Source organism: Neobacillus niacini (genome assembly GCF_000759675.1).
GTDB classification, from domain to species: Bacteria; Bacillota; Bacilli; order Bacillales; family Cytobacillaceae; genus Neobacillus; species Neobacillus niacini_A.
In genome coordinates this window covers 339855-397525 of record NZ_BAWM01000020.1, presented here as the reverse complement: position 1 = coordinate 397525, position 57671 = coordinate 339855, and the positions used below count along the sequence as shown (strand labels likewise).

At 38.6% G+C, this 57671-nt stretch carries 46 protein-coding genes and 2 riboswitches (1 of these 48 only partly in view); of the genes, 29 read left to right on the top strand and 17 right to left on the bottom strand.

The features are described from left to right. From TR08_RS11800 to TR08_RS11720, 17 genes are all read left to right on the top strand, one after another. Positions 1-763, top strand: the 3' end of a protein-coding gene (locus TR08_RS11800) for an endo-beta-N-acetylglucosaminidase (RefSeq protein WP_193747725.1). Its footprint begins 1904 nt before the window's first position; only the last 763 of its 2667 coding nucleotides appear in the window; its start codon lies off the left edge, out of view; its stop codon occupies positions 761-763. A 416-nt stretch (positions 764-1179) separates the two neighbouring features. Next, positions 1180-2418, top strand: coding sequence for an ABC transporter substrate-binding protein (locus tag TR08_RS11795; protein ID WP_152597397.1), 1239 nt, complete (start codon positions 1180-1182; stop codon positions 2416-2418). 114 nt (positions 2419-2532) lie between these two features. Next, a complete protein-coding gene (locus TR08_RS11790) occupies positions 2533-3471 on the top strand; it encodes a carbohydrate ABC transporter permease (RefSeq protein WP_045518378.1) in 939 nt (312 codons plus the stop codon). Next, positions 3468-4289, top strand: coding sequence for a carbohydrate ABC transporter permease (locus TR08_RS11785; protein ID WP_045518377.1), 822 nt, complete (start codon positions 3468-3470; stop codon positions 4287-4289). Before TR08_RS11790 ends, TR08_RS11785 begins: the two co-directional genes overlap by 4 nt. A gap of 21 nt (positions 4290-4310) precedes the next feature. Next, on the top strand, positions 4311-7373 hold the full coding sequence (locus tag TR08_RS11780; RefSeq protein ID WP_045518376.1) for a glycoside hydrolase family 2 TIM barrel-domain containing protein: 3063 nt from the start codon (positions 4311-4313) through the stop codon (positions 7371-7373). A gap of 65 nt (positions 7374-7438) precedes the next feature. After that, positions 7439-9121, top strand: a complete 1683-nt coding sequence (locus tag TR08_RS11775; protein ID WP_045518375.1) for an amylo-alpha-1,6-glucosidase — start codon at positions 7439-7441, stop codon at positions 9119-9121. Continuing rightward, the gene (locus TR08_RS11770) at positions 9122-10003 is read left to right on the top strand and encodes a DMT family transporter (protein ID WP_045518374.1); all 882 of its coding nucleotides are present in this window, start codon (positions 9122-9124) and stop codon (positions 10001-10003) included. Positions 10004-10050: 47 nt separating this feature from the next. Beyond that, positions 10051-11049, top strand: coding sequence for a LacI family DNA-binding transcriptional regulator (locus TR08_RS11765; protein ID WP_045518373.1), 999 nt, complete (start codon positions 10051-10053; stop codon positions 11047-11049). Between the two features lie 72 nt (positions 11050-11121). Next, entirely contained in the window at positions 11122-12816 is a 1695-nt protein-coding gene (locus TR08_RS11760) for a sensor histidine kinase (protein WP_052427429.1), read from the top strand. A gap of 5 nt (positions 12817-12821) precedes the next feature. Next, positions 12822-13964 carry a response regulator transcription factor gene (locus TR08_RS11755; protein ID WP_193747724.1) on the top strand — a complete coding sequence of 381 codons (1143 nt, stop codon included), beginning with the start codon at positions 12822-12824 and terminating at the stop codon, positions 13962-13964. A gap of 144 nt (positions 13965-14108) precedes the next feature. Then, positions 14109-15374 (top strand): sugar ABC transporter substrate-binding protein, encoded by a 1266-nt coding sequence (locus tag TR08_RS11750; protein WP_045518371.1) that lies wholly within the window; start codon positions 14109-14111, stop codon positions 15372-15374. Positions 15375-15439: 65 nt separating this feature from the next. After that, a complete protein-coding gene (locus TR08_RS11745) occupies positions 15440-16219 on the top strand; it encodes an SDR family NAD(P)-dependent oxidoreductase (protein ID WP_045518370.1) in 780 nt (259 codons plus the stop codon). A gap of 59 nt (positions 16220-16278) precedes the next feature. Further along, positions 16279-17664, top strand: coding sequence for an aminomethyl-transferring glycine dehydrogenase subunit GcvPA (gene gcvPA, locus TR08_RS11740; protein ID WP_045518369.1), 1386 nt, complete (start codon positions 16279-16281; stop codon positions 17662-17664). Between the two features lie 29 nt (positions 17665-17693). Continuing rightward, positions 17694-19268: an aminomethyl-transferring glycine dehydrogenase subunit GcvPB gene (gcvPB, locus tag TR08_RS11735; protein WP_045518368.1), complete on the top strand. Its 1575-nt coding sequence runs from the start codon at positions 17694-17696 to the stop codon at positions 19266-19268. 227 nt (positions 19269-19495) lie between these two features. Beyond that, the gene (locus TR08_RS11730) at positions 19496-20791 is read left to right on the top strand and encodes an ABC transporter substrate-binding protein (RefSeq protein WP_045518367.1); all 1296 of its coding nucleotides are present in this window, start codon (positions 19496-19498) and stop codon (positions 20789-20791) included. Between the two features lie 86 nt (positions 20792-20877). Then, on the top strand, positions 20878-21795 hold the full coding sequence (locus tag TR08_RS11725; RefSeq protein WP_081954443.1) for a carbohydrate ABC transporter permease: 918 nt from the start codon (positions 20878-20880) through the stop codon (positions 21793-21795). Then, positions 21795-22625, top strand: coding sequence for a carbohydrate ABC transporter permease (locus TR08_RS11720; RefSeq protein WP_045518366.1), 831 nt, complete (start codon positions 21795-21797; stop codon positions 22623-22625). Before TR08_RS11725 ends, TR08_RS11720 begins: the two co-directional genes overlap by 1 nt. A 230-nt stretch (positions 22626-22855) precedes the next feature. On the opposite strand, the gene TR08_RS11715 is transcribed toward TR08_RS11720, so the two are convergent. From TR08_RS11715 to TR08_RS11685, 7 genes are all read right to left on the bottom strand, one after another. Then, a complete protein-coding gene (locus TR08_RS11715; RefSeq protein WP_045518365.1) occupies positions 22856-24070 on the bottom strand; it encodes a M20 family metallopeptidase in 1215 nt (404 codons plus the stop codon). 112 nt (positions 24071-24182) lie between these two features. Next, positions 24183-25013 (bottom strand): MetQ/NlpA family ABC transporter substrate-binding protein, encoded by an 831-nt coding sequence (locus tag TR08_RS11710; RefSeq protein WP_045518364.1) that lies wholly within the window; start codon positions 25011-25013, stop codon positions 24183-24185. 18 nt (positions 25014-25031) lie between these two features. Next, a complete protein-coding gene (locus TR08_RS11705; protein WP_045518363.1) occupies positions 25032-25682 on the bottom strand; it encodes a methionine ABC transporter permease in 651 nt (216 codons plus the stop codon). Beyond that, positions 25672-26703 (bottom strand): methionine ABC transporter ATP-binding protein, encoded by a 1032-nt coding sequence (locus TR08_RS11700; RefSeq protein WP_045518362.1) that lies wholly within the window; start codon positions 26701-26703, stop codon positions 25672-25674. Before TR08_RS11700 ends, TR08_RS11705 begins: the two co-directional genes overlap by 11 nt. Before the next feature lie 207 nt (positions 26704-26910). Then, a riboswitch (SAM riboswitch) is annotated at positions 26911-27014 on the bottom strand. A 73-nt stretch (positions 27015-27087) separates the two neighbouring features. Beyond that, positions 27088-27188: riboswitch (SAM riboswitch) on the bottom strand. Between the two features lie 184 nt (positions 27189-27372). Next, positions 27373-27912 (bottom strand): 4Fe-4S dicluster domain-containing protein, encoded by a 540-nt coding sequence (locus TR08_RS11695; RefSeq protein WP_045518361.1) that lies wholly within the window; start codon positions 27910-27912, stop codon positions 27373-27375. Then, positions 27905-29911, bottom strand: coding sequence for a molybdopterin-dependent oxidoreductase (locus TR08_RS11690; protein WP_045518360.1), 2007 nt, complete (start codon positions 29909-29911; stop codon positions 27905-27907). Before TR08_RS11690 ends, TR08_RS11695 begins: the two co-directional genes overlap by 8 nt. Before the next feature lie 18 nt (positions 29912-29929). Then, a complete protein-coding gene (locus TR08_RS11685) occupies positions 29930-31147 on the bottom strand; it encodes a PucR family transcriptional regulator (protein WP_045518359.1) in 1218 nt (405 codons plus the stop codon). Between the two features lie 226 nt (positions 31148-31373). Here TR08_RS11685 and TR08_RS11680 point away from each other — a divergent pair, with 226 nt between their 5' ends. Genes TR08_RS11680 through TR08_RS11655 form a run of 6 tightly spaced genes read left to right on the top strand, consistent with a single transcriptional unit; the run spans position 31374 to position 38390 of the window. Then, the gene (locus tag TR08_RS11680; RefSeq protein ID WP_045518358.1) at positions 31374-32690 is read left to right on the top strand and encodes a radical SAM protein; all 1317 of its coding nucleotides are present in this window, start codon (positions 31374-31376) and stop codon (positions 32688-32690) included. 18 nt (positions 32691-32708) lie between these two features. Further along, positions 32709-33431: a TorD/DmsD family molecular chaperone gene (locus TR08_RS11675; RefSeq protein ID WP_052427427.1), complete on the top strand. Its 723-nt coding sequence runs from the start codon at positions 32709-32711 to the stop codon at positions 33429-33431. A gap of 18 nt (positions 33432-33449) precedes the next feature. Continuing rightward, positions 33450-36023, top strand: a complete 2574-nt coding sequence (locus TR08_RS11670) for a molybdopterin-dependent oxidoreductase (RefSeq protein WP_045518357.1) — start codon at positions 33450-33452, stop codon at positions 36021-36023. Between the two features lie 19 nt (positions 36024-36042). After that, the gene (locus tag TR08_RS11665) at positions 36043-36588 is read left to right on the top strand and encodes a DMSO/selenate family reductase complex B subunit (protein WP_045518356.1); all 546 of its coding nucleotides are present in this window, start codon (positions 36043-36045) and stop codon (positions 36586-36588) included. A gap of 15 nt (positions 36589-36603) precedes the next feature. Further along, positions 36604-37437: a dimethyl sulfoxide reductase anchor subunit family protein gene (locus TR08_RS11660; RefSeq protein ID WP_045518355.1), complete on the top strand. Its 834-nt coding sequence runs from the start codon at positions 36604-36606 to the stop codon at positions 37435-37437. Positions 37438-37472: 35 nt separating this feature from the next. After that, positions 37473-38390 (top strand): 4Fe-4S dicluster domain-containing protein, encoded by a 918-nt coding sequence (locus tag TR08_RS11655; RefSeq protein WP_045518354.1) that lies wholly within the window; start codon positions 37473-37475, stop codon positions 38388-38390. A gap of 164 nt (positions 38391-38554) precedes the next feature. Here the strand turns inward: TR08_RS11655 and TR08_RS11650 are convergent, their stop codons facing one another. Further along, a complete protein-coding gene (locus TR08_RS11650; protein WP_045518353.1) occupies positions 38555-39847 on the bottom strand; it encodes an MFS transporter in 1293 nt (430 codons plus the stop codon). 133 nt (positions 39848-39980) lie between these two features. Here TR08_RS11650 and TR08_RS11645 point away from each other — a divergent pair, with 133 nt between their 5' ends. Further along, positions 39981-41192: a helix-turn-helix domain-containing protein gene (locus TR08_RS11645; protein WP_045518352.1), complete on the top strand. Its 1212-nt coding sequence runs from the start codon at positions 39981-39983 to the stop codon at positions 41190-41192. A 317-nt stretch (positions 41193-41509) separates the two neighbouring features. On the opposite strand, the gene TR08_RS11640 is transcribed toward TR08_RS11645, so the two are convergent. Then, entirely contained in the window at positions 41510-43576 is a 2067-nt protein-coding gene (locus TR08_RS11640; protein ID WP_045518351.1) for an ABC transporter permease subunit, read from the bottom strand. Positions 43577-43799: 223 nt separating this feature from the next. Here TR08_RS11640 and galE point away from each other — a divergent pair, with 223 nt between their 5' ends. Together galE and TR08_RS11630 are read left to right on the top strand one after the other, a co-directional pair. Then, entirely contained in the window at positions 43800-44771 is a 972-nt protein-coding gene (gene galE / locus TR08_RS11635) for a UDP-glucose 4-epimerase GalE (protein WP_045518350.1), read from the top strand. Between the two features lie 608 nt (positions 44772-45379). Then, entirely contained in the window at positions 45380-47473 is a 2094-nt protein-coding gene (locus tag TR08_RS11630) for a sensor domain-containing protein (RefSeq protein ID WP_045518349.1), read from the top strand. Between the two features lie 34 nt (positions 47474-47507). Here TR08_RS11630 and TR08_RS11625 read toward each other — a convergent pair whose 3' ends face one another. Both TR08_RS11625 and TR08_RS11620 read right to left on the bottom strand, forming a co-directional pair. Then, complete coding sequence (locus TR08_RS11625; RefSeq protein WP_045518348.1) at positions 47508-47981, bottom strand: GNAT family N-acetyltransferase; 474 nt, start codon at positions 47979-47981, stop codon at positions 47508-47510. A gap of 66 nt (positions 47982-48047) precedes the next feature. Continuing rightward, positions 48048-48767 (bottom strand): metallophosphoesterase family protein, encoded by a 720-nt coding sequence (locus tag TR08_RS11620; RefSeq protein ID WP_045518347.1) that lies wholly within the window; start codon positions 48765-48767, stop codon positions 48048-48050. A 143-nt stretch (positions 48768-48910) separates the two neighbouring features. On the opposite strand from TR08_RS11620, the gene purU reads away from it, so the two are divergent. Further along, entirely contained in the window at positions 48911-49810 is a 900-nt protein-coding gene (purU, locus tag TR08_RS11615) for a formyltetrahydrofolate deformylase (protein ID WP_045518346.1), read from the top strand. Positions 49811-49934: 124 nt separating this feature from the next. Here purU and sleB read toward each other — a convergent pair whose 3' ends face one another. The 6 genes from sleB to TR08_RS11585 all read right to left on the bottom strand — a co-directional run bounded on the left by sleB (position 49935) and on the right by TR08_RS11585 (position 55553). Then, positions 49935-50651, bottom strand: a complete 717-nt coding sequence (gene sleB / locus TR08_RS11610; protein WP_045518345.1) for a spore cortex-lytic enzyme — start codon at positions 50649-50651, stop codon at positions 49935-49937. Positions 50652-50956: 305 nt separating this feature from the next. Continuing rightward, positions 50957-51952 carry an NAD-dependent epimerase gene (locus tag TR08_RS11605; protein ID WP_045518344.1) on the bottom strand — a complete coding sequence of 332 codons (996 nt, stop codon included), beginning with the start codon at positions 51950-51952 and terminating at the stop codon, positions 50957-50959. Beyond that, positions 51949-53289 carry a hypothetical protein gene (locus tag TR08_RS11600; RefSeq protein WP_045518343.1) on the bottom strand — a complete coding sequence of 447 codons (1341 nt, stop codon included), beginning with the start codon at positions 53287-53289 and terminating at the stop codon, positions 51949-51951. The genes TR08_RS11605 and TR08_RS11600 overlap by 4 nt, the downstream gene beginning before the upstream one ends. After that, entirely contained in the window at positions 53289-54350 is a 1062-nt protein-coding gene (locus tag TR08_RS11595) for a glycosyltransferase (protein ID WP_152597396.1), read from the bottom strand. The genes TR08_RS11600 and TR08_RS11595 overlap by 1 nt, the downstream gene beginning before the upstream one ends. Before the next feature lie 151 nt (positions 54351-54501). Continuing rightward, positions 54502-54876, bottom strand: a complete 375-nt coding sequence (locus TR08_RS11590; RefSeq protein ID WP_370576299.1) for a GntT/GntP/DsdX family permease — start codon at positions 54874-54876, stop codon at positions 54502-54504. Positions 54877-54953: 77 nt separating this feature from the next. Then, complete coding sequence (locus TR08_RS11585) at positions 54954-55553, bottom strand: NADPH-dependent FMN reductase (protein WP_045518341.1); 600 nt, start codon at positions 55551-55553, stop codon at positions 54954-54956. Between the two features lie 691 nt (positions 55554-56244). Between TR08_RS11585 and TR08_RS11580 the strand changes: the two genes are divergently transcribed. Together TR08_RS11580 and TR08_RS32505 are read left to right on the top strand one after the other, a co-directional pair. After that, a complete protein-coding gene (locus TR08_RS11580; protein ID WP_045518340.1) occupies positions 56245-56991 on the top strand; it encodes a GntR family transcriptional regulator in 747 nt (248 codons plus the stop codon). 97 nt (positions 56992-57088) lie between these two features. Then, positions 57089-57262 (top strand): hypothetical protein, encoded by a 174-nt coding sequence (locus TR08_RS32505; protein WP_193747723.1) that lies wholly within the window; start codon positions 57089-57091, stop codon positions 57260-57262. The last annotated feature ends 409 nt before the right edge of the window (positions 57263-57671 follow it).

Here is a 57671-nt window from a genome sequence, read left to right as displayed (position 1 = left end):
TGAAATTGTTGCGGTGAATAAAGAATTCAAACGAAGCAAGCCTACGGCTGTTACATTTGAATGGCCTCCATATCCAAAGCCGGAAGCAGATTTCCGGGCGGATCAAACGGTAGCGGCACCGGGAGAGAAGATTCAATTTTTCAATGCATCTTCGGAGGTAACGGAAGCAGTGGAATGGCATTTTGAGGGCGGAACACCGTCTGTGAGCAATGAGGAAAATCCGGTTGTCAGCTATGAAAAAGAAGGCGTTTACTCTGTTACCCTAATTGCGAAAAACAGTGAGGGTGAAAGTGTCCTGACACAAGAAGCGATGATTACCATTTCCGAAGCTGCCAAGGATATTAAAAATGTTGCGTTGAATAAGATGGCCATTGCGAGCGGACAATGTGCTCCGGCTGAAGCGGCAAAGTATGCCTTTGACGGGAACGTTAACAGTAAATGGTGCGCATTAGGAGATGCCCCTCATTGGTTAAAGGTGGACCTTGGCGGTCAATATGCAATTTCAAAATTCGTTGTTCGCCATGCACAAGCTGGCGGGGAGCCGGGTGCCTTTAATACCCAGGCATTCAGAATTGAAGTAAGTACGGACGGGGAAAACTGGACAGAGGCAGTGAAGGTAACAGATAATACAGCGGCTGTCTCAGAACACAGCATCACCTTAACAAATGCACGCTATGTCCGATTATGGACAGACAAGCCAACCCAAGGCGGCGACCAAGCCGCAAGAATTTATGATTTCGAGGTTCATGGATTTCAAAAATAGTTTCTAATAGCGGGAATCCCATTATTAAAGAAGAGCAAAAAGACGATTCGGTCCCCCTCGAATCGTCTTTTTGTATTTTATCTTGGATTGATTCATTTAAATGCTTCATCTGTCCTTTAGGTAAATTTTCCCTCCGATATTACCTAATTTTACTAAAATACCCTAGATGATTCCTCATCCTATTCACTTCTAAATTAAGTGGATAATGAATGCTAAAGCCCTACTTAACCTGCTGGATTGACAGGTTTCCCACAATATTAATAATTTACTAACATAATAGATCGAATTTTACCAACTGTTAAAAGTTTAATAATTATAAATATACAAAAATATTTTTAGTAAAATTACAAATGAAAGCATTTACTTTTAGTAAAACTATCATTATAATAATCCTATAAACTACTAGGAGGGTTAGAATGAACATACAAAAGAAAATGAAATTGTTTTTCCTTTTTACTATTATAACAACACTGCTTTTAGCTGCTTGTAGCTCATCGGATACAAAAGGAGAGAAAGCGGAGGACGGCAAAGTTAAGTTAAGGTTTGCGACTTGGGATGTAGGTGATGATGTCGAGCTGCAACAAGGGTTAATTGATCAATTCAATGCTGAAAATAGTGATATAGAAGTAGTTTTGGAAGCGTACGGCGGTGATTATGACACGAAAATCACTGCTGGTATTGGTGCCAAGGATGCTCCCGATATCATGTATATGTGGAATTACCCTCAATATAAAGATGCATTAGAACCTCTTGATTCTTATATAAAAGATAGAGGGGAAGAATATAAGAGTAATTTCTATGAAGCATTATGGAACTATAACTCCGTGGGAGAGGATATTTACGGACTCCCTGTAGGATATACTACACATGTTGTTTACTATAATAAAGATTTGTTTGACGCAGCAGGACTTGAATATCCTAAAGCTGGTTGGACATGGGAAGATTTACAGGAAGCAGCTAAGAAGCTGACTAATAAAGAACAGAAAATCACTGGATTTGCTTTCCCAGGTCAACCTGACCCCTATGATTTCGAAATGTACTTATGGGGTAATGGTTCCTCTTATGTAGATAGCAAAGGCAAATTAGATGGAAACTTGAACTCCAAAAAGTCAATTGAAACGTTTACTATGTTCCAAGATATGTTGAAAGAAGGTATCGCTATTACCACTGAAGGCTATGGTGATACCGAGATGAAAACAGGTAAAGTAGGTATGCTTATTAATGGTGCTTGGTATCTGTCCGCATTTGAGGAAGCTGGTATTAACTATGGTGTTGTTGAAATCCCTTCATTTGGAGATAACCCAAGTGCAAGTATCGTAAGTTCTTCTGGTATAGCTATGTCAAAGGATTCTAAGCATAAAGAAGCTGCATTTAAATTTATGGAGTTTTGGACAGGTGAACAAGCAAATAAAGAACGACTTTCCTTTGAACTTCCAGTTTTAAAAAGTGTAGTTGAATCAGAAAAATTGCAAGAAGATCCAATTAAAAAAGTCTTTTACAACATGTTAGAACAAAGTGAAGGATTTACGCCAACCTCTTTTGTAACGGAAGACTGGAGTAAGCTGTCTGAGGATTTAAGCTTAGTTTTTGAAGAAATCTTTAATCCAAGTACACGCGTTGATCCTAAAGAAGCTTTAAATAGTGTAGCCAAGTAAGATTGTTAATTGATTTGAATGAGAATATATCATGGCAGCATGATATATTCTCATTTTTAAAAAAGTTTTTTACTATCGGATTCAAAAAGGTCACACCAATTAAGAGGGAAATATATGTTTACTAAAAAGAAGAAAGAAAAGAAATTCACATTAGTCCGTAAAAGAGTACCCTTTTTATTTATATTGCCGTGGATCATCGGTTTTGTCGTTTTTACATTAGGACCTTTAGCTTTTTCATTAATCATGAGTTTGTTTGATTGGCCTATTGCTGGCGAAGCGAAGTTTATTGGACTAGATAACTTTAATAAGATGTTTACGGCGGATCCCCAGTTCTATGATTCTCTCGTAATCACCTTGAAATTCGCACTAATATTTGTTCCATTAAACCTCTTTGTTGCTTTGGTGCTTGCTCTACTTATCACGCAGCCGATCAAAGGAATTAAGATATTCAGGACAATCTTTTATCTTCCGGCCGTTGTATCCGGAGTGGCAGTGTCGATTATATGGGGTTGGATGTTTAACTCTGAGTATGGAGTTTTAAATTATATATTATCTTTGCTTGGTATTGAAGGACCAAACTGGCTGATTGACCCTAAGTGGGCAATCGTAACAATTGTGATTGCAAGTGCCTGGGGAGTCGGGTCGATGATGCTAATCTTCTATACCGATATTAAAGGGATTCCACATGAAATGTATGAAGCTGCATCGATTGATGGAGCGGGTCCTATCAGGCAGTTTGTTAGTATTACGATTCCTACGATTACACCAACGATTCTATTTAATGTCATCACATCCGTCATAGCGGCATTGCAACAATTAACGTTAGTGTTGCTTTTAACAGGCGGCGGGCCATTAAAATCAACATATTTCTATGGACTATTTGTCTATAACAATGCATTTAAGCATCATGAACTCGGTTATGCAAGTGCAAATGCGTGGTTTATGTTTATTATCATTCTACTTTTGACATTATTAATCTTTAAGTCATCCTCTGCATGGGTATTTTATGAGGCTGAAGTGAAAAAGGAAAAAAAAGGAGGTAAGAGAAAATGAAGATAACACGAAAACATAAAATTATTGTTTACAGCATTCTTGTCCTCTTTTCTCTTTATTTCCTATTTCCTTTTATCTGGGCATTAATCACAGCACTTAAATCAGAAACAGAAGTATTTAGCTTTCCGCCAAAATTTGTACCGGATGTTCCACTATTTAGTAATTTTTTAGATGCTTGGAATAGCCAGCCATTTGGAACCTATTTTAAGAACTCAATGATTGTAACGGTGTTGACGACAATCGGTCAGCTTATATCCTGTTCCTTAGTTGCATATGGCTTTGCGAGGTATGATTTTAAATACAAGAATATTCTCTTTATCCTGCTTTTATCCACGATGATGATTCCGTGGGACGTTACGATGATTCCGCTTTATATGGAATTTAACATGTTTGGCTGGATCAATACGTTAAAACCATTAATCATCCCTGCCTTTTTTGGCTCAGCTTATAATATCTTTTTGCTAAGGCAGTTTTTAATGAATATTCCTAAAGATTTAGAAAATGCAGCGAGAATTGATGGAGCAAATGAGTTCCAAATCTTTTATAAAATTTTCCTTCCTATCATGAAGGCGCCTTTAACATTGATTGCTGTATTAAATATCATTTTGGTTTGGAATGACTACTTAGGTCCACTAATTTATTTGAATGATCAAACTAAATATACAATGGCACTTGGTTTAGCATCATTCCAAGGTGTACATGAGCTTCAAATTATTCCGATTATGGCGATGACTTTGGTTATGATCATTCCGCCAGTTATCGTTTTTGCCTTTGCGCAAAAATATATCGTTGAAGGAATAAGCGGCTCAATCAAGTAATATAGTTCGGAGGAAGATAACATGCAACGTGAAATGAAGAGATGGGAAAATATCCATCTTACGGCACTAAACAGGCTTCCGGCACATTCTGATTTTTACAGATACCGTGCATTTGATGAGGCTTTACAATATAAAAAAGAAAATAGTAAGGGATATACGTCACTTGATGGTGAGTGGAAGTTTCTATTCTTGGAGGCACCTGAATTTTCACCAGTTAACTTTGAAACGCAAGGATTCGAAATTGAAGATTTAGATGATATCACTGTGCCCTCTTGCTGGCAATTAAAGGGATATGGAAATATGCATTACACAGATGTATTGTATCCCTTTCCGATTAATCCGCCATTTGTGCCACAGGATAATCCGACAGGAATCTATTTCAGAGAAGTTTATATAGAAGATATAAATGAAGAAGAAAAAATCATTGTTAAATTTAACGGTGTGGATTCTGCCTTTGATCTCTATGTGAATGGCCATCATGCAGGCTATAGTAAAGGCTCTAGAATGCCATCAGAGTTTGATCTTACTGAGTACGTTCGAAATGGAAAAAATAGAGTGACAGTTAGAGTTTACCAGTTTTCAGATGGAACCTATTTAGAAGATCAGGATATGTGGTGGCTTTCAGGGATCTTTAGAAGTGTGGAACTCTATAGAATAAATAAAGCTACGCTTCAAGATGTTTTCATTGAAACATTGCCAGATGCAGATTTTAAAGATTTTACATTAAAATTAACCGGGAAGTTTTTCACGAGTGAAATACAGGCAGTGAAAGTGAAGCTTTTTCAAGGAGGGAACGAGGTAGATTCCTTCCCTGTAGAAGTGGTTAATGGTGAATTCCAAATGGTAAGAGAAATGGTGAACCCATTCCTATGGAATGCAGAGGAACCAAATCTCTATATGGCTGTTTTGGAGTATCAATTAACAGATGGAGAAAAGGAAATTGTTCCGTTGCGTTTCGGAGTAAGATCAATCGATATCATTGATAATGAAATGAGAGTGAACGGAAAAAGAATTTTCTTTAATGGTGTAAATCGGCATGATTTTAATCCGAGAATGGGAAGAACCGTAACCTACGATGATATGCTTCAGGATGTACTACTAATGAAGAAGCATAATATTAATGCTGTAAGAACTGCTCATTATCCGAATAATGATGTTTTTTATGATCTTTGTGATGAATATGGACTCTATGTAATAGATGAAGCAGATCTTGAATGCCATGGCTTTGAAAACACAGGGAATTATAACTGGATCAGTGACAATGAGTTATGGGAAAAGCAGTATGTAGATCGAGCCGTTAGAATGGTAAAAAGAGACCGAAATCATCCAAGCGTCATCATTTGGTCTTTAGGTAATGAATCTGGTCAGGGCAGAAACTTCACAGCTATGTATCAAGCAATAAAAGAAATTGATTCTACTAGATTGGTACATTATGAAGGAGATCGCCATGCTGCCTATAGTGACATGTATACCACGATGTACACAAGATTAAAAGCACTTGAAGAAATTGGGCAAGATTCCGAAGGGAAAAAGCCGCATATCTTATGTGAATATGGTCATGCAATGGGAAATGGGCCTGGCGGACTGACAGAATATCAAGAAGTGATGAGGAAATACCCTCGTTTACAAGGTGGATTCGTATGGGAATGGTATGACCATGGTATCGAAAGTGTGGATGAAAATGGAAATGTCTTTTATCTATATGGTGGGAATTACGGAGATTTCCCAACAAATGGGAACTTCTGCATCGATGGACTGGTATTCCCAGACCGGACACCATCACCTGGACTGATTGAGTACAAGAAGGTTATTGAACCGATTGTAACTGAAGCAGTTGACCTATCTCAGCTCAAGATTAGAATAAAAAATAGATATGATTTTAGAAACCTAGAAGGAGTTCAGTTAAACATTAAGGTAGAATCCTTCACTCATTTAATAGAAGAAAAGAATATTAATCTTCCATCTATTAACGCACAGGAAGAAATGGAATTAACGCTGCCAATTAATCTTGCAGAAGCCCTAAATTATGATGATGTCCGCATTAAATTAAGTTATTCAGAACCGAAAAGTACGCTTTATGCAAGTGAAGGTCATCTTATCACCAGTGAGAGTTTCTTGCTTGAAGCAACAAAGGTTAAGAAAATTGTACAGCGAGAACACCTAAACATTCATAAACATATTACAATTGATGAAAGTCAAACAGAGCTTGTTCTTGAGAATGATACGTTTAGAACTGTTTTTTCAAAAGTTCATGGAGTTCTTGTCTCCCATCAACTAAATGGAGAAGAGATTATTGAAAAGGGACCTGAGCTTACTCTCTGGAGAGCAGTCATTGACAATGATATGTATAAGAAGAACGATTGGATAAATAAATACTTCTTAAAAAATGCAAAGGAACAATTTGTTGCTTTCACGTATCAAATGAACGAAGGCTATGTGGATATTGAAATCAAAAAATATTTATCTAGTGTTAACCAAGCATGGGGCTTTGAACTACTCTATCAATATCGTATCACTCCAACTGGTGCTTTAAATCTCCAACTAAAAGGCAGTAAAATCATTAGAGGGAAAGAAATACCTGAAATGCTGCCAAGAATAGGAATTACGATGCATCTAAACAAAGCGTATAATGATGTGACATGGTATGGCAGAGGCGATTCGGAGAGTTATCAGGATAGTAAAAGAAGCCAAAGTATTGGCCTTTATCATAAAAGTGTGGAGGAAATGCATACGGAGTATGTTTATCCACAAGAGAATGGTTCAAGATGTGATACTTCTTTCCTAGCGGTAACGAAGGGGAATCAATCCATCCTCTTTAACTTTAAAGAAATTAGAGATTTTACCATCCATGACTATGAAACAAGCGCGCTAGAAGAAGCAACGCACCGAGGAAAAATTAAAAAATCGCCATTCAATGTGTTAACCATCGATTATAGACAAAGTGGTCTGGGAAGTAATAGCTGTGGTGAGGAACAGCTTCCGAAATACCGCGTTGGAATAGAAGATTTTGAAATCGGGTTAGAAATTAGGAATGTTCATAAAGACGAATTAGTAAAAGAGAGTAAATATTTTAGAACTAGATAAAATTTCAAAGGCAGGGGAAACCCTGCTTATTTGAAATGACACAGTAAATGATGAGGAGAAGTAGGATGAATTTAGATATTAGAGAAATACCATTTTCGAGATTTGGATCCTATTTTTGCATCTCGCAAGAAAAGGATTCAGAGGCAGTATATATAAGGGACGTACATGGCGGCGATGACGCACCATCCAAGCTTTTTCAAGTGGATATTGTAAAAGATGGAGTTGAAATGGATTACGTAGTGCGTGCTTCTGAGATATCTTTGTCCTTCTTTTTAAAGGATCATTCCGAGCGTGTTGCAGAAATCATCATCCCCGAAGAAGATGAATTCCATATTGAAGTACAGGATGTTGAACTTAGGCTGCGAGCGACAAAAGGAAAATATGATACTTTAATGGAATTAGAAGATGGAGTGTACGAATACCACATCTATCCTAAGGAATTAAAATTAATGATCATGAATCTACATGGTGAAATGTCTGTTGATGCACCCTGGAATATTATCGGAAATGATTATATTGATATGCGTTTGAAAAATGGACATTTTGTGATCGAAAGCTATCGAACCGTTTATCATAAAAAGGAATACCTTCCTTTTAGCCAAGGAAAAGAACAAGTCGTGGTGCTTTACAAAGAATGGTTTGATTCTATGAAAAAGGGATATGTGCAAGAAAAATATCAACCTTCTTTGGAGAAGGCTTCCTATATTACATGGTCGAGTGTCGTTCATCCAGATGGACTGCTGAAAGATTATGCGATGTATATGTCGAAGCTGTGGATGTATAATATTTGGTCGTGGGACAACTGCTTTAACGCACTAAATTTAGGGGAACATTACCCCGAACTTGCCTATGCTCAATTAAAAATTTTCATGGACACTCAAGATGAATCAGGCGCCTATCCAGATTTTGTGAATGACAAATTCATTTCGTACAATTGTATAAAGCCACCCATTTTTGCTTACGTGTATGAACAACTAATGGAAAGAAACGATTATTTTAAGGACGAACAACGGTTAAGAAACGTTTATGAGTCTACTAAAAAAGTCATGACCTATTATGAAAATTATCGTACTTACCATGGCAGGCTGCCACACTATAAACATGGGAATGATTCTGGTTGGGATAATGCTTCCCTCTTTCATGTCGGGATGCCTGTGGAAGCACCGGACCTTGCTAGTTTTTTAATTCGTACGTTTGATATCCTCTCCTCCTTCGCTGAAATTTTAAGTGAAAAAGAGGAGGCAGAAAGATTTAAGAATCAAGCAGACTCCCTGTTTAACCTGTTACTTGAGAGACTTTATGATGGTGAAGGCTTTTATGGGCGAGTTGGGAAAAATGGTGAGGAAATCGATGTTAGAACTAGCTTAATTCTAAGGCTGCCAGTATTGATCGGTTATCGTTTGGATAAAACCATAATGGATCGATTGGTATCTGACCTTGAAGCCAACTTTGAAACAAAATTTGGTCTTGCTACTGAGAGTGTAACGAGTAACTATTATCGCGAAAATGGATATTGGCTCGGTCCAATCTGGGCGCCAGTTACGTATCTGTTTATCCATGCATTAAAGAATAATGGCTATAAAGAGGCTGGTAATCGCCTAAGAGATAAGTTTTTAAACCTCACGCTCATAGGCGGGATGGCTGAAAACTTCGACCCACTAACTGGAAAAGGGTTAGTAGATACATCCTTCACGTGGACTTCAAGTGTATTTCTACTTCTATTAGACGATCAACTTAGGGGGGATTAAATGCAAAAGTATATGGGAGAAATCGCCCTTACGATTACGGCGATTATATGGGGAAGCGGATTTGTTGCAAGTGCGATCTCCTTGGAACACTTTACACCTTATCAGATTTTGGCAGGAAGATTTTTAATTGGTACCATCATTTTAAGTGTAATTTTCCATAAAAGACTGAAAAATATTAATAAAAGTACTATGATAAAAGGGGCTGTATTGGGAATCTTTTTATATTTGGCCTTTGCGCTTCAAACAGTAGGCCTTCAATTTACGACACCTTCAAAAAATGCCTTCTTAACGGCCGTGAATGTCGTGATTGTTCCTTTTATTGCATTTGTTATATATAAACGGAAAATTGATATATATGAACTTATGGGTGCTGTTTTGGCTATGGTTGGTGTCGGCATATTATCACTTAAACTCTCTGCTGAAATCAACATTGGGGATTTGCTGACGCTAGGCTGTGCCTTTGGATTTGCTTTCCATATCTTCTATACGGCAAAATATGTAAAAGACTCAGACCCTGTCTCATTAACGCTCATTCAAATGATGACAGCCGCCGTAATCGGAGTGGTCGTTGTTCTTTTCAAAGGAGAAACCTCTTTTATTATCGAAAAGGGAGGGATGTACTCGCTCCTTTACCTAGGGGTTTTTTCAACAACGATCGCGTATCTATTGCAAACAGTAGCGCAGAAAATGATAACAGAAACAAAGGCTGCGATTATCCTTTCAACAGAATCGTTTTGGGGAATGGTATTTTCCGTTGCAATTTTGGATGAAGATATGACAATTAAAATGGTGATCGGCGCAATCCTTATTCTAAGTGCGATCATCATCTCTGAAACAAAGCTACCCTTTTTAAAAAAGAATAAACTAAAGGAAATAACGTAATTGAAAACGAATATAGAAGATAAAAAATTAGCAGGTAGGGAGAAATAATGGCCACTATAAAGGATATAGCTAATTTAGCTAATGTTTCAATCACTACCGTATCAAGAGTGTTGAATTACGATGAAACATTAAATGTCTCGCCAGAAACGAGAAAAAGAGTGTTTGAAGCGGCTGAGGAGTTAGCCTATGTGGTGGCTCCGAAGAAGAAGCAAAAGAGCAAATGGAAAATAGGGTTATACGACTCTTTTTCTCTTGAGGAGGAATTGGTCGATACCTATTACTTGTCGATCAGGGTAGCCTTGGAAAAAAAGCTGAAAAGTAAAAGCATTGACTTTTTCAGAATTGACAAGGAAGGCAATGAGGAGAATCTTAAAAAAATTGATGGAATCTTATGCCTTGGGACCTTCAAAAAAAAGGATATTGAAAAAATTAAAAGTTTTAATAAACCTTGTGTCTTTGTTGATTCCAATCCAGACGAATATTATTATGATTCAGTGGTGATTGATTTCAATTCTGCCACCAGAAATGCTCTTAACTACTTAACCGAATTAGGTCATGAAAATATTGGCTTTATTGGCGGAGTCGAAACCGATATGTATGGGAATCGATTTAAAGATTTGAGACAGGATGTTTTTGAAAGTTATTTAAAGGACAAAAATATTTTCAAAGAAGAGTTAGTAAAAATCGGTGGATATGATCCGAAGGATGGTTATATCAATCTAAGAGAAATGTTAACATCTGAACCTAAACCAACAGCCGTATTTGTTGCCAATGATACGATTGCAGTCGGGTGCTATAAAGCTGCTTATGAACTAGGGGTCAAAATTCCTGATGAACTAAGCATTGTTGGTTTTAATGATGTCGCTACAGCGCAGTACATGGTTCCGCCTTTAACGACGGTTAAACTCTATACAGAAATCATGGGTGAAACCGCTGTTGACTTACTGGTAGAAAGGCTCTCCTCAAAAAGGGAAGTTAGCAAAAAAATCACGATCAATACGAAGTTAATTGTAAGAGAAAGTGCTTCCGTACCTCAAAAGAAATAAAGTTATATTGGGGTGCTGGGACACTCCTCTTTTTTTTATGTCCACATTTTGTTTTACAAGGTGGAGAAAACTTTGAAAAAACTTGCAACTAAAATAAAAAACTTTTCTTTTCGAAGCATACGTACAAAAATGGTGCTGTTTTTCCTCATAGTTGCCCTGTTTCCATTACTGTTATTTGGATTCCTATCATATGGAAAGTCTTCTGAAATTGTGAATAAACAATTTAATGAATATGAGCAATTTGCTGTTTCTCAACTCGACAAACAAATCGAAAATATATTTGAGCAAATGTATGTTGTTTCGAAAGATATAAATCAGTATTTATCTGATCCAACCTTGGTCATATTACAGGAAGAAATCCCTAGAACATATACAGGGTTTATTGAAATCAAAAACTTTGAAAGATATTTAGAGGCACATAAAACGTATGACACAAAGGGAATCTATTTAATTACCAACACAGGTTATTATTATGGAAATAGTCGCTTGGATATACATAAGCTCTTTCAAAAGCCATTTTGGAAAGAGATTAATAGCTTAAAAGAAGGAAATCTCTGGATTGGGTTTTATAATTCTGACCATTATTACACTGGTAAAAAAAACGAAAAAATTATCGGACTTGTTTTTCCAATTGAAAGTGATTTTGGGGTGTTGAAAGGAAGTAAACTGTTAATAGAAACAAATGCGGAGGAGCTGTTCTCTTATATTGGTTTTCTAGAAAATGAGCTTCATTCTTCTATCACCCTTAAAAATGGTAAGAACCAGGTGGTCTATAAGACAAAAAATTCTCCGAAGGAATTGACAACAGATATTATCTGGAATAACCACTTTGATGCCTATGGATGGGATATCCATGTACGCATACCTCAAGAATATTATTATCAATCATCAAATGTGATTTTACGTTATACGATAGCGGCTATTTTATTTTCAATCATACTTGTATCCGTGCTTGCGGTCGTATTTTCCGCTCCACTTACGAAGGGAATTAAAAGTCTAAATTCCTCGATGAAGCGAGTCAGTGAAGGAGACTTAGATACACAGATAACCGTTACTTCTAATGATGAATTAGGAATTTTATCTCAAAGCTTTAATGTTATGGTCAATCAAATTAAGGAATTAATCGAGAAAATTAGCATGACAGAACGTTTAAAAAGGCAAGCAGAATTAAAGGCTTTTCATTATCAAATTAACCCTCATTTATTATTTAACACCTTAAACTCGATCCAATGGAAGGCGAGGCTCTTAGGTGCAAAGGAAGTTCAAGAGATGATCTATCATTTAACAGAGGTTCTGCATGAAAATTTAAATTTTGCTGATGAGTTAATTCCGTTAAAAAAGGAACTCCAGACGATCAAACATTATTTGAGGGTTCAAGAGATACGTTATGGCCAAACATTTGAATATATAGAGAAAATTCATTCGGAATGCTTGGACTATTTAATCCCTAGGATGACTCTCCAGCCATTGTTTGAAAATATCTTTTTCCATGCATTTGAAGATGGCGAAGGAAGTATTGAATTAGTGGTTACTGTTAAACCTGAATATCTAGAACTTACCTTAACCGATAACGGCAAAGGAATGAATGAAGAATCCATTAAAAAGCTTCTCAACCCGAATCACCATGGTGGAAATGGGAGGGGAATTGGTGTTTATAATGTCGACCAACGAATAAAGCTTCACTTTGGAAATGAGTACGGCTTATCAATCGAATCAGTTGTGGGTGTAAAAACAATCTTTAGCATTAAATGGCCGAAAAGGAGATAACGTTGATGATAAAGGTATTAATTGCAGATGATGAACTCATTGTTAGAAAAGGATTAATCGCAACGGTAGATTGGGAGAAATTTGGCATGGAGGTAATTGCTGATGCACCTAATGGACAAAAAGCTTGGGAGCTCTTTCAGCAGCATTGCCCCGAAGTAGTCATAACCGATATTGTCATGCCTGAAATGAATGGAATTGAGCTTGCTAGAAACATAAAACAGAGTTCCCCAACTACCAAAATATTATTGTTAAGCTGCCATCGAGACTTCACTTTTGCACAGGAGGGGATGAATATTGGTGCTTCTGGTTATATTTTGAAAACAGCCTTTGAAGACCAACAATTTGAAGAATACCTTGGACGAATTGAAAATGAAATTAATCATACCAATATCCAAAATTCCTATGATTCATCCTATCTAGCAAAGGAATTCTATGAATGGTTATGTGACTTTGAAAATTCTTTTCCTAAGCTAGTACGGGAACTGTTTTCTAATGAGTGGAATTGGATGGAGAATCCTTATTATATTTATTTAATTACCGGAATAAATAGCAGCGAGTTTTTTCAGAAGAAACTGTCTTGTGGGGAAGAGCAATTTGCTTTGATTCCTTGCGGGCATGATCAAGCCTTTATTTTTATCCAAGAAAAGTCAAAAGCAGATTTTGAACATCTTCTAGTTGAGGCTAGAAGTATAGGATCCTCTATTCGTTGGAAGGATCACGGCCCAAATCGAGGAATGAATGAATGGATGGATGGAGTGACAAATCTTTTCCGCAAGTTCAAATTTGAAAAACAATTTAAGGTTTCGATGGAGGATTGGCCACTCCCCATTCGTAAGGCTGTTCAAATCATTATCCAAGATTTAGATCAATCTTTTTCATCAAGCTATATTGCCAATGAAGTGGGCTTAAGCCGGAGTCATTTCAGCACCATGTTTAAAAAGACAGTTGGAGAAAGCTTTATTGCCTTTATAGAAAAGCTGAAAGTCAAAGCTGCGTGTGAACTTCTTGAAAATACTTCGCTTCCTTTACAAAATATTGGTGAAAAAATAGGCATTCAGGATGGGAAATATTTTAGCAAATGGTTTAAAAAATGTATGGGTAAAACACCTTCGGAATATCGACAGGACAAAAAGCAGAATGTAAGCTAACAAAATTCCCCATCATGCATAGTTTTAAGAAAATTCAAACAATAGTACAAAAAGAATAAGATAATAGTATGTTCTAGACCGCTTTCATTCAAGTTATAATGAAAGCGGTTTCTGATATCTTGAAAGGAAAAAGAGGAACTAGTAATGAAGAAATTCAGGATGACTTTTCTGGCACTCATTTTAGTATTTGTTATGGCTGCCTGTTCAGACAATCAATCTAGCAGCAGGGCTGATCAAACAAGGAAGGAGGGTAACGAAAAAATAGTTCTTCGTTTTGCAACCTGGGATTCAGGAGAAGCACTAAAAATACAAGAGGCGATTGCTGAAAAATTTGAAGAAAAACATCCATTTATAAAGGTGCAAATGGAGGCCTATGGTGATGAATTTGATCAAAAGCTGGCCGCAGCATTTGGTGCAAAGAATCCTCCAGATGTTATGTATATGTGGAATTTCCCAGCCTATTTTCAATCACTTGAACCACTTGAAAATTTTATTAAAAGAGATCCCACTATCGACTTGAATGATTTTTACCAAGGTCTTTTTAACTATTCGACTATGTATCGAAAACTGTATGGTATGCCAGCCGGGTTTACAACAAGGGTGGTCTATTATAACAAGGATTTATTTAATGCTGCTCATGTCCCTTATCCAAAGGATGGATGGACATGGGATGACTTTCAGAGTGTGGCAAAGAAATTATCTAATCCTGCTATCGAGCAGTATGGATTTGGGGTAAGACCAGAACCAGATACGTATGACCTTCAAGGCATTGTTTGGAGTAATGGCTCAAGCTTCATTAGTGAGGATGGAAAGAAAATCGACAGCTATATGAATAGCCCAGAAACCATCGAATCGATAGAAGTGTTTGCAGACATGGTCAAGGAAAAAAGCGCAGTGCTTGTTGGCGGTAAAAATCAACAAAGTGGTGAAGAGGTTTTTAAAGCAGGCAAGATTGCCATGTGGGAAAGCGGAATTTGGCCATTGGAAGAGTTTAAAAATGCTAAGGTGAACTTTGGAACAGTTGAAATGCCTGCATTTAAAGGAAAACCAGTAAGAGGTGTTATTTCTTCTTCGGCAATTTCGATTGCGAAGGATTCAAAAAATAAAGATCTAGCATGGGAATTTGTGAAATTTTTCTCCTCCCCAGAAGCAATAAAAATGAGAACAGCTGATTTACCTGTCCGCATTAGCATGGTGAAAGAGATGAAAACAGATCAAGACCCATTAATTGGACCATTCTACAAAATGCTAGAAAGATCGAATGCTACCCCATCATATCTATTAGCTAAAAATTGGGATGAAATCAATCGGAATTTATCGTCAGCAATAAATGCCATCATGCTGGAACAGGATGCGAAAGAATTATTAAATAATGCCGTTATCGATTCAGAGAAATATATGGGGCAGTAAAAAATAAAAAAGTGTTTAATGATTTTCTACTATAGATCAAATCAATTTTTTCAGGAGGTATTAAGATGATAACTCAAGATTACTTTGGTTTAGAGGATAAGGTGTGTGTTGTAACAGGAGGGGCATCAGGGATTGGACTAGCTGCTGCAACACTTTTAGCTGAAGTTGGTGCTAAGGTGATTATGGTAGATATTAATCAAGAAAACGGTCAAAAGGCCGTGGCTGAGTTACAGAGGAAAGAATATAGGGTGGAATTCTTACAATGTGATGTAAGCAGTGGAAACGATTGTATCGCCGTAAGAGATCATATCGAAAAGAAATACGGTACCATCGATGTCCTTTTTAACAATGCTGGTGTTATCAGAAGAAAAACGGTTGTTGATTTGGAAGAGGCGGATTGGGATTTAGTCATTGATGTCTCCTTAAAAGGAATTTATCTACTTTCTAAATATTTAATTCCGCTTATGGCTAGTGGCGGCGGAGGAAGTATCATTAATACCGGCTCTGGATGGGGAATAAAAGGTGGAGACCAGGCAGCTGCTTATTGTGCGGCCAAAGCTGGAGTCGTTAATTTAACAAAGGCGATGGCAATTGACCATGGCCCGCAAAATATTCGTGTGAACTGTATTTGTCCAGGCGATACCGATACTCCGTTATTACGGGATGAAGCGAAGCAATTAAAGCTGAAAGAGGATGATTTTTTAGTATCCTCTGCAAAAGGCCGACCATTAGAAAGACTTGGAACGCCAAGGGATATTGCCAAAGGAGTCTTATTCCTTGCCAGTGACTTGTCAGAATGGGTAACAGGTACAGATTTAATCGTTGATGGCGGCGGTTTAGCCTGATTTTTTGTAAAATTGCAAATTTAACTATTAATCATTCAACCTACAAGGAGGTAATTTTCATGTCACAAAAGGTACACCCTTATATTCCGAACATGGTGCCAGAAGTACAAGCGGAGATGCTAAAGGTGATTGGCGCTGAATCCATTATGGAATTATACTCAGGCATCCCGGAGGAGCTGCAGCTTAAAGAAGATCTAAAACTGCCGCCGGCATTAACGGAGTACGAGCTTAGACGCCATATTGAAGGAATCCTAAATAAGAATACAAGTGCAAAGGAATATTTGAATTTCCTAGGAGCTGGCTGCTGGCAGCACTTTATCCCAGCAGTATGTGATGAAATTAATCAGCGCTCAGAATTTTTAACAGCCTATGCGGGGGAACCATACGAGGACCATGGACGTTTTCAGGCGCTTTATGAGTATCAAAGTTTACTAGCTGAATTAGTAGATATGGATGTTGTGAATGTTCCAACCTTTGATTGGGGGCAGGCGGCGGCTACATCAATTAGAATGGCAGCCCGTATCACCGGGAGGAAAAAAGTCTTATTAGCCAAGACCGTTGCACCCGAACGAAGCAAAATTATCATCAACTACGGAACGCCGGAATTAGAATTTGAATTTGTTCAATTTGATACGAAATCAGGGGCAATGGACTTAGAAGACCTACAAGAAAAATTATCAGAAGATGTTGCCGCCCTATATTTTGAAAATCCATCCTACCTTGGATTTATTGAGGCACAAGGAACAGAGATTTCTAATCTATTAAAGGAAAACGAAACACTGATGGTAGTTGGGGTCGACCCGATCTCTCTTGGCGTACTGGCACCACCAAGTCATTATGGAGCTGATATTGTTTGTGGAGACCTGCAGCCCCTTGGTATGCATATGAATTACAGCGGCGGCCAGGCAGGCTTCATTGCCTCACATAATGATGTGAAAGTTGTCAGTGAGTACCCATCCCGATTGTTTGGTATTGTCCCTACGGTGAAAGAAGGAGAATACGGCTTTGGAGATGTGGCATATGAGCGGACTTCATTTGCTCAAAGGGAAAATGGAAAAGAATCCGTTGGAACGCAGACAGCATTATGGGGCATCACAGCAGGAGTCTATTTAGCCTTACTTGGCCCAAACGGTATGAAGGAAGTAGGCCAAACCATTATGCAAAATAGCCAGTATGCTGCTCAAGAATTGAATCAAATTGCCGGTGTAACAGGTTCACGTTTACATTCATCATTTTTTAAAGAGTTTATCGTCGATTTTAATGAAACCGGCTATTCGGTTGAACAAATTAATCAAAGACTGTTAGAAAAGAAGATTTTTGGTGGAAAGGACCTCTCACTAGAGTTCCCTGAGTTTGGTCAATCAGCATTATTTTGTGTAACCGAGGTTCATACGAAAGAAGATATTGACCATTTAGTTCAAGCCATTAAGGATATTTTAGCGTAATAATCGAAAGAAGAGAGGAGCATTCAGACATGAAAAGGATTCAACGAACAAGCAAGACCAGGGATTTTCACCAAGCAAAATGGAATGAACCGATTATTTTTGAACTCCATCAGCCAGGGGAAAAGGGAGTAGAACTGCCGCCGGTAAACGAGGAAATTGCATCAGTTGTAGGAGATGGAACATCGGCCATTCCAGCAGCGATGCAGAGAAAGAGTAAGCCTAATCTCCCTGAAATTGGTCAAGCACGGGTATTAAGACATTATCTAAGACTTTCCCAAGAAACCCTTGGTTCGGACTTTAATGTAGAAATTGGACAAGGAACCTGTACGATGAAGTACATTCCAAGAATAAACGAGTTGTTAATTCGTGATCCGAAAATGATGGAGCTTCATCCATTGCAGAGTGAAGATACCGTTCAAGGTATGCTTGAGATTTTCTACAAGCTGGACTTATGTATGAGAGAAATATCTGGGATGGATTATTTCTCCTTCCAGCCAAGCAGTGGAACGCAAGCACTGTTTGCGATGGCATCAATCGTAAGAAAATACCATGAACAAAAAGACGAAGGGGATCAGCGGGATGAAATCATTACGACGATTTTCTCTCACCCCTCGCAGGCAGCAACGGCAGCTGTAAAAGGCTATAAAATTATTACCCTGCATCCGGATGAGAATGGCTTTCCTGATATTGAAAAGTTAAAAGCAGCAGTGTCGGAGAGAACAGCAGGCTTTGTTGTGGCAAACCCTGAGGATACAGGTATTTTTAATCCGAAAATAAAAGAGTTTACAGATATTGTTCACCAGGCAGGCGGTCTTTGCTTTTACGATCAGGCGAATGCGAATGGCCTTCTAGGAATCACAAGAGCAAAAGAAGCGGGCTTTGATATGTGTTTCTTTAATCTTCACAAAACCTTTGCTGCCCCGCATATGTGCGGCGGACCAGCAACTGGTGCACTCGGTGTGACAGCAGCATTGAAAGAGTTCTTACCGGCACCAATTGTTAAATATCAGGAGGGTAAATACTCGCTCCAACACGATTTAGAGCATTCTATTGGTAAGGTTCGTTCCTTCCATGGTGTAGCTCAAACGGTATTGCGTGCCTATGCCTGGATTCGTGCACTTGGAGCTGGCGGTCTTAAGGAAGTAGCAAAAACTGCCGTGTTAAACAATAACTATATGTATCACAAGGTTTTAGCGATTCGTGGGGCGGGTGCACCATATGTCAAAGGACATCGCCTTGAGCAGGTCCGTTATAGCTGGGAGCAGTTAACAAAGGAAACCGGGGTTACAACTGAGGATATTCAGTTAAGAATGACTGATTTCGGTCTCCATTACTGGACTAGCCACCATCCTTATATCGTGAAACAACCATTTACCCTTGAACCGACAGAATCCTATTCAAAAGAGGATTTAGATGAATATATCAACGCACTAGAGCAAATATCCAAGGAGGCATATGAAAACCCAGATATCGTCAAAAGTGCCCCGCATAATAGTACAATACACAAAATGGACGAGCAAGATTATTTGGATCATCCAGAGAAATGGTGCATCACCTGGAGAACTTATTTGAAAAAAACAGAAGCATATAAACTAGTTAAATAGTAAGTACAGCATTTTTTTTACAAAGGCTCTTTTCTCAAACACTGTTCCATTTGAAAGTAAAATACGATTAAGCATTCTTTTCATTGGGATTCGCCTTAATTTATGAGAAAAGAGCCTGCAAACTTAGTTCTAAAGCTCAAAATAGCTTATTCCGCGTTAAAATCGGCTTTAAGATTTTAACAACAATCTTTACAAAACCAGCCTTTACAAAAATAGGGGGTCAAAAAATGAAAAAGTACATGTCGATTATGCTAGTAATGATTTTGCTAATGCTATCCGCCTGTTCCAATAATACAGCGGGGGATGAAGAGAAACCGGGAGATTCAAAAAATCCAGCAGGGACGATAACTGTATGGGGCTGGGATGTTGCGGCAGCAACTATGAAAGCAGCAGTTGAGGGATTTCAGAAAAAGTATCCTGATGTAAAAGTTAAGGTAGAGGATTTTAATAGCTCCGATTTATACGATAAGGTAACAGTTGGTCTGGCAGCACGAGGTTCAGGATTACCAGATGTTGTGTTAATGGAGGATGAACGAATTCCTGGATACTTGCACCAATTTCCCGAAGGATTTGTAAATTTGGACAAGCTTGGGTATGAACAATATAAAGATTCGTTCAATCCGGCTAAGGTGGCTGCTGTACAGAATAAAGACGGGGATTTCATCGCAGCTCCATGGGATATTGGACCCGCAGGAATGTTTTACCGAGTAGATTTTTTTGAAAAAGCAAATATTGATCCAAATTCCATCCAAACATGGGATGACTACATTGCCGCAGGCAAGAAGATTAAAGAAGCAACTGGGGCGCAGCTATTACCAATTGATATACCGAACTATGATGGTGTCTTCCAAATGATGATGCAGCAGCAAGGCCTTTCTTATTTTGATAATGATGGTAAAATCACCCTTCAATCAAAGGAAGCTATCCAAGCCATGGAAGTAATCAAAAAGCTTCATGACGAGGATTTAATCCTAAACAATAAAGGGTGGGATGGTATTGTAACCGCAACCGTAAATGGAAGTGTTGCCACCATTCCTTATGGTGTCTGGTATGCAGGTACTATCATGGACCAAGCACCAGATTTAAATGGGAAATGGGATGTATTTTATCTGCCGAGCTTTGAAAGTGGCGGCACAAGATATGCGAACGTAGGAGGATCATCCGTGTTGATTCCTTCATCAAGTAAAAATCAATCTGCTGCCTATGCCTTTGTAGAATTCTTTACAACAGATCAAGAATCCCAGCTGCTAGGTTTTGAAAAATATGGGCTTTTCCCATCCTTAAAGGAAACGTACAGCGATCCAAATTTCACTGCTAATAGCGAGTACTTTAATAATAATCCAATTTTCAAAAAGTTTGCTGATATTGTTGACCAAGTGCCACAAATTAACGTAAACGAAAACTTTGCAAAAGCAAGCAGTCTGACAAGTCATGCACAAGCAGCCATTTTACTTGAAAACAAATCGGTTCAATCTGGATTAAAGGATGCGGGAGAACAATTAGAAAATGAAATAAAAAAGTAGATTTTTAGAGAACAATAGAGCTGAGTGTTCCCATTTTCCTCAGCTCTCTTATTCTAAAATCTTTTAAAGTTAGGAAGGTGGCTCGGTTGGAGCAAACAGAAAAGGTTGTAAATACCAAAACAAACTTTCAAGTCAAATCGAGAAAAAGTTTATTAACTCCTAAAAATGTCCCATATGTTTTTATCGCGCCAGCATTTCTACTCATTTTGATTTTTACCGTTTATCCCGTTATTTCTTCGTTTATCTTAAGCTTTCAAGAAGTACGTGGTCTGGAGAAATCATTTGTGGGTTTTGCCAATTATTCTCGATTATTTCAAGATCCCGTTTTCTATAAATCTCTTTTAAATACTTTTCAAATTTTGATTGTCCAAGTTCCAATCATGCTCTTTCTCTCTTTACTGATTGCAGTGGGGCTCCACTCTTCTATGTTAAAAGGGAAGGCGTTTTTTCGAATCTCTTACTTTATGCCTGCAATCACAGCGCTTGTTGCTGCGTCGATTGTTTTTATGATTCTATTAGATGAGCATTTCGGTCTCGTTAACTATTTATTATCATTTGTCGGTATTGAACCCATCCCTTGGTTAACAACGCCATTTTGGGCGAAGGTCTCTGTAATCCTTGTTATGACTTGGAGATGGACAGGATATAATATGGTGATTTTTTTAGCTGGCCTACAGAATATTCCATCTGAATTATATGAAGCAGCAAGTATTGATGGAGCAAGTAAAGTAAAGCAATTTTTCATGATCACGATTCCGCAATTAAAACCTGTATTTATTTTTACTGTTGTCCTGTCAACAATCGGCACCCTTCAGCTATTTGATGAGCCGTTTATTTTAACACAAGGTGGACCAAATAATGCCACGATGACAATTACACTTTATTTATATGAAGCAGGCTTTAAATTCTTTGACTTTGGTTATGCATCAGCGATTGCTTATGTTCTTGTCATAATAACGGCAATCATTTCATGGGTTCAGATGAAACTGGTAGGTGATGAATAATGATACATTCTAAGAAAATATCCTCGAAATTAGGGATTTATTGTTTATTAATCGCTGGTGTGGTCTTATCGATTGCACCATTTTATTGGATGCTCGTCGGTTCTTCCCTGCCATCAGGAGAGATTTTTCGTTTACCTCCTAAACTTCTTCCAGGCGATTACTTAGCAAAGAATTTACAATCGCTTAATGAGTCATTAGGGTTTGCCAAAATCTTTTGGAATTCATTATTTATTGCACTCGTTTATACATTGGTTAGCACACTTATTAGTTCAATGGCTGGGTACGCATTTGCAAAATTTAAATTTAAGGGTAAGAACTTGTTTTTTTTCATTATTTTATGCACATTAATGATTCCTTCTCAGGTGACATTGATTCCTTTGTTTGAAATGATGGTTACTTTTAATTGGTTAAATACGTATCAAGCAATCATTTTACCAACGCTGGCTTCTCCTTTTGCGATTTACTTAATGAGGCAGAATATGAAGTCGGTTCCAGACTCGATTATTGAGGCTTCCCGAGTGGATGGGGCGGGGGAATTAAAAATATTCTTTACTGTTATTTTGCCCGTAACAAGACCTGCAATGGCTGCCGTTGCTATTTTCCTATTTATGTCCCAATGGAATAGCTTACTCTGGCCGCTTATTACGTTAAATTCGAAAGAAATGTTTACTCTGCCTGTTGCGTTATCCAGTTTAATCGGAATGGCGCGAATTGATTATGGACAGTTAATGTTAGGAACCACCTTATCTACGATCCCAATTATGATCTTTTTCCTATTGCTGCAAAAACATTTTATTTCTGGGATTTTAGGTGGAGCGGTAAAAGAATAAAAATGATCCTTGATGATCTACAGTATTGTGGGCTGTTTGGTGCAAATTTGTAGATATCCTTAAGAAACGTGTAGATATATCTAGATCTATATAGATGTCCAAGCAATTTGTGTAGATAAATCTTGAAAGTGTGTAGATATCTCAACAAAATGTGTATATATCCAAGGAATCTAGTAACATTTTAAATAATAGAAGCGCCCAGCGACAAGTATATGTCACTGGGCGTTATATTATTTTGATTCTGCAGCTTTTCTTTCTTTAAATTCTGCTTTGATTTGAGCTAAAGTATCAGCGTCCGTAATCAGTTTTAAAGCGGTTAGTGCGAGAGCTTTAGCACCAGTGATTAGAGCTTGGTCTCCTTTAGGTGAGGCTGCTGCTTCTCTAAATGGTACGGTATGTGGTATAAGTTCACTGGTACCAATTTTTATATAGGGATGGATGGTTGGGACAACCTGGCTGATGTTTCCCGAATCTGTTGAGCCGATGCCCTTGTCTCCACCTTCAACCACGGTTTCACCTAATTCTTCTACAACTTCCTTGAATACAGCATTATAACTACTATTTAATAGAAGGTTATCGACTTCATTTTGGAAGGCAATGACGTTCAACCTTGCCCCTGTGGCCAATGCTGCGCCTTCTGCAACTGCTTTTACACGTTGTGTAACTTCGTTCAAACAAGCTCTTGTAGCTGCCCGAATGAAAAATCTGGCTTTTGCATATTCAGGGATAATGTTTGGTGCATCCCCTCCATGTGTGATGATTCCATGAATCCGTACATCGTTAGTTAGCTGCTGCCTTAAGGCATTGATTCCATTAAAAAGCTGTATGACTGCATCGAGTGCATTAATTCCTTCATGCGGGTTGGCCGAGGCATGTGCCGGTTTTCCGATAAATTCAAAGTCTAGTGGGTCGACAGCTAGAGATGAACTGCTTAGACGAGTCTCACTGTTCGGGTGAATCATGAGTGCCGCGTCGATCCCATTCACTAGTCCATGTTTGACAAAGCTTCCTTTAGCACTGCCGTTTGGCCCGCCTTCTTCTGCAGGGGTACCGAAAACAACTGCTTCTCCGCCTGTTTCTTGTAAAACCTTACTAAAGGCAATAGCGGCAGCGACACTAGTTGTTCCAATAATATTATGGCCACATGCATGTCCCAAACCTGGCAGGGCGTCATATTCCGCTAGGAATGCGATGGAGGGACCAGGTTTTTCTGATTTTTTACGAGCAATAAATGAAGTTTCATGTCCGGCAACCGCCTTTTCAACCTCAAAGCCTTCTTTTAAAAGAATGTCGGTCAGCAAGGCAGAAGCAAAAAATTCTTCATTGCCGATTTCAGGGTTTTCATGAATTTTATGGCTTGTTGAAAGGTAAAGCTCTTTATTGCTTTCTACATTTTCAATGATTGTTTCTTTTAATGCTGTTATAGATTTAATAGGTACTGTCATCATTTCTCCTCCTCCGATTGTCCAGCTCCAGCGCCTAGGGGCTCGGGGTCATAAGCCGCTGGGAAAAAATGAACTGCTTTTTTCCTTGGGCAGGGCGCTTCCGCTTTTCTATTTACCAGCCGATGTTGCTTAGTGGCACGAATGTTGGGATCAGGTTGCCTTTGTACTCTTCAGCAATAAATTTAGCTGTATCTTCTGATTGATAAAGTTCTGCTACTCTCTTATATGTTTTGTTGTCTTTGTCCTTTGCTTGGACAGCAATAATATTAAGGTAAGGAGTTGCAGTTTCACTTTCAACGAAGATCGCATCTTCTAATGGGCTAAGACCTGCATCAGCAGCAATCCCGTTATTGATGACAGAAGCAGCAACGTCTGGCAATGCTCTTGGTGTTTGCGCTGGAACCACTGCGACAAATTCAATGTTTTTAGGGTTTTCTTTGATTTGAGTAAGATCACCATTTGCATCGAAATCTTCTGGTAATTCAATGAGTCCAGCTTCTTGAAGAAGTAATAATGCACGTCCTTGGTTGGATGCATCGTTAGGAACAGCAATTTTTGCTCCATCTGGAATGTCTTTGACATCTTTGTATTTTTCAGAGTAAATTCCCATTGGGGCAAGGACAGTAGTCGCAATTGGCACTAGATCTAATTTGTGTTCTTTAATAAATACATCGAAATAGGCAACAGTTTGGAAGGCATTAACATCTAGTTCGCCTTCTGCAAGAGCTGTGTTGGGAGCAACGTAATCGGAGAATGAAACGATTTCGATATTGATTCCCTCTTTTTTTGCTTTTTTCGCTACAAAATCCCAAATACGTGTATCGGTTCCGCTAACACCAAGCTTAACGGTAGTTGATTCTTTACCCTCTGATGTTTTTTCAGCGCAGCCGGCGCCAATAATCGCCAAAGTAATAATAATGATGAATAATAAAAGTTTTTTCATAGTCGTTTTCCTCCTAAATTATCTTCGTCTGATTTTTTTTGCTGCTATATTTCCTAATGACTGTAGGCCTTGAACCATTACAATCAGAATTGCTACTGTAATCATCATCGTGACTGTATCAAAACGCTGGTAGCCATAGGTAATGGCTAAATCTCCAATCCCACCGCCACCGACTGCCCCCGCCATCGCCGATGCTCCAACTAAACCGATGGTGGCAATCGTAAGGGCTAAAACAAGTGAACTCAGTGCTTCAGGAATAAGAAATTTGAAAATGATCTGCCCTGGAGTTGCCCCCATTGCCTCTGCTGCTTCAATGACACCTGGATCCACTTCTAGCAAAGAATTTTCTATCAATCTTGCAATATAGGGACCGGCATAGAATACCAAAGGGACAACTGCCGCGGCCGTTCCAATGGATGTACCGACAATTAATCTAGTGACCGGAATCATGGCAACTAATAAAATTATGAACGGTACGGAACGAAAAATGTTAATGATCCCATTCAAGACGGTAAAGAAAGGCAAATTCTGAAGCAGATGGCCTTTCCGTGTTACGACTAACAATATTCCCAACGGAAGACCAAGGATGGTTGAGAACAAGAGCGAGAAGGCTACCATTTGGATGGTCTCGATTAAGGCAGAAATGATTTGCTCTGAATTAACTAGCATGTGCTGTCACTTCCTTTATGCTGATTTTCTTCTGGTTAATATAGGTTAAAGCACGGGTGATTTCTTTATCAGATCCTTGGAACTCAACGATTAATTTTCCAAACGGTGTGCCTTGAAGCTCAGTAATGTTTCCAAACAAGACATTGATATGAATGTCAAACTGTTTGGCAAGATCGGAGAGCAAGGGCTGTCCGGCTGAGCTGCCTACAAAATTGATTCGGAAAACCTTTTGCATCCCTTCATGTTTTTGAATGATTTCTTTTATGGAATCAGGGATCTGGTCATTCATGACGGAGCTTACAAAATTCTTGGCTGTCTGTGTTTTCGGTGCCGAGAAGACGTCAAACACCGTGCCTTCTTCGATAATTTTGCCCGCTTCAATTACCGCCACCCGGTCACATATCTCTCTAATTACCGCCATTTCATGGGTGATGATTAGAATGGTTATGTTGTATTCCTTATTGATTTTTTTCAACAGCTGCAAAATGGAGCTGGTTGTCTGTGGGTCGAGAGCAGATGTTGCCTCATCGCAAAGGAGAATCGAAGGCTGTGTTGCCAACGCTCTCGCAATGCCAATTCGCTGCTTTTGTCCCCCTGAAAGCTGGTCTGGATAATAGTCGGCCTTGTCGGCTAATCCAACAAATTCTAGTAATTCCTGAACGCGCTTCTTTATCGCGTCCTTGGAAACTTTGGCTAGTGTAAGGGGCATTGCCACGTTGGCGAACACCGTTTTTGAGTTTAATAGATTAAAGTGCTGAAAAACCATTCCAATATTTTTCTTAATCTCACGGACCTCTTTGACAGACATAGAAGTGAGGTCATGACCATCGACGATCACACTACCAGAGGTCGGACGCTCTAGTAAGTTTACACAGCGGATAAGTGAACTTTTACCGGCACCACTGAACCCGATAACACCGAATATCTCACCTTTATTAATCTTCAAATCAATTCCATTCAACGCGGCAACCTGCTGCCCGCCACTTTCATAAACCTTTTTAAGATTCTGAAATTCGATCATGGTGTATCTCTCCTTTTTTAACAATGCTCTTTTGTAAGAAAAGAGCTTGCAATCTTAATTTCGAGTACAAAAATAATTTATTCCGCGTTAAAATCGGCTTTAGGATTTTAACAACATTCTTTACGAAAACAGCCTTTAACAAATAAAAAACCCTCTTCTTGGAAACAAGAAGAGGGCATGCCGCTGCAAAGCAATAGCAAAAAACTCTTCTTATCTCCCAAGCATGCTGCTTGCTGGATTTGGCACAGTTCCCAATTGGTTCCGCTGCCGAGGTGTCATAGGGCCAGTCCCTCAACCTCTCTGGATAAGAAATAGTATTCAGTTAAAAATAAAAAACCTCTTCTTGAAAAAGAAGAGGGCAAATTAAAAAAATCATTGGGCCTCTTCTTATCTATCAAGTCGCACTTGCTGGATTTGGCACAGAATCAGATGATTCCGCTGCCGAGGTGTCATAGGGCCAGTCCCTTAACCTCTCTTGATAAGAAGTATTTTTACTTTATTCATTTTTTGAACTTGTTTATTAATTTACTGTAGGAAAATTCAAAAGTCAAATACTTTTTTAAAAATAATATTTAATAGCTTGAATTTAAAACGCTTTTCAATCCCTGCTGATAGGCAATTTTAAGTAATAATAAAATTTTTTTGGCGGTCTTCGGTAACAGAAACTCCTTATTTAATAAAATACCTTTTGCGTGGTTTTACTGGATAAAAGACAATCGATGGACTGGTTATTTTAATGTTTGGAAAGCCTGGAAGGGTTCGAGTGGCTTCTAGATCTGAAAATTTGTTTAGGTCAACATGATTAAGCGCTCCGGTTGTGCATGCCTCGACACAGGCTGGCGGAAGTCCGGCATCTTGCCTTGGGTAACACATCTGGCATTTGCTCATTTTTTGTGTTTCGGGATCAAATTGCGGTGCTGAGTATGGACAAGCGGTTACGCATAACTGGCAGCCTGTGCAACGATTTTCATCAATTTCTACGATTCCATCCTGTCTTTTTGTAAAAGCCCGCTCGGGACAAACTCTGAAACATTCTGGGTTGTCACAGTGATTACAGGAGACGGATAGGAAAAAATCTCCGGAGGTTTTTGTCACCTTTCTCCATCGGACATGGGCGGGAGTCTGGTTTTCATTTTTACAAGCAATTTCACATGCTTTACAGCCTATGCAGTCATCGGCATTAAAGGAATATCCTAGTTGTTTAAACATGTGACTCCCTCCACTTCTTGATGTAGACGATACTGTCATAAAAATAAGTACTGACATCCTCTTCGTTCTGTTGAATGATTAGTTGATTAATTGGATTATTACCTGCTTGATGAGTTAGGATAATATTTTTGGGCAGGTGTGGATTAATCTTAGCCACTCCCACGATTTGTCCTTGGTCATTATAAACCTCAATTTTTTCTTGGTCATTAATATCATTTAGTTGTGCAGCTTCAGTAGACAGTTCAATACAGGACTCATCTTGAGTTCTATTAAGCCAATTTAACGATTCATATTGTGAGTGTATTTTTAGTAAGGATTGCGGGGTGATTAATTTATATTCATCCACTCCGCTTGAATCTCCCTGGTATAGCGAAACTTCACTCTTTTTTCCATCGGGTGAGAATAAGCGAAAATTCTTTTTGTCATGAGATAAAACCTTTTGTATACCTTTTTGATAAGGTCTCTTTAAGATGTCTTCATAGGTTGTTAATGAATACAAGGCCATAATCTCCGGAGTCAATTCTTCTTTAATCCAATCGATGGGTTCTTTGTCAGCTGGAAAATTAGAAAACCCAGGTGAGAGCTCATTTAATTTCCTCGTTAACTCCCTTGCAATTTGCAAATCACTTTTTGCCTCGTAATAGGGTGGAATGGCTTTTTGGTTAATCGAGAGCCAATAGTGCCAATAGCCGACATTCAAATCTTCTTCTTCAAAGTGTGTGGCAGCAGGCAGGACGATGTCGGATTTTTCAGCCGTCTTGGTCATGTAAAGATCGACAGTGACGATTAGCTCTAATTTTTGAAAGAGTTCAACCCACGCTTTTAAATTATGGTCTTGTGTAATGTTTCTTGATGCAATCCATAAAAGACTAAGCGGCGGCTCCGATAATTGAAGAGCGCTGCTGGCATAGTCACTAATGTCAACTTCTCGCGGTCCAGGAATCATCGGGTGCTCGGGTCCTTTATGATTTAGGAGAGCACAGGGAAAATCATCAACGTCAAAATGCATGAAATATAGTCCGCCATTTGGAAGAAAGAGATTCCCAGTTACGGCCGCAAGACTGTTAATGGCGCTGATACTTTCACTTCCATGGCTATTCCGCTGCACCCCTAAACCAGCCCAGGTAGCAACCGGTTTAATGGTTCCGTATAACTCACTAAGCTCCTTAAGTGCCTCAATTTCCACACCCGTTTGTTTACATACCTCATCCATAGTTAACTGGTTTTCTAGGTATTCTTTATATTCCATCCAGCCTGATGTTTGTTCCTCAAGGAATTCAAGGGAATGCTGCTGTTTTTCGATCACGAGTTTGGCAATGCCAAGCGCAAGTAACCGATCTGTTCCAGGATGAATTTGGATATAGAGATCAGCTTTTTTGGCTGTTTGGGTAAAAATAGGGTCAATTACGACTAGTTTTGCTCCTTTACTACGTGCCTCTTTAATAAACTTCATCTGATGAACATTGGTTACAGCAGGGTTTGCCCCCCAAAGTACAATGAGTTTCGAACCTGCCATATCCTCTGGAACGGAGCTGAAGCTTTCACCAAATGAGCGATTCATCGCGAGCTTTCCTGTAAGTGCACAAGGATTTCCGATTGGCTTTGTGTGCGGACCAATGCTGTTAAACATTCCTTCTGTTGCATAATGCAGTAAGCCGAGGTTACCTGAAAATTTATTGTATCCACTTGCTAGATTAGAGCCATAACGCTGATTCAAATCAATCATTTTTGAAGCGATGATGGTATAGGCTTCATCCCAAGAAATTCGTTTCCACTTACCAGACCCTCTTGGACTTTGAAGCATCGGATACTTAATTCGATCTGGGCTATATACATATTGTGTAAAGGCATATCCCTTCGCACAAAGGCTTCCCTTTGAATACCCATGCTCAGGATCTCCGGTAACCTTGATCAGCTTTCCGTTTTTTACATGTGACAGGATGCCGCATGTACCGTAACAATTCCGTGGACATGTATTTCGATAGATACCATCCTTCATGCTAAACACCCTCACTCTTTATATTTTTCTAAGCTGTTTAATTTTGATTGCTGCGGTAATATTCAGCTTGTTATTCAAATCATCAAGCTTGAGATCGAGAATTTCTTCGATTTTTTTCAAGCGGTACCTTAATGTATTGCGGTGGAGAAACAAGGCTTGTGAGGTAGCTGTCATATCGAATTGATTGGTGACTAAACCCTCTAGTGTTTCCATTAGCTGCACATTATTTGTCTCGTCATACAACACTAATTCCCCTAAAGTAGCTTCATAATATTCTCTTAATTCCTGCAGGTCATGTTTATATAAAATTCTTTCTACCCCTAAGTCCGTGAAAAAGGGAATCGCAATTCCTAGTATCTCTCCTAGATCTAAAGCGACTTTTGCTTCCTGATAGCTTCGGAACAGGTCAACAGGACTTTCATAGGTCTGTCCAATCCCGCAGGAGAATATTTCTTCAGGATAGAGTGATTTCAATTGGTTAATAACGTTTTTTGAAAAAGTTTCGATATCGGCTCGGTGCTTTTTAGATTGTTCTGCTTTCATTGGCAGTATCACAATCACCTGGTTTTGTCTCTTCATGGTAACCGGTTTTATCGAAATATCGAGCAGCGCTCTCTCTATTATATATAGTAATGTGTTGATCATTTGTTTATCGGTTAGGACATGATTAAAGTCTGTCATGGCAAACACTAAGGATGTTTGTGGCTGGTGGAAATCCCAATCCCAAACTCTGCCATATTCATAGATTTCCTCTTTTTGTTTGATATTTCCGTATAACAAATCGAAAAGAAACGCTTCCTTGAATTTCATTTTCTCTTGTCGCATTTCTAGTTTTCTATAAAGCTGGATAGCGACTAGGGAAGCGGCAAATTCAAGGAGTGGTGCGTATGATTCAGTCGGTTGGTTATCTTTTGGAAAAATAAATAAATATCCAAGGGTATTATTTTCATGAGTGATGGGCGAACCAACACCACATAACTCTGAATCTATCGTTGTAATTTGGTACTTTAAAGCAGGTGTGCTTTCAATTTGTTCCAGTTGTTGAATGGCCAAAATGGTCTTGATTACGAGATCTCCAGAAGGTGAGGATGACGCAAGGATTTGATAGTGGGGATCAGTAATAAGAACAGGGAGCGAGAGAAGGGTGCAAAGCTTGTTCGTTAGTTTTGGCAATCCTTCTGTTGTCGTAGAAAGCAATTCCTGTACCATGTCTGGGATGATAATAGATTTGTTCATAGGGACCAATCCTTTCTACCATACTCACATTTATTACCTCAATGGTAACCCAATATCATTGGTTGAACAATGAAAGTCACAGAATCGTAAAATCCATCTGTCCATCACGCACAAAAAATCGACAGGTTTTTCGTTCACCCAGGCCATACTCATCCCTCTTTTATCCTCCTATAATAATAGTAATAAGTGAAATGGTTCACAAGATGCGATTAGGAAGGTGGATAAGATGAAGACTCTCACTAATGAAAAAATGGAGAAATTGAACAATCCATCACTTTTAAAATATAGAAGCATTTACAAAAACATTGAACAATCCACAATCAATCAAATTGAAACATTCGGTCTGCCCTTTGAGGAGAATAACCAAACGGCCCTAAAGAAGCAGCTTCAAGTGCTCAAAGATAGTGGTGCTACATTTAGAAATAATGGAAAAAGTATTTTGTCGAATGAACGGATCTCGAGTGCCTGTGAAGCATGTCAGACAGGCAGCGGCAGTTATACAAGCTTTGTTTCACTAAAATGCCATCGTGATTGTTATTTCTGTTTTAACAAAAATCAAGATAATTACCAGTTTTTTCTTCAGAATCAGAAAAACGTCACCCAGGAGCTGCAATCTTTATTTGATCAAAATGTACAGCTAACACATTTAGCCCTGACTGGCGGGGAGCCGTTATTACACCATGATGAAGCACTAGCCTTTTTCCAGTTGGCTAAGAAGTTATTCCCTGAAGTTCATACAAGATTGTATACGGCAGGAGACTTATTAACAGAAAGTATCCTGGAAGGGTTGAAGGATGCAGGGTTACAGGAGATTCGCTTCAGCATCAAATTAGAAGATTCTTCGCAAAAAAGGAAGCATATACTCGGTAAGATTTCAGCAGCGAAGAACTATATTCCTAATGTGTTAGTGGAAATGCCCGTTATTCCAGGAACAGAAGAAGAAATGAAAAAACTGCTTCTAGATTTAGAAGAACTTGGGGTATATGGAATTAACTTATTGGAATTTTGCTTCCCGCTTGAGAACACAGAAGCTTTTCGTGAAAAGGGCTTTGAGCTTAAGAATCCACCCTATGATGTCTATTACAACTTCTGGTATGCTGGCGGATTGGCGGTTGCTGAAAGCGAAAAACTTTGTCTCGAGCTTGTTCGATATGCAAGGGAGAAGAATTTTCAACTTGGAGTCCACTATTGTTCGTTAGAAAATAAATTCACCGGGCAAATTTTCCAACAAAATCATAATCAAAAATTAGACGACACCTACCACTTTTCTACAGTAGATTATTATTTCAAAACGGCAAAGGTTTTCGGTCGTGATAAACGGAAAGTAATGAAGGTTTTGGATCGGAAAGGATTCATGTACGTTCAAAACGCAGACTATGATTACCTGCAATTTCCGATTAAGGCAATCCCATACTTGCGAGAAAAGGATGTTGGTATTCTTATTTCCTCCAATGTCGTGGAAGTCGATCGTGGTAATCAGAGTATTAGAGAAGTCCATCTTGACTGGACGAATGCAGCAGAATATAACCTGGAAAACAGTTAACTAGAAGGGGTGAGCAGGATGGAAATGACGAAACAATCGATAACCGTCGAGGATGCGATAGAAATTTTTAATGCAAGAGAATTTGCTTATGACATTTTAAGGAGATTCTTTATTGAAGAGCCATCCCGAGAGTATATAAAGTTGTTTATTCAAAAGAATATGATTGATTTATTTCCTTTTAAAGAGGAGTCAGAGGGGATTGGTGCGGGTGTAAAAAAAATTAAAGACTATTTAGCTTCGTACAATCCAGGAATGATTGATCAGCATTATGAAGACTTGCACTGGGATTACACAAAAATGTTTATTGGACCTTTCGACATTCTTGCTTCTCCTTGGGAATCAGTGTATGTCCGAAAAGATAAATTGTTGTTTCAACAGACGACGATGAATGTGAGGAAGCTTTACAAGAAATATGGATTTCAGGCGGGGGACTTTAACATTGAAGCAGAGGATCATATTGGCCTTGAAATCGATTTTCTCTATCATCTCAATCAACTAGCCATTGAATCTGCTGTTTCAGTATCAGCAACGGCTTTACAAGAAATTCAGTATCTCCTTCGTGAGCAAAAACAGTTTATGGAGGACCATTTGGCAGAGTTTGTTCCAGCATTATCTAAAAAGATTCAAGAGCATGCGGATACAGACTTCTTTCGTGGAATGGCGCTACTTTTGCAACACTTTTTAGTAATGGATTCAAATGTTCTTAATGAACTATTGAATATAGAAATGATCCAAAAGTAAGGAAGAGGAGGGTCAAACATGTTGGATCTTGTACAAAAAATCAAAGATTTTAAGATGACAAGAAGGTCGTTTATTGGCTGGACTAGTGCCGCTGCAGCGACTGCGGCCATACCCGTTTCTAGAGGTTTAGTTGCCAAAGCAGAAACAGGCATTGGTACAGAGGATAAGAATGGTGAAGGAATATGGAAAGCAGCAGCATGCTGGCACAACTGCGGCGGCCGTTGTGTGAACAAAGTTCTTGTCCAAGATGGTGTTGTAGTTCGTCAAAAAACCGATGACACACATCCAGATAGTCCTGATTTTCCACAGCAACGTGGATGCTTACGAGGACGTTCACAGCGTCATCAAGTATTTGGTGCCGATCGTCTGAAATACCCAATGAAGCGAAAAAACTGGGCAGTTGGCGGCGGTAAAAAAGGGCTGCGAGGTAAAGACCAGTGGGTAAGAATTTCTTGGGCTGAAGCACTTGATATTGTCTCAAGTGAGATTACTAGAATCTCAAAAAAATACGGAAATGAAGCTCTATGGGCTACCGGTTCTGGTCAAATTACGAAGGTATTATCCTTAAACGGAGGCTGCACAACAGACTATGGAACCACCTCTTGGGGTGCTTGGTACTGGGCGCCAACGATGATGGGTGTGGCCGAGGGCTGGACTGATCTTGGTATCAACGACCGGATCGACCTGAGAAACTCACAATTAATTGTTCTTTGGGGAGAAAACCCAGCATGGAGCAGCCCAGGAAGTCCTACTTATAATTTTATGCAGGCAAAAAAGGCTGGAGCAAGATTTATCTCAATCGATCCTTCTTATACAGAATCAGCAAGAACCTTCAAAGCCGATTGGGTTCCAGTAAGACCTGGAACAGACCATGCACTAGCACTAGGGATTATGAATGCATTATTAGATGAAGATGATCCGATTACCAATCCGTTAATTGACTGGGATTTCTTATACCGTTGTACGGTAGGCTTTGATGCTAGTCATATGCCAGAAGGTGCCGATCCAAAAGAAAACTTTAAAGATTACCTTCTAGGAACCTATGACAATCTTCCGAAAACACCGGAATGGGCTTCAGAGATTTGTGGTGTAGAACCGATTAGAATTCGTGATTTAGCTCGTCAAATTGGCTCAACGAATAGAGTTGCTCTTTTAACTGGTTGGGGACCTGCACGTATTAATGATGGTGAAGGTTGGGTTCAAGCATTTTCAACTCTTGGCATGATGACAGGACATATGGGCCGTTCAGGAAGTATGACAGGAGTTAGCTGCCATCGAGCTGCCGGTAATGGCGGACCATGGTTAGTAAAAGCAGGAAATGATGGATACCTATCTGTAAAGAATCCTGTGACCAATATGTTGAATCATAATGAAATCTTCACAGCCGTTTTAGATGGAAAGTTCCATCAAAAAGGTGAGGGAGAGCGGAAAGCGAATATTCAATTAATCTATCATCAATTTAATGCAACTCTTCAAACACGTGGTGCGATCCAAATGGGAATTGAAGCACATCGAAAGGTAGAGTTTGTTGTTTCACATGCCTATGTATTAACCACGAATGCAAAGTATTCAGACGTGGTTCTGCCTGTAACGACGGAATGGGAAACAGAAGGTGGAATGCTTCAGGGCAATCGTGAAATGTATATTGTGTATTCCAACGTTATAGCTCCGTTATATGAAGCGAAGAGTGATGTGCAAATAGCAAAGGAATTAACTGAGAAACTTGGCTTAGATTCTAAACTACTTTATCCAATTAATGAAAAACAAGCCTTTTTTAACAAGTTAGCAACCAGTAAAGTAATCGCCGCAAATGGAGTCGATTATGAGCCATTGGTAACGATTACCGCCGGGGACATTAAAGAATGGGGCGTAATGGGTACACCGCAGCAAGGACGAATTGGGTTAAAGGAATTAATCGAACAGGGTGTCTATCAGGTTCCACGAAAGCCTGGCGATAATTTCGGCTTTATCGCTTATAAAAGCTTTGTTGAAAACCCAGAAAGTAATCCGCTCTCTACACCAAGTGGAAAATTTGAAATCCATTGTAAGACAATACACGAAGAATCAAAGGGCGGCTGGACAGTAATCGACCCAATTCCTAAATACGTACCAAAAACCAAAGGGTTTGAAGATACCTTTGAAAATTGGGAAAAGAAAAAGAAGGGCGATTACCCATTCCAGGTATACAATCCACACTATTTAAGACGTTCACACAGTACCTTTGATAATGTTCAACAGCTTCGTGAAGCATGGACAAATCCAGTCTTTATCAATATGAGTGATGGTAAACGCCTCGGAATCAAAGAGGGCGATACAGTTCTTTTATATAATGAATATGGAAAAACATTACGGCCGGCTCATCTAACAGAAACAATGACGCCTGGTGTAATCGCTCTGCCACATGGTGCATGGGTTCAACTAGATGAAAAAGAAGAGGTAGATAAAGCAGGAGCAGATAATATGCTTACTGGCCCAATTGCCACAGGTCTTGGAACATCTGGATGGAATACGGCTGTTTGTAACATGAAAAAATGGGATGGCGAACCTTTAATCGAGGATGTTAAGTGGGATCAGCGCATCATTAAATTTTAAATAGAAGGAGGTTTAATCCATGGTGCAAATGGGATTTTATATAAACGTTGCAGATTGTATCGGTTGTAAGACGTGTACCGTTTCATGTAAGGATAAAAACTCTCTAGAAGTAGGAAGGAATTACCGTAGAGTATACGATTTTGAAGAAGGACATTTTCCAAAGCCCATGCTTTATCATCTTTCTATTTCATGCAATCATTGTGATGAACCAGCTTGCGTCCAAGGTTGTCCAACCGGTGGTATGTATAAGCGGGAGAAGGATGGAGTCGTCCTTGTTGATCATGAGAAATGTATTGGCTGTAAATATTGTGAGTGGAATTGTCCGTACGGTGCACCACAATACAATGAAGAAATTGGAAAAATGACTAAGTGTGATACGTGCTTTGACTTAAGAGAAAAAGGTGAAGAACCTGTCTGTGTATCTTCCTGTGTCATGCGTGCGATTGAGTTTGGTCCAATCGACGAATTGCGTGCAAAATATGGTGCCAATGCGGATATCAAAGGGTTGCCAAGCTCTACGATCACAAAACCAAATTTGATTATTGGTGGAACGGACTTAATCTAAAGGGAGGGATTTGGAATGCATGAATGGCCATTGTTACTATTTACCGTATCGATTCCAGCTGCAGTCGGCAGTGTTCTCTTTCTATGGTTGATCTATGGAAGAATCGCAGCATCGAACGGCGATAAGTTAAAAGCTATGAAATTACCACTTCTTGTTACGGTGGTGGTATCGTTTATTGGGTTAATTGCTTCATTTTTTCACCTCGGCAGTCCAGAGAATGCGTTTAATGTCTTAAGAGGATTTGGGCGGTCATGGATGAGTAACGAAATCGTTTTTACCGGTGCTTTCATTGCTCTTGTTTGTTTAACGACCGGTTTGATGTTCGTTCAAAAGAAGGTCCATCCAATTCTTTTGTTGATAACAGGAATTGTTGGATTAGTTGATATTTATTGTATGGCGTCTGCTTACGCTGTTACACGCGTCAACGGATGGGATCATTTGAATACGTATGTTGTCTTCTATGGAACTGCCTTTTCACTCGGACCTGTTCTTGGGGCAAGTATGATGCTCCAGAGTATTAAAGGGGAAGAAATGAAGACGATTGTCAAATGGGCATTCCTCATCGGGATATTCGGTGTTGCCATTCAGGTAATCGGTGCGGCTATGTTTGCTGGCTATACCCCGGAGGTCCAATTAGTCACAGGAGAAACAGCCGCTGCAAAGCTTGAATCTTATTCAGGAATGGTTGGTTTCCGTTGGGCGATTGAAATGCTCGGCCTTGGAGTGATGGGTTATCTATCATTATCCTCCAAACCAAAAATTAATTACTTACTTGTTTACGCTGCACTACTCGTATTTGTTGCTGCAGAGGGTATGAGCAGATATGTATTTTATGTTTTAGGTGCGTAATATCGTTTTAAATCCTTAGGTAGAGGTGATAAATAATGGGGATGCTTGATAAATGGGTAGAAAGTCTTGATTATCAATTTCATGTATCTGATTCCTGTGTGCGCGGTAAAAGCCCTTGGGCAACTTGTAATCAGTGTGTTGAATCATGTAAAGAAGAGGCTATTACACTTAAGAATCATCTGCCTGTTATTCAAGCTGAAAAATGTGTAGAATGTGGGAACTGTATGGCATTCTGTCCGGTTCAAGCGGTTGAAGGTATTTTTCCAAAGCGGACGATTGTCCGCAATCAACTGGTTGCCGAAGCTGGAATGATCCCATCGAGGAAGGAACTACTCGTTTTTCATGCCAAGGGAATCACCTCTATCCTATTTTCTTCAGAGGATTTGCGAAAAGTCTGGAATCATCGAATTCATGACGCCAATACGATTCTGCAGGAACTGGGGAAAAGTACGTTCTTCATCCAGACAGGATATCCTCCATCAGAAAAAAATGAATCTGTTTCAAGACGAGAATTGTTTTCTCTTTGGGGGAAAGAGGGGAAGTCGCTTGTAAAACAAGTGACGCCAGCGAAATGGAGATTCAATCATACCAATTTCGATTTATCCCGTTATTATTCTGAACATCAGTTTTTTGATGTGGTGGTTGAGCGAGAAAAGTGTACGCTGTGTAGTGCTTGTGAAGCATTATGTCCAAAGGAATGTTTCCGTATTGGTGATGACAGTTTTGAGGTGTCACCTCAGGCTTGTTCTGATTGCCAGTTGTGTGTGGATGTTTGTCCGGAAAAAGCGATCACAATACGCCCTCATGTATCGAAGGCAGTTTCGAAAACACTTGAGACTTATTCAAACACTTGTGTGGTTTGTAAGGACAGCTTTAAAACACTTTCCAAACATGACATCAAATGCCCTATTTGCGCAAAGCGGAAAGCTGGTTATTTAAATAGTAAAGTTTGACTAAAGTGCCTTCCCCATTTTTGGAGAAGGCGTTTTTAGTTTAATAGGATAACTACATAAATTTGGTATATATTTACATGAAATGATCCTTTATCTACAGACTTTCGATTTATATCTACACAAAATCTTATTATATCTACACACTTTTTGAAGATATCTACAAACTAGTAAGCTTCTGCCCTTTTTTTCAATCCTTTTTCCACAGAAAGCTCCGGGTGTACTTTTCGGATGACAGAAGGTCTTGCTAAGATTAGAACAACTCCCACAAATAGACCTGATGTCAAGAGCAGGACCCATTCCGCAGGGAAGACATCGTATAAAAATCCATATATCACCATGCCTAGCGGCGATAAAGCCATCGCGATGGTCTCAACGATAGAAAATACCCGACCCTTAAATTCGTCAGCAATTTGTTTTTGCATCATCACTTGTGTTGGTGTGTTGATAATCATAATGATCGCTCCTAAACCTAATTCAAGAATAATATAGTATGCGAACATTGAGTTATAAGGCATTGTGACAAGTAAAGGGAAAACAGTACCACCCATAATTGCCCCCATAACCAGTATTCCCTTTTTAGCGACAAGCAGAGGAAACTTCACTTCTTTCCGAACTGAGTAATAGATTGATAACAACAACATCCCGACGGCAAAGGCACCTTCGGTAAAACCAAAATGCTGGGAGGCCATTTTTAATTTTTCGATGAGGATATAGGAATATCCAACCTGAAAAGCACTGAAAAGAAAATTAACTAATAAGGCAATCCAGATAATGGTCATCAACAGCGGCTGCAATTTCAAATAGGAAACACCCGCCTTCATCCCTTGCCATACGGATTCTTTTTCTACTGATTCAGGTTTTTGTTTGGAAAACAGGGTGAAATTCATTGTGGATTCGAGAACAATCGCGACACCAGAAGCAATCATATACACGATAAGGAATAAAGGCATGGAAATGACTCCATACAATAACCCTCCAACAGCAGGAGAGGCGATGGCTGCAAATGAAATCGACATCTGATTTAATGACATTGCTTTTTGAATTCTTGCTTCGTCCACAAGCCCAGTAATGGAGGAGGTAAACGCCACACCCGACAACATCGATGTAAGCGACAAAATACAGGAAGTGATGTAAATAGCGGTTAAAGATAATCCTGAGGTCACACTAACAACTAATAATCCGCCAATGGCTAAGGTCGTTGCAATCTGAGAGGTAATCGCAATTGTTTTTCGTGAATATTTATCGACGATATAGCCTGCAAATGGCGCCGCAATCGTACGTGGCAGCACATTGCATATAAGATTCAAAGCAAAGCTCTTCGCAGAACCTGTTGCTTGTAAAATGTAAAAACTAATCGCAAACGAGTATACCTGAGAACCAAAGGATGAAATCAGTTTGCTTATGGTAAACGTCCAGAGATGATAAGTCGCTTTTTTCAACATCATACTGCTATTCATAAAATTTCCCCATTTCTTAGGATTATTTTTTAAAAGTTTAATTTAATTAAACAAATCATAACATGTATTTTCTTCCATTTCAAGGAAAAGTTTAATATAATTAAACTATCCATTCTGAGGAGGTGCTCGATTCTTGTTAGGAGACCGAATACGAAAATTACGAAAGCAGAAAAAGCTGACACTTGAAGCACTGGCAGGGGAAGGACTTACGAAGGGGATGCTCAGCCTCATCGAAAACAATAAAGCGAAGCCATCCATGGAAAGCTTGGCGTATATTGCTGAGGGGCTGGATGTGGAAGTGACCGATTTATTGGAGGAAATCAGCACACAGGAATTAAGGGGAATTCTTGAAAAAGCTGAAATGTTATACAATCAAAAATCAGAAATGGCTCCAGATAAATATAAACAGCTGCTATCTCTTATTGAACCTTATTTAAAAAATCTTACCCAAGGATATGAGTCGGCACGCCTGTTAGATATCTATTGCCGCAGTCTTTATGAAGAAAAAATTATTGGATGGGAGGAGTTTTCGGACCAAGCGGCGGCTATGTATGACAGGATGAATCTGACATCCAACCGTGCACAAATTTCCATTTTTCGTTCAATGGTTAAGTTTGTTGAACATGAGTATTCGGTGGCACTAGAGGTATTAGTAAGGGAGCGTGCAGAGATCGAATCCAACCATGTCTATATGGATCCGATGACACGGGTTGACCTTGACTATACAGAAGCCATACTACATTTTGCGGTCGGTAATGATCGTGCTGCAAAAGATGTGATGGAAAAGGCGATTGATTTTTCAAAAAAGCACAAAATCTTTTATCGCATTGATGATTTATACAGACTAGGTGCAGGACAGGCTATGATGAGAAATGATAATGAAAACCAAGAGTTGTATTTACGAAAGCTAAAGCAATACGGTGAGTTCGCGGACGATTTATTATCCATCCTCATTCACGACCTTATCGTCATTATGTCTCTAAATACGGAGAAGCATGAGTATTCAAAGGCTTTGGAGATGATTGATCAGTATTTGGCAAATCCGAAGGTGAAGGACGTCGTTGAATCTTTATACCTAATTGAAAAAGGAAAATCCCTCTATGGACTTGGGGAGTTTAAAGAATCAATCCTTTATTTCGAAAAAGTAGAGACGCCGTCCTCAACGCACCATCCGTTTGACTTGTCACTCTTTTATGTTCGGTATGCCTACAAAGCACTTTGCCATCGTGAACTTGGAGAAATGGAAGAGGCGAATCAAGCTGCGCAACTGGCCGTGGAGAATTTCAGCAGCCTTCCCCATACGCCTTTTAAGGAATTTGCTATAGAAACGTACAGTACAATCTAATGAAAATTAACCATAGAATGTTCATGGTGACCGAAATCAAAGGAAAATCGAAAAAGTGGTCACCAAGAAGGGCTCTTGGTGACCGAAATCAAAGGAAAATCGAAAAAGTGGTAACCAAGAAGGGCTTTTGGTGACCGAAATCAAAGGAAAATCAAAAAAGTGGTAACCAAGAAGAGCTCTTGGTGACCCAAATCAAAGGAAAATCAGAAAAGTGGTAACCAAGGAGTGCTCTTGGTGACTGAAATCAAGTGGGAATCGAAAAAGTGGTAACCAAGGAGTGCTCATGGTTACCACTAACGTTATGAAAAGACAATTACCTAAATTCCTCTTTCAATACCCCTAAAGCTTTCCTTTGTTACCTTATAGGACTGAACCTCTTTTTCTTTCTTCTTGACCTTTTGTTTACGGGTTTTTGGAAGTATATATAACACTCCCACTTTTACTTGCTGAACTTCTTTCACTCCCTGAATAATGAGCTGCATTGCAAAAATCGCAAGCATGAAAGCAGCTAAAATCCACAAGTACCAGTAGCGGCCTGAACTGATGGTGGTTCTTCCTAAATCGCCAATTAATCCTGACCATTCATTTGTCAGTGATACTGGAGGATCCCCTCCCATCGGATCAAAGCTAAGTTTTGTCCCGCCAAAGAAAAATTTAAAAATCCCTAAATGAATAAAGATTAATAATACTTGGATAAATTGAGTCCCAAATAAAATCGTTAAACGGGGACCAATATGCGGGAATATGTGACGCCAGAATAGATGAAATCTGTTACCGCCTAAAACTCGCGCACTGGAAATAAATTCATAATCCAGAACTCGCTGTATCTCTTTTCCTAATAAAACCGTTGTTAACGGAACAACTAGGATGGTTAAGATGAACATTTCTAATAAAATTCGCTCGGTAAAGGTATAGGTGAATTCATAGCCCAAACCGGTTAATGTCGGCATTAAGATTGGTGCCAACAAGATGTACGCAACCAAGCTTAAAGGGAGGAAATGAATGGAATCTATTAACTTTCCAAGCCATTGCTGGTTGCGGGGTCCTAAGTGAAAAGCATAAAAGATACCAAACAAAAGCCCGCCGAGAACACGCAATAAGGCTATTAACAAGGCAAAGATCAACGTATACTTCGCGCCAATCACTAATTGGTCAAATAGGCTGAACCCTAGTTTGTCTGAACCAAAGAAAAAAGGCTTTGTTGGTGCATGCGGCATGGCACTTATCAGCTTCATACCATCTTCTGAGTAATAAAGTCTTACTTGATCGACGTGGTTATCGGTTGTAACCGAATAAATGATGCTGTAGCTGATGGTTACAATGAAAAATAAGGCTCCAAGTGCGAACTTCCAATTTTTCATATGCCTCCAAAATGTAAACAGTGCATGGATAATAGGGCGGAAGGGCGATATTTTTCTTAGATTAATAGATTGGAAAGAATAAAGGATGTTTTCAAAGAACCTCTTTGTCCCTGCAACCATATTTCCCATACGCCATTTGCGCCACCAGGAACCTCGTCTCGGTTCGTATGATAGTGGTTGATCTTCTTTAAGCCAAATATCTACTAACTGGAATAGAAAGTAAAAGGGTGTAAAAATAAGACCGAGTGTAACAAAAATCGTTATCGGTTGGAAGTTATCAAGTAAGTAGAATGTTAGTCCGTGGACATTAAACACCCGTTCAATAATAAATTGGCTGGAGAGTGTCCCCCAAATAATAATCTTAATGTGATGAAACGAAAGTGGCATGATATTTTTTAATACATGTTTGATTAAAATATTGAATTTGTCTATCCCTTTGCTTTTTACAAAGGTGACATAAACCTTCAAAAATTCTTCCTCGATCATAAGGAGTAAAATCTTGAACATGGACACAAGCGGTAAAATTGCCAAAGTGACAATCGGAGCAAAATAAGCTTTTTCTGTATAGCTGGCAACCCGAAATAAATCAACTCCAAACGACTTAAAGATAACAATAGATAATACTTGTAATAACGAAGCGAGGATTAAATCAGGAACAGACTCTAAAACATCAAGTATTCTTTTTATCGGACTAAGTACGGCTTTGGGTAAAAAGGATGACCCTAAAGCAAGAAAAAGCGCTATACTGAACCCTGCCAATAGAGCACCTAAGAGAATTTGCATGGAATAAATAAATGCCGGTCCCATAATCTCCATCATTGGGGTACCGCCAGTTTGCGAACTTTCGAACTTATATATCCATGATTCTGATTTAAACAAGTCCTTGCCAAAAGAGATTAATTGTTCAAAATACCCTGGTGAAACTGGATTTTCTCTAGTGGAAAAATATTGTGGGAAAATACTTACACAAAATATAGATACGATTCCAAGTAGATAGTATGTAATTAATCTAACAATCTTCAAATTCTCTCACCCCATTTTCCCTCTCTAAATTATTACATTTGTATAATAGAAGTAGTGTCACGTAAAGAAAATTATATTCCAAATATTCCCCCTTTTCAACCTATTTAATTTCCAATAATTTCAATCATGCGAATTTGACGAAAGTAAAAGTAATTTTGTTACAATAAATTTGTGATAAAATGATATTTATTGAATAAATAATTTTTCATGAGGAGAAATGATTATGATACTTGTCGTTGGCGGTGCTGGTTATATAGGCAGTCATCTTGTTAAGGAATTAGTGGAAAAAGAAGAGGTAATTGTCTTAGACAACTTGTCTACAGGTCATCGTGAAGCGATTGATACAAGAGCCATTTTTGTCGAGGGGAATCTTGGAAATGAAGAAGACTTACAAATGATCTTCTCTAGTTATCCAATTAAGGCTGTTATGCATTTTGCGGCATTTAGCTTGGTAGGAGAGTCAGTGGTTGATCCTCTCAAGTATTATGAAAATAATGTAGCATCTACATTAACTCTTTTAAAAGTAATGATGAAAAACAATGTGAAAAACTTTATTTTTTCTTCAACGGCAGCCACTTACGGGATACCAAATGTTGAGATCATTGATGAACAAACCGTAACATCACCGATCAACCCTTATGGTCATTCTAAATTAATGATAGAACAAATGCTTGCTGATTTTTCTAAAGCCTATGGCTTGCGCTATGTAGTTCTTCGTTATTTTAATGCGGCAGGTGCTCATGAATCCTCTAAGATTGGTGAAAGCCATGACCCAGAAACACATTTAATTCCGATTATTCTTCAGCAGCTATTAGGTCAGCGCGAAAAGGTCTCTGTTTTCGGCTCTGATTATGATACCGCTGACGGTACATGTATCCGTGATTACATACATGTTACTGATTTGGCCAGTGCACATATCCTTGCACTAGAGGCGTTATTAAGTGAGAAGAAAAGTGCTGAGGTCTATAATTTAGGAAATGGTCTCGGGTTTTCGGTAAAAGAGGTAATTGAGACGTGCGAGAAGGTAACTGGGGTAAAAGCAAATGTTGAAATGGCTGATCGTCGTGCAGGGGACCCTGCTAGGCTGGTCGCTTCATCACAAAAGATTTACAGTGAATTAGGCTGGAAAGCCGAGCGGAGTTTGGAACAGATTATTGCAGATGCCTGGAAATGGCATAACAATCAGCAGTATTAATAAAAAATACCCTTGTCCGCAGCAGCGGGCAAGGGTATTTTATTATTTATATGAATTAAAATATAAATCGAATGATTAATTTTATCCAACCGAAAAACGCAATCCATAATGGTACACTTAAAGAAGTACCCCAAACTAGCCCATAAGCGAAATTACCCTGCTCGTCCATGAAATCCACTCCCTTTTTATAGTTGTAGATTATCTTTTTATTTTTTCGATTGGTATCATTCATTATAAATTAATGCGCTTTCAGCAACAATGGTTCAAATTACTTAATTCATATTGATTAAGTAACATGTACCTGATTATAGAATACCAAAAAGAAAATGAGAAAAAACAAAAAGCCTGTCATACTAGGTGATTTTGTTTTCGACTTTATTCTATAAAAATAACCAGTTTTAATTCGACAGGTTATTTTCTGGGAAATTGATATAGGTTCGTTTTTCCTAAGGTATTGAGGTACTTTTAATCAAACGTTTGATTAGAAGTAGAAGGTGAAAAAAATGTCTGAGTTTGTTGATATCTATCACATCTATTTACGAGAGTTTAGGATATGGTCACATTAAGTAAATGTTTGATTCTCAGTGATCGTGGAAAGGAGTTTTCTCTTGAGAAATAAGGTCACAAAGTCTGATATGAGTTCTTTTGTTGAAATTTGTAAGCCTTTACTTTCCGGTGTGCCATATCCTTGTTATTTGATAGATTTGGAGGGCAGTATTGTTTTTTCAAATAAAGCTGTTCAAGAATTACTAGGTTATAACAGACATTATGAATATCAACGGAATTTTGTTTCGTTTTTAGAAGAAGAGGAGATTGATAAGGCGATCGAGCATATAAAAGCTGTTCTTAAGGGAGACAGGTTAAGCTTTCAAACGAAGCTAAGACATCGGAACGGTCATGTAATGGTCGTAAATATTCTTTCCATTCCAGTTGAAGTAGATGGTGTGATTCTGGGTATCTGTGGCTATATTACCGCTGCGACGAACGAAAAACATCATTCCACTCGTTCGATCCCTAGTAATTGGGATAATATCTTTACGGGCATTGAGATTTGTTTATGGACGCTGGATGCCAAAACCATGGAGACCATTTCGATTTCGCCAGTATGTCAGACCATTTTTGGCTATCGTGAAGACGAGTTTCTTACGGAATCACATTTGTGGGAACAACTCATCCTGCCTGCGGATAAAAAGGGTGCATTAAGGCAAATCGAGCTGGTGAAGCAGGGGAAATCTTCTCTGCATGAATACCGTATTGTTAGTAAAAGCGGTGAGCAAAAGTGGGTTTCTGATTTTATCGTTCCTATTTTTTCAGAGCATTCCTATGAGCCAGTCAGGTTGGATCGGATTGTAGTGGATATTACAAAGCGAAAAAAGGCAGAGGAAAAATTAACTTTTTTAGCTTTTCACGATTCTTTAACCGGTTTGCCAAATAGAAGGAAATTGGATCATGAACTTCATAAATCATTATCGGAAGCAAAGGAAAAGAAAATGATGGTTGGGATCTTATTCTTGGATCTTGACCGTTTTAAATTTATCAATGATTCCCTTGGTCATAAGATGGGGGATAAGGTTTTACAGGTCATTGCGGACCGGTTGAAGGACAGTTTGAGAAGTGATGATATTATCTCTCGACAAGGCGGGGATGAGTTTGTCATATTGCTTAAAAACTTGTCCACAAAAGAGGACCTTCATGAAACGGCAGCGAGGATTAATGGGGTAATCGCAGATCCAATCCGACTGCTTGATAATGAGTATGTACTGAGTGCCAGCATCGGTATGAGTATTTTCCCTGATCATGGGTATGAGGCTGAAGGATTAATTCAAAAGGCAGATCATGCCATGAACCTTGCAAAGGAAAGCGGAGTAGGAATTCAGCCTTATGAAATAGGAATGTCGAAAAGTCTTTCGCGAAAACTGCTGCTTGAACAATACCTTCATAAAGCCATTGAAAAGAATGAATTATACTTAGAATATCAACCGATTGTGGATGTGTACGGAAAACAAGTGATAGGGCTAGAAGCACTGCTTCGATGGAATCATCCTGTTTTGGGGGCAATACCACCAGGAGAATTTATTCAAATTGCTGAAGAGTCGGAGTTAATCATAAAGTTAGGCAACTGGGTGTTGGAAACAGCCTGCGGACAGCGTAAAGTATGGGCAGATATGAACTTGCCGCCATTTTATGTATCGATTAATGTGCCAGCTAGGCAAATTAATTTGGAGTCGTTCCTGGAAAGTGTCAAGGACACATTGGAACGCTATCAGCTCCCATCTAATCTTTTGAAAATTGAAATCACAGAAAGAACCGCAATGACCAATGTCCAGAAAACGTTAAATACGATCAAAGAATTACAGGATAATGGAGTCGATATCATCCTCGATGATTTTGGTGTTGGTTATTCTTCGATTAGTTACCTTGTGCAATATCCATTTAATACGATAAAAATTGATAAATCCTTTATAGAAGGGTTAGAGAATAAAAATCAGCGGTCTGTCTGTCGAACATTAGTAGCAATGGGAAGAAACCTAGGAATGAATGTTGTAGCAGAGGGTGTAGAAGAGGTAGAACAATATCAATTCTTATGCAGTATCGGCTGTCATAACATGCAGGGCTACTATTTTAGCAGGCCAACGAGTGTTGATAGGGTTGAGATTTTTTTTACGACTGAACGGCAGGGATTACAGGGTAAATTTCAATAAGGCCGGAGACAGTATTGTCTACGGCACTTAATTATTAATAATTTTTTACCATCGTAATAAATTCTGTTGTTTCTCTACTAAACTCAACTTTTTTATCAAATCCAAGTTTCGTATAAAGATGAATGGCTCTTTGATTAAATTTTGCAACCGTTAACCGGATAGAATCAACCTTATAGGTTTCTTGAATATAAGATAGGATAAACGAGAAGAATTTTGCTCCCAAACCTTTACCGGTTAAGGAAGGATTCATTCCAATTCCGATATCCGTTATATCCTCGTGATAGGCTCCAACTGTAGAACCGTATGGGACTTGTGCCGCGCTTCCAATACAAAAGAAACCAACCAGTTCATTGGTTTGATTCAATACTGCATAATAGGGGTTTTCTAGCAATTCGCTATGAGATTTAGAGCTTTCTTCATTATTATAAAAATCATAGGGTGCTTCGTATTTCCAAGTCAGGATTTGTTTTGCATATTCCTCAGTCATATTTCTTACCAATAACTGCATTTTTTTACTCCTTTTTTCATAAGTCAAAGCAAAACCGCTGCCATTAAGTGAGCAGCGATTTTGTCATTAAATTCTAGCAGTCCGAATAACGTTACTCATCATTTCCGCATTTGGATAATTGAGTTCATGATAGAGTTTCACGACCCTTTCGAGTTCGTAACCTACTCTCCTGATGGATGTTTTCAAATGACCATCCTCGATGTCAACTAGACCATAAGAGGCTTTTGCCAGACCATCGAACGGTAAACCGACACTGCCGATATTCATAATGACCTTGCCATTTAAAAATCTAATATAAGGTTTGTGGATATGTGCATAAACATATACTTGTGCTTCTTGTGCATGCATCAATACGGTTTCGATTTGGTTGTCATCTGCATTTGGAAGAACGATGTCAAATAAACTCGTTGGAGTAGCGTGGAACGCTGAAATCTCAACATCTTCGATGGAAATATTTAATTGAGCAGGCAGGATCTCTAAATATTCGATGTCTGATGGTTCTAGTTGTTCCACAATCCATTGACGTTCATGGTTCATTAACCCTAGGACTTGATCAGCCACTTCACCTTCCCGGACACCGCGCACCACCCATTCATCGGCATTTCCTTTAATTACTTCAGTATGTAAAGAGCGGACTAGGTCAAGAGAACGTTTAGGCTCTGGTCCACGATAACAGATGTCACCAAGCACATAAGTTTTATCAATCCCTTGCTTCTTAATATCCTCGAGAACAGCCTCAAGCGCGATAGCATTCCCGTGAATGTCAGAAATGAAAGCAATTTTCATATCATGACCAACCTCCTTTATATAAAAAATATTACCATTATTTGTTTGTAAAATCGAATTTGTATAGAATTTCCAAAAAAAACTTAGCCTATAAGAGCTGTCTGCTGTATAATCTTTCTAATAATAATATAGGAGTTATGACGATGAAATCATATATTAAAGACCAATTAGAAAAATTTCAACAAGAGAACCGTAATCGTGGACGTTTGCTTGTCAGCTGTCCGGACCAGCCAGGGATTGTTTCAGCCATCTCGCAATTTTTATTTTCGTATCAAGCCAATATCATGGAATCGAGTCAATATTCTACCAATCCAGAAGGCGGAGTGTTTTTTATCCGAATTGAATTCGAATGCTCGGGTCTAAAGGAAAAGGCGAAGAAGATGGAGGAGCAGTTTGCTGCGATTGCTGAGAAGTTTTCGATGGATTGGAAATTAACGCATGTCTATCATGTGAAAAAAGCAGCAATCTTTGTGTCGAAGGAGCTTCATTGTTTGCTCGAACTGCTATGGGAATGGCAAAGCGGTGATTTAATGGCGGACATTGCCCTTGTTATCAGTAACCATGAGGAAGCAAGAGATGCGGTGGAAGGATTGAATATCCCGTTTTACTATATTCCTGCGAATAAGGATATTCGAGAACAGGTGGAAGCCAAGCAGCTTGAGCTATTAGAAGAGTATGAGATTGATTTAGTGATATTGGCGCGTTATATGCAAATCTTAACTCCTAAATTTGTCGCAGCAAATCCAAAGAAAATCATTAATATTCATCATTCTTTTTTACCTGCGTTTATTGGTGCAAGACCATACGAGCGTGCCCATGCCCGCGGTGTAAAGTTAATTGGAGCGACCTCCCATTATGTAACCAATGACCTTGATGAAGGACCAATTATTGAACAGGATATTGCCCGCGTCGATCACCGTGATGATGTGGACAATCTGAAAAAAATTGGACGAAGAGTGGAAAGAAGTGTTTTGGCTCGAGCGGTAAAATGGCATATTGAAGACCGGATTATTGTCCATCAAAACAAAACGATCGTTTTCTAAAAAATGGGTGAACGCATCATGTTGCTGTGTTCAATTTCTATTTTACTCTGGTTGAAAATGGTATAGATGTTGTAAAAAAACTGTCATCTACGAAAATTCCAATTGTAGATGACAGTTTTCGTTTTTATTTACAAAATATATGTTTTCCAATTTTTTTAATCTGGGGCCTGCTCCATATCCAACTGCTTGTTGCGGTATCTGGATTAAAATAATAAATGGCACTACCAGTTGGATCCCATCCATTTACAGCATCCAATACAGCTTTTTTTGCTGTTTCATTAGGTGTTAAATTAATTTGTCCATCGGCAACAGCAGTAAATGCTCCAGGTTCATAGATAACGCCTGCTACCGTATTAGGAAAAGAGACACTTTGGACTCGGTTTAAAATAACGGCGGCAACAGCAACTTGACCAATGTAAGGTTCCCCGCGTGATTCTCCGTATACGGCGTTCGCCATTAATTGGATATCGTTTTGACTATAACCGTTAGGAACATTGGCAGTAGTGCCTGTATTGCCTTTCTTTTCATATTTTGTTGCTTTCACAAGCTTTGCCTTCGTTTCTTCCCCTACAATCCCATCGACAGGAAGACCGAACTTATCTTGAAAATTCCGAACTGCCCAGTATGTATTCCAACCAAAAACACCATCTATCTTACTCTTATAAAAGCCATTATAAGTAAGACGCGACTGTAGCTCGATCACGTCTTCCCCAGAGGAGCCTTGCTGGAGTACCTGGGTAGAGAATGCTTGAATGTCTTTACTCTGATCGCTATTGGCTAAAGATGTTACAGTTAGAAAAATCAATATCAGCAGAATCTTAAAGATCGCTTTCCTCTGCACAGGTTCAACCTCCTAACGATTTATAAAACAGTACAGTAATATGCTTCCATATTTTTTACACTTTTATGTAGCATAAAAAGAGACCGGTTAAATAAACCGATCTCTTTTGGTTATTTCATTATTTCAGTCCATAGGCTTTAATAACTTCTTGGGTAATGCTGTTGCCTGCGTCATCCCAAGCACTTGCTTTGAGTGAGACGAAGTTTCCAGGTTTGTTTGGATGCGTTATAAAGTTATTTGGTACGATTTTTTGCTCATATCTTTAAAAAGAATCCCCTCAATTAAATAGAAGGGATTCGATTTGGCTAATCATGAAAATTTTTATACCATTCTACGAAATGCCCTAAGCCAATTTCTAATGAAGTTTCAGGAGTGAATCCGGCATCATTCTGCAAATCGGTAATATCCGCATAGGTCTCTTTGACGTCTCCAGGCTGCATTGGGGCGAATTCTAATTTCGCTTTTTTGCCAATTAGATTTTCTAGAATGTTAATAAAATCCATTAATCTGACGGGGCTATTGTTACCGATATTATAGATTTTGTAGGGAGCATGACTCGAGCTTGGGCATGGATTTCTTTTTGTATCTGGTTTAGGAGGATGATCAAGTAATTTGACGATTCCTTCGACAATATCATCGATAAAAGTAAAGTCTCTGCTCATATCGCCATTATTATATACTTTTATCGTTTTCCCTTCGATAATATCTTTTGTAAAAGAATAATAGGCCATATCCGGTCTTCCCCAAGGACCATAAACAGTAAAGAAACGAAGACCCGTGGTGGGGATATTAAATAAATGGCTATAAGTGTGGCCCATTAATTCGTTCGCTTTTTTGGTTGCCGCATAGATACTTACGGGATGATCGACGGAATCCTGGGTTGAGAAGGGGATTTTTGTATTTGCTCCATATACGGAACTAGACGAAGCGTAAAGTAAGTGCTCCACTTGATAATGCCTGCATGCCTCTAGAATATTAACAAACCCTACTAAATTTGAATGAACATAGGATTGTGGATGGGTAAGACTATAACGGACTCCTGCTTGAGCAGCTAAATTGATCACAATTGGGATAGAATGATTTTTAAAAATTTGGTTTAATGCTTCTTGATTTACTAAATCTACTTTATAAAATTGGAACTTCTCATTACTCTCTAATATCTTTAGCCGTTCTTTCTTTAAACGAACATCGTAATATCCATTAAGGTTGTCCACTCCAATTACAGAATAATTGTGAGCTAACAAACGTTTAGAAAGATGGAACCCAATAAAACCTGCCGCACCAGTCACTAAAATGTTCATTTTCTTCTACCAGATCTCTTTTTATGATTGTCTTTGTTATGACCATGCTCTTTTTTTCGATAATGGCCTCTTTTATGGTCACGATCATTTTTACGATGATCGCCTCTTTTACGACCGTGGTCTCTTTTTCCTTTGTACTCAGTGGGAATATTCTTTATCTCCTTCTGTGCTTCTTCATCTGTGAGTGGAATCGGTTTTTTTGTCCAGTCAGCGTGTGTTTTAGGGTCAAGAACCTTTACTTGTTCTAGGAAAGCCTCTAGGAATCCTCTCTCATGAAGATTTTGAAAAAGTTCTAGTGGTCTTTCTTGTATGCGAGAGAATGAGTACACGTGGTCGACCATTTTAAACCCTTTGTTGGTGACAAAAACATGCCGTAATGGGGCATCGAGCTGTTTAAATCCTGCTTGTTTCTGGGATGTTAGAATGTTTAGTAAGCGTTCTGTCACGCTCAATGGAAGTGTAGTTTGTTTTTTTAGAAAGGTGTTTAGATCGGGTCCAACTAAATATTCCATTACAACATAATTTTCACCCTTTTCATGGACCTTTGGAATAAATGATAGTTTTTGATTAGACAATAGAACCTTTTTTTCCAGGGCACAATGTTCCGGTTTTCCATAAATCTTCACGCATTTATCTTCTGCTATACGATAGACAGCCCCTTGGTGCCCAGCTCCAATTAATGTTTGCGAGATGGCGCTATCTACTTTTACTCCTTCGCCATTTCCTCCCGAATAGACGGGAATGTTTCGATAGTCCATTTTGTTTTCATTAAAATATTTCTGCCATGTTTCATATGTCCTGGGTTCTAATTTTCTTACCTGGGAAAGGAAGGATTCTTTTAATAGGATGATGTTTAAATCTCTTAATAATTTAAGCGGAACAGGATGGACCCGCTTGAAGGCATTTACGTGGTCAATTACTTTTAGTTCTTCATTTTCAAGGACGAAGATGTGCCGTAGCGGGGCATCGACCATCGTAAATTTCGCCTTTTTCATTTCGCTTAACATAGACAGGAGTTTTTTCGTAATGGATTCCGGGATGAACGTGCTGTTCCGGAGGTATTCCTTTAATGTTGGAGCATTAAAGTATTCCATGACGATATAGTTTTTACCATACTCATATAATCGTGGGAAAAACTCTAAGTGCTGTCCAGCTTTCAGAGCTTCTAATTCCATTTTTGCTTGGAGAGTATTCGTATAAATTTTTACACATCGCTCCTCCGAAAGTTTAAATACAGCTCCTTGTGCACCCATTCCAATAAGAGGAAAGCTAGTGGGATTATCAATTTCTAAGGTTTTCACACCTTTGGTTACTCTAATTGATTTAAAATCTGCCATTATGATCCCCCTAACAATTCATTATAATATCTCGCCTGCAAGATTAGCTGCTTTTTCTGGTCAAAGTGTTGTTCTACTTTTTGACGTGCAGAAATGGTATAACTTTCCCATAGGTGTCGATTCAGTAACATAAATTCTAATGCTTGCGCAAGATGGTCTACATCGCTTTCCCGCACTAATATTCCATTTTGGTTATTTGTAATAATTTCTGGAATACCAGCATGGTTGGTCGCGAGAACGGGAATACCGGTTGCCATTGCCTCTTTTATTGTATTCGGGATCCCTTCTACATCTCCTTTGGAGGAAGTTAAACTTGGTGCGCAAAATAAATCAGCTTGTCCCATTAATTCTGGAATTTGACTTTTTGGAACATGATTTAATAGACGAAAAGAAGGCCCTAAATTAAGTTTCGTGGCAAGCGACTTAATATACCCTTCCAGTTCACCTCCGCCGATAATCGTAAGCGTGGCTTTGGGAAATTTATCTCTGATTTTTTCAAATGCCTGCATTAAGATATGATGGCCTTTCTTTTCTACTAATCTTCCTATGGAAATGATGTTTTGTGAGTCATCTAGATTTGGCGTTCTGTATGGAAAAAGACTAAGATCTACCCCTCCATATAGTACTCTGATTTTATCGGCAGGACATCCCCACATATTAATTCTTTGCGCTAAATACTGACAAACTGGTAAAAAGCGCTCACCTTGTTCAAAAAGCATTTTCATTCCATCCAAATAGCCTACAGGCTGATGGGCGAGGGTTGCATCTCTACCACGGAAACTGGTTATGAGAGGCAGGGAGGTTTCCTCTTTAAATGGAAGTAATAATAAACCTAATTGGCCATGATGGGCATGAATGAGTGATACCCTGTTTTTTTTAACATATTCTTCTGGTGAGAAAATTTCACTGAGGTAGTGAACCTGCTCATTGAGTAGAGGCAGATTTACCATATACTTTGGCTGTCTGACCAAATGAATATGACCATAGTCAGGTACTTCCCGAATCTGAGGAATATATTGAGTCGGGTCAACTCTAAGGTTCAAATGCATAACTTTTGGCAATTGTTTAATCTCCTTTCAAGAAAGTATATAAACTTTTTTTCTATAAAATAAGGTATGCAATTAGAATAAGGAGGCTTGGACAAATTGGAAAAAACACAAATGACAAAAAAATACGCCCCAGTCAAAAATAGACTGGGGCGCAACTCTTTTATTAAATAAATAAACTTAGAAGTAATACAATTCCAAGACCAACAATGGAGTTTACGAATAACAGAAGACCCCATGTTTTGAAGGTTTCTTTAATCGATAATCCAAAGTACTCTTTGAATAACCAGAAGGAAGCATCGTTCACATGTGTAATAGTATTACTACCTGCAGCTGTTGCTAGTACCATTAATACAGGGTTTACATTCATACTGATTTCTGCACTTCCGAAGAAGTTGACGATTTGATAAGTGGTAGAACCTTCTTTTATGAAATAATTCAGAATGGTTGCAGCAGTGATGATGATGGCAGGTGTTAATGGAGCAAGTAAGCTAACTGCAAAACTTGGCATTTCTGCTTCTGTAAATTCTTTTTCTTTTATACGATCAAGTTCTACATAAAAAGATAAAAGTAACCCACTATCCTAAAATAGGGGGTTACTTTTTGTTGTATTGAGAATTAACGTATTGTTTTTAAAGCGCCGCTCCAAGCGATTACTTCGTCAAGCATAGCTTTCATATTTGTTTGGTGTAAATCAGCTGGTTTGAATACAGATCCGTTTTCAAAGTCTGTGAATAATGACAATGTTGGATGTGTGCGAACGTCAGCAACTTTCAATTCGCCAAGGATTCCACGTAAGTGTTCAGCAGCACGAGCTCCACCTGTTGAACCATAGCTTACGATACCAGCAGCTTTGTCATTCCAAGCTTCACGTGCAAAATCAAGAGCATTTTTTAAAGCGCCTGTAATGCTGTGGTTGTATTCTTGAACAACGAATACGAATCCATCTAAGCTAGCAAGTTTTTGATTCCAAGCAGCGATTCCTGGTTCTGTTCCATCAGTTGTACCTAAGAATGGCAGGTTGAAATCCGCGATATCCACGATTTCGTAGTCTGCATCTCCGCGTTGGTCTGCAATACCTTTAACCCATTCGCCTACTTGTGGGCTTACACGTCCTTGACGTGTGCTTCCTAAAATAATACCAATCTTAAGTTTTGGATTTGTCATTGTTTCTTCCTCCTTAGGTGAATTACCAAATAATTTGTTTAAAAAACCCATTTTGTGCACCCCTTGCTGTTGTTTTTTGATCTATTTAGGTTTTTCAATTTCGTTTGTTTTGAATTAAAACATTATTAAATAAAATATTTTTAATTCGAGATAAATATAATACAGATTTATCTCAATGTCAAGAGATTGATTTCAGAATTAAAAAGTTCATGAAACTCAAAAAAAGCTTTGGGTAAGAAGAAATGAACCTCGTGAAGGATTCATGAAGCCAAAACTAAGCATGGAAAAGGGAAAATGGTACTCATGAAAGGTTTATGAAGCCCAAACCAAGCTTGGGAAAAGATTAAGTCCATATAATTGTGTAAAAACAAAAGGAGTCAAATTAATTCCTCATGGCTACAATGTTATCAGCGACGAAAACAATGAGGACGTCGTAATACTTGTGACAACTATTGTGACCTCTCCAATGATGAAATTGTTTTTTTAATCAAATACTCAAAAGAAAACTAATGTAGCTAACCAAACTAAATTTTCCTGAAATAGGCAGCAATCCTTACTAAGCAAAGGTGTTCAAATGCGTTAGGCTCAAAATTACGTATAATAAGTAAAGAATTGCAACAGTGCCTTTCTGAATTTTTCAGTGAGACACTTTCTCTTTATTTTAATAGAGCTGAAATTTATAGTATATTAGGGAAGAAAAGAATGTAAAAAGCATTTGACGTTTGGGAGGAATTTGCAGAAAATGAAACTTGATACAAGTAAAGAGGCGGCACCCCTCTATATTCAGGTGAAGAAAGATATCAAGAAGAAAATCGAAAACAAAGTTTGGAATCCAGGTGATAAAATCCCTTCTGAATTAGAGCTTTGTAAAACCTATGACGTCAGTAGAATTACTGTTAGGGAAGCCATCAATGAATTAGTTTGGGAAGAGTACTTAGTTAGAAAAAGACCGACAGGTACTTTCGTATTAGATCAAAACGAGCAGTTTGAAGAAAAAAATAACTATTATACGCATGTTAGAGGCTTCACCTTTGAAATGAATGAACTAGGAAAAAAAGCAACTACTTTAAAAGCAAATATATCAATAGTCCAAGCAGACCAGCATGTTGCGAAGCAATTAAATATTTCTGCAGGGGAAAATGTATATGAGATAAGACGGGTACGAGGTACCGAAGATAATGTAATGGTCTATTTTAAAACGTATATTAAAACAACTGTTATTTTACCAACAGACCCAAAGGATTATTATGGCTCGTTATCCAAAATGTTAAATGAAAAAGGTATTCACATTTCGAAGATTAAAGAATATCTAGAAGCAGTAAAGCCAACGGAAGAAGTAATAGGGGAATTAAATATTGCAGAAGATACTCCAGTCCTAAAACGGGTAAAAAAAACTTTTTGTAAAGATGTTGATTTTGCAGAATATACAGAATGCTATTATAATGGAGACTATTATCGTTATTATATTGACGTTAATTCGACCACTTAAAGAGAAATTCTAAAATTCTGGAAAATGTATTGCAATAGATATTTTTTTGGGTATTCAATTATCATAACATTATGATGTTGAATATCTTTTTTATTTAATGATCGAATATCAGTTAGCTGTCTTCTCTACTCCAGAGATGAATGAAAGTGATGAAATCATACATGGAAGAAAAGCAAAAGATTGTGTTTATGGATATCATGTAAATAGCGATGGAACAGACATCAATCATAATCGTATCCATCCAGCCTATAATGCAGCTGCAACCGTGTAAACAGCTCGATTGTTAATAGCCTAGTTGGCGAAAAACTTCCACTAGTTGCAAAATCCAATTTGGACAATCCTAATAGTGGATTAACTGAAACAACTTTACATCTCCACCGGTTGATGTGCCGGGTGGAACAATTTATATAATAGATTCTGGTGAAATATATTATCCTCAAGGTACGGACTGGGGTTATTTTGAATATTCGTTAAATCCTGTCTTCACAGGATTTAACTTTTGAATTATATTGTTATAACATAATATCAATATATCGATATTACAGAATGTTTACATTAAATTTACACTCTATTAATATCTATCACTTACCATTAAGCAGAAAGCAAATTTGATTCTGAAGGGGGGGTAAAATAATGTTCGGCCGTTTGTAAAAAAGATTGATTAAAATACAGTACATATC

Coding starts and splice junctions, on each gene's coding strand:
- TR08_RS11720 (WP_045518366.1), top strand. CDS start 21,795: ATGATACATTCTAAGAAAATATCCTCGAAATTAGGGATTTATTGTTTA.
- TR08_RS11675 (WP_052427427.1), top strand. CDS start 32,709: ATGGAAATGACGAAACAATCGATAACCGTCGAGGATGCGATAGAAATT.
- TR08_RS11655 (WP_045518354.1), top strand. CDS start 37,473: ATGGGGATGCTTGATAAATGGGTAGAAAGTCTTGATTATCAATTTCAT.
- TR08_RS11665 (WP_045518356.1), top strand. CDS start 36,043: ATGGTGCAAATGGGATTTTATATAAACGTTGCAGATTGTATCGGTTGT.
- TR08_RS11715 (WP_045518365.1), bottom strand. CDS start 24,070: ATGACAGTACCTATTAAATCTATAACAGCATTAAAAGAAACAATCATT.
- TR08_RS11775 (WP_045518375.1), top strand. CDS start 7,439: ATGAATTTAGATATTAGAGAAATACCATTTTCGAGATTTGGATCCTAT.
- TR08_RS11700 (WP_045518362.1), bottom strand. CDS start 26,703: ATGATCGAATTTCAGAATCTTAAAAAGGTTTATGAAAGTGGCGGGCAG.
- TR08_RS11730 (WP_045518367.1), top strand. CDS start 19,496: ATGAAAAAGTACATGTCGATTATGCTAGTAATGATTTTGCTAATGCTA.
- purU (WP_045518346.1), top strand. CDS start 48,911: ATGAAATCATATATTAAAGACCAATTAGAAAAATTTCAACAAGAGAAC.
- TR08_RS11795 (WP_152597397.1), top strand. CDS start 1,180: ATGAACATACAAAAGAAAATGAAATTGTTTTTCCTTTTTACTATTATA.
- TR08_RS11620 (WP_045518347.1), bottom strand. CDS start 48,767: ATGAAAATTGCTTTCATTTCTGACATTCACGGGAATGCTATCGCGCTT.
- TR08_RS11625 (WP_045518348.1), bottom strand. CDS start 47,981: ATGCAGTTATTGGTAAGAAATATGACTGAGGAATATGCAAAACAAATC.
- TR08_RS11710 (WP_045518364.1), bottom strand. CDS start 25,013: ATGAAAAAACTTTTATTATTCATCATTATTATTACTTTGGCGATTATT.
- TR08_RS11650 (WP_045518353.1), bottom strand. CDS start 39,847: ATGAATAGCAGTATGATGTTGAAAAAAGCGACTTATCATCTCTGGACG.
- TR08_RS11680 (WP_045518358.1), top strand. CDS start 31,374: ATGAAGACTCTCACTAATGAAAAAATGGAGAAATTGAACAATCCATCA.
- TR08_RS11695 (WP_045518361.1), bottom strand. CDS start 27,912: ATGTTTAAACAACTAGGATATTCCTTTAATGCCGATGACTGCATAGGC.
- gcvPB (WP_045518368.1), top strand. CDS start 17,694: ATGAAAAGGATTCAACGAACAAGCAAGACCAGGGATTTTCACCAAGCA.
- TR08_RS11790 (WP_045518378.1), top strand. CDS start 2,533: ATGTTTACTAAAAAGAAGAAAGAAAAGAAATTCACATTAGTCCGTAAA.
- TR08_RS11750 (WP_045518371.1), top strand. CDS start 14,109: ATGAAGAAATTCAGGATGACTTTTCTGGCACTCATTTTAGTATTTGTT.
- TR08_RS11605 (WP_045518344.1), bottom strand. CDS start 51,952: ATGAACATTTTAGTGACTGGTGCGGCAGGTTTTATTGGGTTCCATCTT.
- gcvPA (WP_045518369.1), top strand. CDS start 16,279: ATGTCACAAAAGGTACACCCTTATATTCCGAACATGGTGCCAGAAGTA.
- TR08_RS11745 (WP_045518370.1), top strand. CDS start 15,440: ATGATAACTCAAGATTACTTTGGTTTAGAGGATAAGGTGTGTGTTGTA.
- TR08_RS11600 (WP_045518343.1), bottom strand. CDS start 53,289: ATGGCAGATTTTAAATCAATTAGAGTAACCAAAGGTGTGAAAACCTTA.
- TR08_RS11755 (WP_193747724.1), top strand. CDS start 12,822: ATGATAAAGGTATTAATTGCAGATGATGAACTCATTGTTAGAAAAGGA.
- TR08_RS11585 (WP_045518341.1), bottom strand. CDS start 55,553: ATGGGTTTTTTAAACAAATTATTTGGTAATTCACCTAAGGAGGAAGAA.
- TR08_RS32505 (WP_193747723.1), top strand. CDS start 57,089: ATGATCGAATATCAGTTAGCTGTCTTCTCTACTCCAGAGATGAATGAA.
- TR08_RS11765 (WP_045518373.1), top strand. CDS start 10,051: ATGGCCACTATAAAGGATATAGCTAATTTAGCTAATGTTTCAATCACT.
- galE (WP_045518350.1), top strand. CDS start 43,800: ATGATACTTGTCGTTGGCGGTGCTGGTTATATAGGCAGTCATCTTGTT.
- TR08_RS11705 (WP_045518363.1), bottom strand. CDS start 25,682: ATGCTAGTTAATTCAGAGCAAATCATTTCTGCCTTAATCGAGACCATC.
- TR08_RS11685 (WP_045518359.1), bottom strand. CDS start 31,147: ATGAACAAATCTATTATCATCCCAGACATGGTACAGGAATTGCTTTCT.
- TR08_RS11770 (WP_045518374.1), top strand. CDS start 9,122: ATGCAAAAGTATATGGGAGAAATCGCCCTTACGATTACGGCGATTATA.
- TR08_RS11785 (WP_045518377.1), top strand. CDS start 3,468: ATGAAGATAACACGAAAACATAAAATTATTGTTTACAGCATTCTTGTC.
- TR08_RS11660 (WP_045518355.1), top strand. CDS start 36,604: ATGCATGAATGGCCATTGTTACTATTTACCGTATCGATTCCAGCTGCA.
- TR08_RS11780 (WP_045518376.1), top strand. CDS start 4,311: ATGCAACGTGAAATGAAGAGATGGGAAAATATCCATCTTACGGCACTA.
- TR08_RS11580 (WP_045518340.1), top strand. CDS start 56,245: ATGAAACTTGATACAAGTAAAGAGGCGGCACCCCTCTATATTCAGGTG.
- TR08_RS11690 (WP_045518360.1), bottom strand. CDS start 29,911: ATGAAGGATGGTATCTATCGAAATACATGTCCACGGAATTGTTACGGT.
- TR08_RS11670 (WP_045518357.1), top strand. CDS start 33,450: ATGTTGGATCTTGTACAAAAAATCAAAGATTTTAAGATGACAAGAAGG.